Here is a 57671-nt window from a genome sequence, read left to right on the forward strand (position 1 = left end):
TCAACAGCGTCGTCGTGGCCGGTGTCTCCACCGTGCTGATCCTGTCCCTGGCGTTCTTCGCCGGATACGCCCTCGCCCGGCTGCCGTTGCGGGGCCGCGGGGCCGTCATGACCGCGCTGCTGATGCTGTCGGTCTTCCCGCCGGTCGCCCTGCTCGTGCCGCTGTTCCTGATGGAGCGCCAGTTCGGCGTCCTCAACAGCTATCCGGGCCTGATCGTCCCCTATGTGGCGCTGAACCTGCCGTTCGCGATCTGGATCATGCGCAACTACCTCAGCGGTATCCCGGGCGAACTGGAGGAGGCCGCCGTCGTCGACGGCGCGGGACCGCTGCGCACCGCGCTGACGGTGATCCTTCCGCTGGCCCGGCCGGGACTGTTCACGGCCGGAGTGTTCTCCTTCACGGCGACCTGGTCGGAGTTCCTGCTCGCCCTCACGTTCAACGGCTCCGACGACCGCCGCACCGTGTCCGTGGGCATCGCGCTGTTCACCAGCCAGTACCAGGTCCCGTACGGGACGATCTTCGCCGGCGCGATGGTGGCCACCGTGCCGATCGCCCTCCTGGTGCTGATCTTCCGCCGGTCGGTCGTCTCCGGTATGACGACCGGCGCCGTGAAGGGCTGAGCGGCCCCGCACGAAGCCTTGTTCTTCTTTCCGGGAGGGGCGGCGGCCCCGACGGCCGTCGCCCCGCCCCCGGCTGACGGCTCCGACGGCCGCCCCCGCCGCTTCCCCACACCCGCACCCGCACTCCGCCCCGTACCCACGCCCGCACCACTCAGCTCAGCCAGTCCGGACACGCGCCCGAGAGGTTCACCGATGCCGCACCCCGACTCCCCCGCCCCCTCCCCCCACGACGCGGACTGGTGGCGGCAGGCCGTCGTCTACCAGGTCTACCCGCGCAGCTTCGCCGACTCGGACGGCGACGGCATCGGCGACATCCCCGGCGTCACCTCCCGCCTGCCCTACCTCGCGGAACTCGGCGTGGACGCCGTCTGGCTGAGCCCGTTCTACCCCTCGCAGCTCGCCGACGGCGGTTACGACGTCGCCGACTACCGCGACGTCGACCCCCGCCTCGGCACCCTCGACGACTTCGACGAGATGGTCGCCACCGCCGGCCGGCTCGGCCTGAAGATCATGGTCGACATCGTGCCCAACCACTCCTCCGACCAGCACGTCTGGTTCCAGGAGGCGCTCGCGGCCGCGCCCGGTTCGGCGGCCCGCGAGCGGTACGTCTTCCGCGACGGCCGGGGCGAGAGGGGTGAACTGCCGCCCACCGACTGGCCCTCCAGCTTCGGCGGCCCCGCCTGGACCCGGATACCCGACGGCCAGTGGTACCTGCACCTCTACGCTCCCGAGCAGCCCGACTTCAACTGGGACAACCCCGAGGTCCGCGAGGACTTCCACGACACCCTGCGGTTCTGGTCCGACCGGGGCGTCGCGGGGTTCCGCGTCGACGTCGCCCACGGCCTCGCCAAGGACCTGCGCGCCCCGCTGCGCGACCTCGGGGAGCAGCGCAGCTACCAGCCCGACGCCCTGCCGGTCGACGGGAGCCACCCGCTCTGGGACCGCGACGCGGTGCACGAGATCTACCGCGGCTGGCGACAGGTCTTCAACGCGTACGACCCGCCGCGCTTCGCCGTCGCCGAGGCGTGGGTGCGCACCTCCCGGCGTACGGCCTACGCCTCTTCGGACGGGCTGGGGCAGGCGTTCAACTTCGATTTCCTCGGCGCGCGGCTCGACGCCGGCGAACTGCACTCCACCATCGACACCGCGCTGGCCGACGCCCGCCGCGCGGGGGCGACCAGCACGTGGGTGCTCTCCAACCACGACGTGGTGCGGCACGTCTCCCGCTACGCCCTGCCCGTCGACTACACCAAGCAGGACATCGAGGCGTGGCTGCTCACCGACGGCCGGGAGCCGGTCCCGGACCGGGCGGCGGGCGTACGCAAGGCACGCGCCGCGGCGCTGCTGATGCTGGCGCTGCCCGGGTCCGCGTACGTCTACCAGGGCGAGGAACTGGGCCTGCCCGAGGTCGCCGGCCTGGAGCGCGCGGATCTCCAGGACCCGATGTGGGTCCGCAGCGGCGGACGCGTCAAGGGGCGCGACGGCTGCCGCGTACCGCTCCCGTGGACCGGCGAGGGCAGCAGCTTCGGTTTCGGCCCCGGCGGCTCGTGGCTGCCGCAGCCGGCCGACTGGGGCCAGTACGCGGCCGACGCGCAGAACGAGGACGAGGACTCCTTCCTGCGCCTGTACCGCGAGGCCCTGCGACTGCGCCGCACACTGGTCGCGGACGAGGACCTGAAGTGGCAGTCCTCCCCGGACCAGACCCGCCGGGGCCTGCTGTGGTTCGCCCGCGCCAACGACTGGCACACCCTCAGCAACCTCGGCGACCAGCCCGTACCGCTGCCGCCGGGCGAGATCCTCCTCGCCTCCGGCCCCCTGCCGGACGACGAACTCCCGCCGTGGACCACGGCCTGGCTGCGCACGGGCTCCGCCTCCGCACGCTGAGGCGCTCTGCCTGGCCCTCCCGTCGCGAGGACGGCGGGTGGGGCCCCGGCAGTCCGCCCCCGAGACACCTAGCACCACCGCCCCGGGACCGGACCACGCGGCACCGGCGGGCGGGGCGGCCCGGCCCGCGTGACGGACACGTAGCTCACGTACCGGGGCCAGGGGTTCGTCGTACGCACGGTGGCCGACTGGCTCGCGTCCCAGCAGCCCACCGCCGCACACCTCGCATAGCGCAAGGCGGGCCGGCTGCGCCCGTCCCGGCCCTCCGGCACCGCAGCCACGCGCTATGCCCTCTGGGCCTGCGCCCGCTCTCGTACCCACGCGGCCAACTCCCGGGCCAGAGCAGCCGATGCGCCGCCCAGGTGGACGAGGGGGCGGTTCTCGAAGCCGGGGAAGTCGCCCCGCAGCGAGGGGAGTGTGATCCCCGCGAGTTTCAGCGCGTCGGCGAGGTCCCTGGCAGCGAGGTCACCCTCCCGGAGCGCCTCCTCGCTGCTCGGGCCGGGGCGCCCGGTCGTGTCCGTGCCCGGCCCCGACCGCGAACCGTACACACTCGGTCGTACGTGGTTGTCGTCCATCGCTCATCTCTCTTCTCGGCGTCGAATCGCTGGCGGCGGGTCCCGTTCAGGGCACGGCGAGGACGAAGTACACCGCCTTGCCGGGTGCCGCGCCCCGTACTCCCCACTCGTCCGCGAGAGTGTCGACAAGGAGCAATCCTCGCCCGCCCGGCTCGGGTTCCCCGGCTTCCTCGCGGCGCATCGACGGGATGCCGTTCCCCTGATCGATGACCGTCACCGTGAAGGCGGCCCCCGACAGTTCGCAGGTCACCCGGCAGTCGTCTGCGCCGTCCGCGTGCAGCACGGCGTTGGTGACCAGCTCACTCGCGAGCAGTTCGGCCGTGTCCGCGAGACCCGCGTCGAGCCCCCATCCCAGGGCGCAGTACCGGACGGCCCGGCGCGCCGGTGGCACGGACTCCTCGACGGCAGGACAGCGAAGTTCCTGTTTGCTCTTCCACACCAGGGACGCACCTCTCGGTGTGTGGTGCCGTTCGCCCCAGGGCGTTCGGGCGCACCACGCAGCGGCATCACACATCGCCATCGATCATGACTTTGCGTGACCATCGAGCATCAAAGTAGTCGTGCAATTACCCGCATTGCAAGTCCCTGATTGACTTACACCCCTTAGGGGTTGCTTGCGGCCCAGGTGAGCAACCGGGCAAACTGACGCGACACACCTTCAGGGAGCGTGATGGGCCAGACGATCAGGAGCCGCCGGCTGGGTTCGGACCTGCGGCAGATGCGGCGTGGGATGAACCTGACGGCCGAGGCGGTGGCCGAGGAACTCGGCTTCTCCCAGTCGAAGATGAGCCGGATAGAGAAGGGCGAGGTCCGCGTCTCCCGCACCGACCTCAAGGCCCTGCTCGCGCTCTACGGCGTCACCGACGAGCGACAGGTGTCCGCCTACGTGGAGACCGCCAAGGACGCGCGGCTGCAGGGCTGGTGGATCGCCTACGAGGACGCGTTGCCGCGCGAGTACCGGGACTTCATCGAGCTGGAGGGCGCGGCGACGGGGATTCGCACCTTCGAGGGCATGATTCTGCCCGGGCTCGCACAAACCCCGGACTACATCCGGCACGTCATCGCAAGCGGTCCGGCAGTTCTGCCCCAGGGGCACGCCGACTCACTGATCAAGACGCGCTTGGAGCGGCAGACGATCCTGGAGGGGCCCAACGCGCCCCGGCTGTGGATCATCGTGACCGAAGGAGCGCTGCGCCAGGTGGTGGGCGGCTACGACGTCATGACTGCCCAGCTTCAGCATCTACAGAAGCTGATGGCCAGGAACAACGTCACTCTCCAGGTGCTCCCCTTCGAGGCGGGAGCGCACGCGGGAGCCCAAAGCGCCTTCGTCATCTTCGACTTCCCGGTCGACACCAGCATTGTTAGTGTGTCCAACCTGACCGGCACACTCTTCATGGATCAGCCTGGCCGTCTCGAAGCGTTCTCCGGAGCTTTCGACCACCTCCGTGCGAGCGCTCTGAGTCCCGCCGATTCATTGAGCCGCATCACGGAGGTCATGGCCGAGATGCGTCGAAGAGCAACAGACAAGAGGACGCAAGCATGAGCAAGCCCGTCGTCATCGGCCCCTTCGTCAAGGCCACTGCGAGCGGTCAGCAGGACAACTGCGTCGAGGTGGCCCCGCTGTCCGACGGCGGACGCGCGATCCGCGACAGCAAGCGCAAGACCGGCCCACTCCTCCTCGTCACCAACACCGGCTGGAACACCTTCACCGACAGCCTCGACGGCGGCGACCTCGGCTGACGGCAACGGCAGTTGCCTGAACTGGAGCCCCGGCGCCCGTGCGGCACCGGGGCTCCGGCTCGTGCTCCGAGGCGACGGCCTACCCCGCCGCCCCCGACAGTCCTACGCTGGCTCCATGAGCGCCCAGCCGAGCAACCCCACCCTCACGGGCCCCTTCGTCAAGGCCACTGCGAGCGGTCCACAGGACAACTGCGTCGAGGTGGCCCCGCTGTCCGACGGCGGACGCGCGATCCGCGACAGCAAGCGCAAGACCGGCCCACTCCTCCTCGTCACCAACACCGGCTGGAACACCTTCACCGACAGCCTCGACGGCGGCGACCTCGGCTGACCCGGCCAGGGGAGGGCCGGGCCTCTCGGGCCCCGGCCCATTCCCTCGTGCTCTGGCGACGTCACGCGAGTACGCCAGGATCCGGGGCGCGTCGCCGCCTGCCACCGCGATGCGAGGGCCATGTCGAGAAGGCTCTGCCGGGGGGCTCTGCCATCGGCTCCGCGCGACCGAATCCGGCCCCTGTCACCCCCGCACACCCTTGACGGTCTCACCCCGCCGAGCGATCGTCGTGCAAGGCAGTGCAATCGGCTCGGGTCCGGAGGCGGTCATGGCGTTACGGTTCATCGGGATCGATCCTGAAACAGGTCAGCAGGGTTCGCCCACGGTGTGGGTCGACGAGGAGAACGCGGAGCTGGTGTTCCAGGGCTGGAAGCCCGGCACCGAGTTGCGGGCCGAGTGCGCGGCGACGCGGGTCCCCGGCCACGCCGAGGGGATTCCGGCGAACGAGGCCGTCGTAAGGGTCCCGGCCCGCATGGTGTCGATGATCAGGGAGGCGTGCGATGTCGCGGAGCGACGAGCCGGGCTTTGAGGAACTGCTGGCAGACGCCCGCCACTCCGCCTGCCACCTGGAGATGCGCGACGTGTACGGGGTGGGCGACGAGACGGCCGACTTCGCGCACTGGAAGCGCACCGGCGAGCGCGACACGGACCCCGCCTCGGCGTACTGGACCCCGTGGGTCGATCTCGTCAGCCGCACGGTCGCACGTGGTGTGGCGATGCGCCGGGCCCGTGTCGTCTCGGAGCCCGTCACCGCCTACATCGGGTACGAGCACGCCGGCGCGACGGTCAACGTCCACGCCGGCGAGGACCTGCGATGGCTGCCCCGGAGGCTCGCCTCGGACATCGCCCTGCCGGGCAACGACTTCTGGCTCTTCGACCGCACCTCGGTGTTGTTCAACCACTTCTCCGGTGACGGGAACTGGGCTGAGCCGAAGTGGGAGGTGCGCACCGAGCCCGCCGTCGTCCAACTCGCCGCGAGCGCCTTCGAGACGGTGTGGGAGCGAGGTATCCCGCACGAGAAGTACACGATCTGACCAGCCCGACCGAAGAGCCGGCCCCCATGACCACCTCACCCTCGTCCGCCGCTCAGGCCGCACGTGAACGCCTCGCGGCAAGGCTGCGGGACATTCGCCGCGATGCCGGCCTGACCGGTGCGGAACTGGCTCTCCGGTGCGGCTGGAGCCCCTCGAAGCGTTCCCGGATCGAGAACGCGAGGACGCCACCCTCGGACGCCGACGTACGAGAGTGGTGCACGGCGTGCGCCGCCGAGGACCAGGCAGCCGACCTCGTCGCCGCCAATCGCCAGGCCGACCAGATGTACGTGCACTGGAAGAAGCTGCACCGCCACGGCATGAGCCGGGCCCAGGCCGAGGTGCTCCCGCTGTACGCCGGCACCAGGCGTTTTCGGATCTACTGCTCCAACGTGGTGCCAGGCATCCTCCAGACCGAGGGTTACGCGACCGCGCTGCTCTCTGCGATCGCCCGCTTCCAGGGCACGCCGGACGACGCGCGGCAGGCCGCCGCCCGCCGCCTGGAGCGCTCCGGAGTCCTGTACGAGGGAGACCACCGGTTCGCGTTCCTGCTGGAGGAGACGGTGCTCCGCTACCGCATCGGGCCGCCGGACACGATGGCCTCCCAGCTCGGCTACCTCTTGGCGGTCATGGCGCTGCCGAACGTCAGCCTCGGCGTCATCCCGTTCGACGCCGAACGCCGCGTGTGGCCACTGGAAGCGTTCTACCTCTTCGACGACCGCCAGGTGAGCTCCGAACTGCTGACGGCCGCCGTCAACGTCACCGCGCCCGGCGAGGTCTCGACCTACTCGAAGGCGTTCGCCGAGATGAGCGAGAGCGCCGTCTACGGGACCCGTGCCCGCAGGCTGATCACGGACGCGATCAACACCCTCGGGTGATCCGCGTGCAAGGCCGTGCAACAAAGTGGTGCGCTCCGCACGGCCGCCTCTAGCGTCATGCGTACGGCGATCAGCGTCCACCCGGTCCACGTCGGCGGCACCCTCAGCAAGCCGCGCACGCGGCGCGGGCCGGGCGGCCCGCCGCTGACATCGAGCGTGCCGCTGGTCCGCCGGTGCCACCGCTGGAAGGCCGTACAGGAGACGGCCTCAGCGTCCCCCACTCACCGAAGGGACCGCATGACGTGAGCACCGCCCTCGAACCCCGCACCACGCCCCCACGGACCCGTGACCCGCGTGAACTCCTCAACGCGGCACAGCGGCACGTGAGGCACCTGCCCGTCAACGTCTCCGACTGCGGCCTGACGCCCTGGGACCGCGAGATCGCTTTGCTGCTCCGAGACAACGAGATGGTGCGCGACATGGCCGAGCGCATCCTGGGCAACGCCGTGATGTACCTGATCACGGCGATCGAGCGCCCCGACTGGCACCTCGGTGTCGGCAAGCTCGTCGACAAGGGCGTCCACCAGATCTACCTGGACACGCCGGTGCTGTTCGCCTTCTTCACCACGCACAACAACGGCGAGTTCAAGCACCACGCGCCGTTCATCCGGCGCCGCAGGGACGGAATCGTGCTGCGCACCGCCGACCTGTTGCGCGAGAACGGCTTCACCCCCGACGAGGAACTGTGGGCCGTGGACGGCGCCGACTGCTCGCCCTGCGACGACAAGGTCCCCGACTCCCACTGATCCCTGGCCCCGCTTCGCGAGGGTGCGGGCCCCGAGCCGGGAACCCCTGACTCGAATCCGGCCCTCGCGAGGCGCTACCCGCCCCCACCACGTCACCGAAGGAGCCCAGTTGCCCGCCCACCACGACATCGCTGCCGAGCGCGAACTCTGGGACACCTACGCCGAGAGCGCCTTCAAGCCCGAGGCCGAGCCGGCCTTCTGCTGGACCCAGTACCCGGGACACGGGCCCGGCCCGGAACTCCTCGGCAACCCGGCGACCGTCCTGGACATCGGATGCGGCACCGGGCGCGCCCTGGCCGCACTCGCCGGGCGGGGCGTGCAAGCCACAGGCGTCGACCTGTCGCCGGTCATGGTCGCCAAGACGCGGGAACGCTGGCGGGCAACCGGCGCCAGGTTCGAGTGCGCCGAAGTCCTCGACTACCTCTCGGAGCCGGCCGCCAGGTACGACGCCGTGTACTCCGTCTTCGGGGCAGCCTGGTTCACCGACCCCGCCCGTTTGTTTCCCCTCGTGGCGCGGAGTCTCAACCCCGGCGGGGTACTCGTGTTCTCACAGCCTCCCGCGATCCCCGGAGCGTACGGGCCGCAAGGCATGTACAAAGGCGGATTCGCCGGGCCGGCCTTGTTCACCTATCGCTACAGCCACACCCCCGAGACATGGGAGCGCCTCCTCCTGAGCGCGGGTTTCGCCACCGCTCGGGCCACCGTGCTCGACGCCCCGCGGCAAGGCCACATCGGGACTCTGATCGTCCGGGCCGAGGTGCGGTGACCGCACGCTGCTCGTAGAAGACGCTCAGGCTGGGCGCCGGGGCGGTCACCGCCGCGTGTTCCGGGCCCACACACGGGAACAGCCCCCGACCTGCCTATGTCTCGGCAGGTCAGGGGCTGTTTTACATGGGGTGGTGGAGATGGCGGGAATCGAACCCGCGTCCAACGGTGCGGAACCAGGGCTTCTCCGAGCGCAGTCCGCTTCGCTTTTCTCGGCCCCGGAGATCTCGCGGACAAGTCTCCGACGGGCTCAGTCACTGTTTGATTTCCCACCAGGCCCCGTGACCAGGTCTAGTGGTTTAGTCCCCTAGCTGATGCCAGGATCCGGGTCGGGAACACTCCCGGGCTGACACTCCGCAGAGTCTTCGCTTAGCTGCTAATTAGGCAGCGAGGGCGAAGGCGGAGGAATCGCGCTTGGTATTGGCGATTATTGTTTGCGACATATGGTTTACGAGATCATTGCCGCTTCCTCGGCTCGCTTCCCCTGCTTCGACATCCGCTGTCGAAACCGATCATCCCCATGTGGTGTTGTCAAGACCGCCGCCCCGGAAGGCGCCGGTCGCCCGCACCTCGGAGGGTGCGTGGCCCATCGTACGTGAACAACGCGGGCCGGGGCCAGCGCATTCCCGCGCGCCCGGCCCGATCCGTCCGCCACCGCGGGTGACGGACCGGTGCCGGTCAGGCCGCGCGCTGCTTGCGGCGGGCCGCCGAGATGGCGCGCTGGGCCTCGCGGGTGTCCTGCTTCTCGCGCAGGGTCTGGCGCTTGTCGAACTCGCGCTTGCCCTTGGCGAGGGCGATCTCGATCTTGGCGCGGCCGTCCTTGAAGTACAGGGCGAGCGGGACGATGGTGTGCCCCGTCTCCTGGGACTTCGACTCCAGCTTGTCGATCTCCTCGCGGTGCATCAGGAGCTTGCGGCGGCGACGGGCCGAGTGGTTGGTCCAGGTGCCCTGCGTGTACTCGGGGATGTGCACGTTGTGCAGCCATGCCTCGTGCCCGTCGATCTGCACGAAGCCGTCCACCAGGGAGGCCCTGCCCTGGCGCAGCGACTTGACCTCCGTACCGCTGAGCACCATTCCGCACTCGTAGGTGTCGATGATGGTGTAGTCGTGTCGCGCCTTCTTGTTCTGCGCGACCAGCTTGCGTCCTTTTTCCTTAGCCATGGTCCGTCCATTTTCGCACTACGAGGGGTGTCCGAGGCCACTCAATACCGTGCGGGCCTGCTCGTCGCCGCCGGGGACGTCCGGGACGAGGCCGGTGCCGTCCACGTCGCGGCCCGCGGGGGTGCGCCAGTGGCCGACGGTGCGTTCGGCTGCGCCCCCGTCCGGCAGGGGTCGCGGTTGCTGCACGGAGCCCTTGCCGAAGGTCCGCTCGCCGACGACGACGGCCCTGCCCCGGTCCTGGAGCGCCCCGGTGAGGAGTTCGGCCGCGCTCATCGTCCCCGCGTCGACGAGCGCGACCACGGGTCTGCGGGCGTCGGGGCCCGGCTCCCCCGGGTCCGGGCGGTCCGCGTAGAGGGCCTGCTGGGCGCCGTGCGCCTCGTACGTGGCGACGAGGCCGCCGTCCAGGAAGGCGCCCGCCGCGTCGGCGGCCTCGGTGACCAGCCCGCCGGGGTTGCCGCGCAGGTCGAGCGCGATGCCGGTGCCGTGCGGGACCTCGGCGACCGCCTCCCGCAGCCGGGCCCCCGAGCCCTTCGTGAAGGCGCTGACCTTGATGCGTACGGCCTCGGGGCCCAGCGGGTGCACACTCACCGGGGGCGTGGTGACGGTGGCGCGGCGCAGCCGTACGGTGTGCTCCCGGCCGGCGCGCTCCAGGCGCACGGTGACCGGGGAGCCGGGGCCCGCGTCGGGGCCGCCGCGCAGCAGGGCGACGACCTCGGTCACGGGAACGCCCTCCGTCGTACGTCCCGCCACGGTGAGCAACCGGTCGCCGACGCGCAGTCCGGCCGCCTCGGCGGGGCCGCCCGGCCGCAGGCGCCGTACCCGCAGGGCGCCCTCGGCGTCGTGGGCGACGGACAGGCCCACCCCCGTGTACGCGCCCTCCAGGGAGCGCCGGTACGCGGTCCAGCCGGCCGCGTCGTAGACGGCGTCCCAGCGTCCGCCGCCCCTGCTGACGGGGGCCGGTGCCGTGTGGCGCTCCAGGGCCCCGGCGGACGGGGCGGGGGACGCGGGCCGGGCGACGGCGGCCGCCGGGGCCGGTGCGCCCGCCACGGCGGCCTGCGGGGGCCAGCCGCCGCACACTCCGGCCACGAGGACCCCCGCGAACAGCAGCGGTACGGCGGCGCCGTGGCCGCCGGTGCGCGGGGACCGGCTTCGGGGAAAGGCGTCGGAATCCGGCATGGCGGGGAGTCTAGGACACCGCGGCCGGGCACGGGGGAAACCCTCGCGGCGCGGGCCGCGCACACCCCGGGGGCACCGTGCGGGCCACAAAGAACCGGCGCCGCACGGTCGTTGACGGACCGTGCGGCGCCGGGAGGCTCCCGGGAAGGGAGAAGAGCCTCAGACCTTCAGGTACTTGCGCAGAGCGAAGAACGCGGCGATGGCCGGCATCACGATGCTCGTGGCGAGGACGAGCGGCAGCTTCTCGATCACGGCGTTCCAGCCGATGAAGTCGATCAGGCTCAGCTTGTCCGCGAGGTTGAGGCCGCCGTCGATGATGAGGAAGCGGCCCACGACCAGGAACCCGCAGGCGGTGATCCCGCCGATGAGCCCGGCGACCGCGGCCTCCATGATGAACGGCGCCTGGATGTAGAAACCGGAGGCGCCGACCAGGCGCATGATGCCGGTCTCCCGCCTGCGGCTGAACGCGGAGACCCGGACCGTGTTGACGATCAGCATGAGCGCGACGACCAGCATGAGCGCCATGAGGGCCCGCGCGGCCCAGTTCATCCCGTCCAGCAGGCCGAAGAGGTTGTCGAGGATGCTCCGCTGGTCCCGCACCGAGTGCACGCCCGCGCGCCCCTTGAAGGCGGAGGCCACGACGGCGTAGTCCTTCGGGTCCTTCAGTTTGACGCGGAAGGACTCCTGCATGAGGTCGGGGGTCAGCTGGGAGGCGATCGGGGAGCGGCTGAACTCCTTCTGGTACAGCTTGTACGCCTCGTCGGCGGACTCGTGCTGGACGGTGTCGACGACCGGCATCTTCTTGAGGTCGGCGAGGATCTGGGCCTTCTGCTCAGGGGTGACGGCGCCCTTCGAGCAGGCCGCGTAATCCTTCTCGTCGGTCTTGCTGCACAGGAAGACGGTGACGTTGACCTTGTCGTACCAGTAGCCCTTCATCGAGTTGACCTGGTCGCTCATGAGCAACGAGGCACCGAAGAGGGCGAGGGACAGGGCGACGGAGACGACCACCGCGAAGGTCATCGTGAGATTGCGTCGGAGACCGACCCCGATCTCCGACAGGACGAACTGGGCGCGCATGGCGTCCTTTCAGGATCTGCGGGCGCCGGCGGGGCGGCCGGCCCTGCCCCGTGGCGCCGCGTGCTCAATGCTGATAGCCGTAGACGCCGCGCGACTGGTCGCGGACCAGACGGCCCGTCTCCAGTTCGAGGACGCGCTTACGCATCTGGTCGACGATCTGCTGGTCATGGGTGGCCATCACGACGGTCGTGCCGGTCCGGTTGATCCGGTCCAGCAGCTTCATGATGCCGACGGAGGTCTGGGGGTCCAGGTTGCCGGTGGGCTCGTCGGCGATGAGCAGTCTGGGCCGGTTGACGAAGGCCCGCGCGATGGCCACGCGCTGCTGCTCACCACCGGACAGCTCGCCCGGCATCCGGTCCTCCTTGCCGCCGAGGCCCACGAGGTCGAGCACCTGCGGCACCGACTTGCGGGTCTCGCCGCGCGATTTGCCGATGACCTCCTGGGCGAAGGCCACGTTCTGCGCGACGGTCTTGTTGGGCAGCAGCCGGAAGTCCTGGAAGACCGTGCCCAACTGGCGCCGCATCTGCGGCACCTTCCAGTTGGAGAGCCGGGCGAGGTCCTTGCCGAGGACGTGCACCTGTCCGTGGCTCGCGCGCTCCTCGCGCAGCAGCAGCCGCAGGAAGGTGGACTTGCCGGAACCGGAGGACCCCACCAGGAAGACGAACTCACCGCGCTCGACCTCCAGGGAGACATCCCTGAGCGCCGGCCGGTTCTGCCTGGGGTAGGTCTTGGAGACGTTGTCGAATCGGATCACGAATGCACCACGGATCGCTGGCTGGGGGTAGGTGTGCGTGACCCTACGCGAACCGGGGTAGGACGCGCAGGCGACGGCCCCGCACCGGCGGGGGGCTTTCCGCAAATCCAGGCATGTTCAGGGGCAAAGCAGGCGCCCGAAACCGTGCGCGGGGCAGGGCCGGGGGGCGTGGTCGGGGCCGGGGCGCGCCGAACGCATCCGGAGCTGGCACAGTGGAGAGGGGAACGTCCGGGATTCCCCGGCGTCTGACGCGGTGTGCCGCGGGAGGATGGTGCGCATGACCTACGACCGACTGGTGTGCGCGAACTGCGCGTCGCCGGTGAGCGAGGGCAGGTGCCCGGTGTGCCGCGCGAGCCGTGAGCGACTTCAGCAGGACGGCCCGCTGGGCGGGCTGAGCCCGGCGGCGCTGCTGGCCGTCCTGGTGGTCCTGGTGGCCGTGGTGGCGCTGCTCGCCCACCGGAGCGGCTGACCCGCCCACCGGCCCCGGCCGGGCGGCCCTCGGGCCCCTCGCGCCCCGAGGGCGGCGGCGCGACCACGAGATCGGGTGCGACGACGAACGAGCGCGGCCACGAACAGCGGGAGGGGCCCGGAACACCGTGCACGGTGTTCCGGGCCCCTCCCGCTGTGTGCGTACGTCCGCTGCGGCGCCGGCGTCCGCCCGCGTCCTGGAGTCAGGCCGCGGTGCGGTTGTTCGCGAGGCGCGGCAGGAAGCGGAAGCCGATGCCGCCCGCGATCATCGTGGCGGCGCCGAGGATCAGGAAGGTGGTGTCGCCCGAACCGGTCTCGGCCAGTTCGTCCTTCACCTCGCCCTGCTCGACGGGCTGCGAACCGGCGTTGTCGGGGCCGGGGCCGGAGATGTCGTCCTGGCCGGCGCCCGGGGTGCTTCCGCTGCCGCCCTGGGCGGGCAGGGAGGGGTTGGCGGAGGGGGCCTCGGTGGAGCCGCCGCCGGGCGCGCTGGGCTCCTCGGTCGGCTGGGTCGGTTCTTCGGTGGGCTGGGTCGGCTCCTCGGTGGGCTGAGTCGGCTCCTCCGTCGGCTGGGTCGGCTCCTCGGTGGGCTCGGTCGGCTCGTCCGTGGGCGGCTCCGTGGGCTCGTCCGTGGGCGGCTCGGTCGGCTCGTCCGTGGGCGGCTCCGTGGGCTCGTCCGTGGGCGGCTCCGTGGGCTCGTCCGTGGGCTCGTCCACGGCGACCGACGGCGTGGGAGAGGAGAACTCCAGAGCCTGCGCGGCCCCGGCGGCGGTGAGCGAGGCGCCGGCGGCGATCACGGCGCCGGCCGCGATTCGCGCCACGCGGACCCGCATCTTCTTCGTCATGAGCGTGCTACCCCCAGTAGCTGAAAGGTCGGGTGCGGCGGTGCACGGGGCCGTGGACACCGGGGGCCATGGACCGCTCCCCCGTTCACACACGCCCCGGAAACACGCATGCCGCGCGCCAGCCTCGCGGTCTCCGCATGGGCGCGTCAAGCGCGTTGCGGGGCGATTGACCGGATTGCGGTGCTTGGCCCTGTCAAGGAATTGTGTACGTCTGCGAGAGCCCGGCGTACGGCACGTCAAAAAGGCAACTGCCCGGCCATGGCGGGCAGTTGCCTTGTCGACAAAGGTACGGGAACGGCCCGCGAGGGGAGCGGGGCGACCGGCGGGGCGCTTAAGCGGCCTGCTGCTCCTGCTGCTTGCGCCAGCGGATACCGGCCTCCAGGAAGCCCTCGATCTCGCCGTTGAACACGGCCTCCGGGTTGCCGACCTCGTGGTCCGTACGCAGGTCCTTGACCATCTGGTACGGGTGCAGGACGTAGGAACGCATCTGGTTGCCCCAGGAGTTGCCGCCGTCGCCCTTGAGGGCGTCCATCCTGGCCTGCTCCTCCTGACGGCGCCGCTCCAGCAGCTTGGCCTGGAGCACGTTCATCGCGCTGGCCTTGTTCTGGATCTGCGAGCGCTCGTTCTGGCAGGACACGACGATGCCGGTGGGCAGGTGGGTCAGGCGCACCGCCGAGTCGGTCGTGTTGACGCCCTGGCCGCCGGGGCCCGAGGAGCGGTACACGTCGACGCGCAACTCGGACTCGTCGATCTCGATGTGGTCGGTCTGCTCGACCACGGGAAGCACCTCGACGCCCGCGAAGGAGGTCTGGCGCCGGCCCTGGTTGTCGAAGGGGGAGATGCGCACCAGGCGGTGCGTGCCCTGCTCGACGGAGAGCGTGCCGTAGGCGTACGGGACGTGCACGGCGAAGGTCGTCGACTTGATGCCGGCCTCCTCCGCGTACGAGGTCTCGTACAGCTCCGTCTTGTAGCCGAGGCGCTCCGCCCAGCGCAGGTACATGCGCTGGAGCTTCTCCGCGAAGTCGGAGGCGTCGACGCCGCCGGCCTCGGCGCGGATCGTGACGACCGCCTCGCGCGAGTCGTACTCGCCGGAGAGCAGCGTCCGGACCTCCATCTCGTCCAGCGCCTTGCGGACCGAGGTCAGCTCGCTCTCCGCCTCGGCGCGGGTGTCCGGGTCGTCCTCGTCCTCGGCGAGCTCGAACAGCACGCTCAGGTCGTCGATCCGGCCGCGCAGCGTCTCCGCCTTGCGGACCTCGGCCTGGAGGTGCGAGAGCTTGCTGGTGATCTTCTGGGCCGCATCGGGGTCGTCCCACAGCGAGGGCGCGGCCGCCTGCTCCTCCAGAGAGGCGATCTCCCCCCTCAACTTGTCGAGGTCGAGGACGGCCTCGATCGACTCCATGGTCGAGGAGAGGGACTTCAGCTCTTCGGATACATCGACGACTGCCACGTCTATCAGGGTAACGGGTCGCGGCGGGGAGCCCGTGCGAGCCTTCCGCGCCCGCCCGGCCGGCGGGCGCGGACACCTGGTCACGGCCTCGTCCGGGCCCTGGTCGGGGCCGTGCCGGTCCCCTGGTCAGGGCCGCGCCGAGATCCCCGGCTGCGGTGCTCCCTCGTCGTCGCTCCCGCCGAAGGCGAACCAGCCCCCGACCCCGAGGACCGCGGCCAGCAGGACGGCGCCCACCCCCACCCGTACGCGGCGGCGACGGACCGCCTCGGCGCGGGCGCGGGCCGCTCCCGGCCGGGGCGCCCCGGCGGCCCGGGGGGCGCGGGCCGTGCCGCGCGGGCCGCCGGAGAGTTCGTCCGGGCCCGGGACCCGCATGCTGGTGTGGGTGTCGCGGCCCGAGTCGGACTCGGCGGCGCGCGGCACCAGCGGTACCGCTCCGCGCCGGGGCGGCTCGGCCTCGGGAGCGGGCTCCGGCCCGGTCTGCTCGTACGGGCCCTGGGCGGGCGCGCCGTCCTCGTCGGAGTCCGGCTCGTCGACGTCCAGCGGCGGGATGCCCGCCAGCAGCGGGAGCTGGTCCCGCAGGCGCTCGGCGAGTTCACCGGCGCGCAGCCGGGAGGCGGGGGCCTTGGCCAGGCACTGCAGGAGGAGCCGCCACAGCTCCTCGGGGATGCCGGGCAGCGGGACGACGGTCTCGGTGACGTGCCGCCGCAGGATCGCGCCGGGGTGCCCGCCGCCGAACGGCGTGAAGCCGGCCAGCAGCTCGTACAGGACGGTCGCGAGGGCGTAGATGTCGACGGCGGCGCGCGGCGGGAGGCCCTCGACGATCTCGGGGGCCAGGTAGTCCGGTGTGCCGATGATCCTGGTGGCGCGGGTGCGGCGGGGCGAGTCGATGAGCTTGGCGACGCCGAAGTCGGTGAGCAGCGCGGGGTGCGCTCCGCCCGGGCCGAGCGGCCCCTCCATGTCGAGCAGGATGTTCTCCGGCTTGACGTCGCGGTGGACGACCCCGGCCTTGTGGGCGAGGGCGAGGCCGTCGGCGATGTCGGCGACGATCGCGACGGCGGCCTCGGGGGCCATGCGGCGTTCGCGGTCGAGGCGGGTGCGCAGGTCGGTGCCGCGCACGAGGTCCATGACGAGGGCGAGGTCGTTGCCGTCCACGACGAGGTCGCGGACCGACACGATGTGCGGGTGGTCGAGGCCGAGCAGCGCGGTGCGTTCCCCGACGAAGCGGCCGACCAGCTCCTCGTCGGCGGCGAGGTCCTCGCGCAGGAGCTTGATCGCGACGGGTCCCCCGGGTCCCTCGCCCAGCCACACGGTCCCGGCGCTGCCCCGCCCGAGGATCTGGTGAGCGGTGTACCGGCTGCCGATCTTGCGTGCCAAAACTGCTCCGACAGGTCGGGCCCCGGCGCGACCCGGGGCGTGAGGTGGCGATGGACCGCAAAGTTACGCGCGTCCCGGGGGGTCCTGTGCCCAGGATCGGCGCATACGGCACCCCGGGCTGTCGGTTCGTGCGGTTTCCTCCCGCTTTGCGCGGCGGGGGAGAGCGGGGCCAAGTCGACTTGTCGGCACAGTCGCCTGTGCGGTCCTCGCGGCGGGCGGCCCCGGCGGCTCGCTGGGGCCGACCGGCCCCCCGGGCGCCGGCCGGACCGCTCAGCTGCCGGTCAGGTCGCTGATCCAGCCGCCCACCTTGGACACCCAGGTCGTCAGCTGGTCCCAGTAGCCCCGGCCGCTGCCGATCCAGTCCTGGAGCGGGCTGACCTCCCACACGATCCAGCCCACGACGAACAGGATCACGACGGTGAACAGGCAGCCCTTGAGGCAGCCGAGCCCGGGGATGTGCATCGGGTTGGCGCTGCGCCTGCGCGGTTCGCGCGGCGGCCTCGGCTCGCGGCGCGCGGGCGGCGGGGCGGCCGGGGCCTGGCGCTGCTGCGGCTGCGGACGCTGCTGCTGCGCGGACGGCGGGGCGTACTCGGGCGGCTGCGGCGTCTGGTAGGGCTGCTGCCTGGGGTACGGCTGCTGCTGCCCGCCGTACTGCTGGGGCTGCTGCTGCGGGTAGCCGTAGCCCTGCGGGCCCGGCCGGTTCTGCGGCTGCTGGGGCGGGGCGGGGCGCCGCTGCGGCCTGCGGCGCAGCGGGTCCTGCTCCGGGTCGACGTACTGGACCGAGGTCTGGTCGTTGCGGTCGCGCGCCGCGCGCATCTGGTTCTGCCAGGGGTGCGGCTGCCCGGGGTCGCCGGAGCCGGGCGGTACGGGCGGCATGACGGCCGTGGGGTCGGCGGCGCCCTGGTGGTGCGGCAGGACGGAGGTCGGCTCGGCGTCCGGCCCGGCGGGCGTGCGGTTGCCGGTCTGCGGGAGGACGTCGGTGGGGGCGGCCGGGTCGTAGGACCCGGCGTTGTTCGGCAGGACCTCGGTCGGGTCGGCCGCGCCCGGCGCTCCTGGGACGGGGGCGGGGTCGGGGTCCGGGGCGAGCAGCGCGGCGACGCCGTCGGCCGCCGCGATCTGCGCCGAGTTGGCGTGCACGCCGACGCCGTCGGCGACGGTGCGCAGCGCGCGGGCCAGGTTCTCCGCGCTTGGCCTGCGGTCCGGGTTCTTGCTGAGGCAGCGCTCCATGACCGTCCACAGCGGTTCCGGGACGTTCGGCGGGCGCTGCGGTTCCTCGCTGAGGTGGCGGTGCAGCACCTCCAGCGCGGAGTCGCCGCGGAACGGCGGGCGGCCGGTCAGCAGCTCGTACAGCAGGATTCCGGCGCCGTAGATGTCGACGGCGGAGGTCTGCGGGCGGCCCTCGGCGGACTCCGGCGCGATGTAGGCCGGGGTGCCGACGAACTCGTGGGTGCGGGTGAGGCCCGGGGAGTCGGCGAGGCGGGCGATGCCGAAGTCGGTGAGCAGCGGGTGCATCCCGCCCTCGGGTTCGTCCCGGAGCAGGACGTTCGCGGGCTTCAGGTCGCGGTGCACGACGCCGTCTGCGTGGCTGGCGGCGAGCGCGTCGGCGATCTGCGCGGTCAGCAGGCTCGCCGCGACCGGGCTGAACGGGCCGTTCTCGCGCAGGTAGCGGTGCAGGTCGGGGCCCTCGACGAGGTCCATGACGAGGGCGAGCAGATCGCCTTCGACGACGAGGTCGCGGACCTGGACGATGTTGGGGTGGGTGAGCCGCAGCAGCACGGAGCGCTCGCGCAGGAAGCGCATCACGATGTCCGCGTCGTTCGCGAGCTCCTCCTTGAGGACCTTGATCGCGACGAGTTCGCCGGGCTCGCCCGGCACGGACGCCTCCGCGCCCGCGGTCTCCCGCTGCCGCGCACGCCAGACGGTGCCCGTGGCGCCGCGTCCCAGCGGCTCCTCCAGGAGGTACTTGCTGCCTACCGGCCGCACGTCATGCGCTCCCTGATCATCTGGCGCGCCACGTCACCGGCTGCCGCCGGCTCCGCCGCTCTTCGGACGGCCGCCGCCCTCGACGAGGGCGTCCGCCGCTTCGGACAGTCCCGCCCACTGTAGTGCGCACGCGTGGTTCCCCGGCTCCGCGTGCGGCCGCCGGACCGTCACTCCGTCCGGCGGTCCGTGTCACGGAAGACGCGTGCGGGGCCGGGGTGGTTGCCGGGCGGCCGGGTGTCCTTCCGTGCGACCACGTGCTCTCCCGGCGGCCCTTCCTGCGACGTTGCGGCGGGCGGCCCGGTCCGGGGGTCGCCGGCCGCCGCCCGCCGGTTCCCGCGCGAGGTCGCCGGTCGCCGTGAGGAAGCTCGCAGGCCGCGCCCCGGCCTCCGTGAGGAACCTCGCACGGCGACCGGCCTCGTTCGAGCAGGAACTTTTCCGACCGGAGCCGACCATTCAAGATCAATTGACGCCAGGTGCCGGGCGTGTTGTCGGTGGCAAGTGCGAGGATGCCTGTCGTACAGGCCGACGTGCCCGTGCGCGGCGGGGGAGCCAGGCCGGTTTCCGCTGCCGGGCGCCCGCACAGAAGGGACCGCTGACCGCGATGCAGATTCGGCTGACCCTCCTCGGGCCGCGCGGCGGCCATCCCGCGCGCACCTGCGACGTACTGGTCACCGCCCCCGCCGGTACCACGCTGTCCGCTGTCGCGGCCGGGCTCGCGAGCGCGGCGCAGGCCGGCGAGGGCCCCGCGGTGCTCTACGCGGGCGGGCAGCGGCTCGACGCCCAGCGCGCGGTCCTCGGTGAGCCCCCGTTGGTGGACGGCGCGGTGCTGTCCCTGGGCGCCCCGGTGCCTCCCGGGCCGACCCCGGACGGCTCGACCCCGCAGCTGCACATCCTGTCCGGGCCCGACGCGGGCGGCGTCCATCTGCTGCACGGGGGCGAGATCAGCCTCGGCCGCTCGGCGGGCGCCGACATCACGCTCGACGACCCAGACGTCTCCCGTACGCACTGCGCGGTGACGGTGGACGGCGCGGGCCGGGTGCGGGTCGCCGACCTCGGCTCGACCAACGGGACGACGCTCGACGGGCGGCGGGTGGGCCCGGAGCCCGTGCCGCTGTCGCGGGGCTCCCTGCTGCGGGTCGGGGAGTCGGTGCTGCGCGTGGTGCCGGGCGCCGCGCCACCCCTGGCCGCGACGACGCCGGACGGCGAGGGGCACGTCCGGGTGCGGATCGCCGACCGCCCACCGGCCGAGCCGGCCACCCCGGCGCGGGGCACGGACCTGCCGGGCCTCGCGGAGACGCTGGAGACCAGGAGCGCCCCGGACGCCTCCGGTGGGCTCCCGGCCCGTCCCGAGGTCCCGGATCCGGCCGCGGCGGACGGACCGGGGCCGCACGTCGCTCCCCCGGCCCCCGCCGAGGAGACGCGCGGCGGGCGCAGGCGCGGGCTGTCGAAGTGGACGCGGCGGTTCGGCGGCCGGGCCGGGGAGGAGGTGCCCGACACCCTGCCGGGGCTGCGGGGCGGCGCCGCCGAGAGCGGCACCGGCCGGTTCCCCGCCACCTTCGCGGGCGGGCAGCTCCGGGCGGGCGGCGCCGATCCCTGGCCCGATCCGGCCGCGCTGCTGCTCACCGCGCTGGGCCCGGGCACCCGGCTGTGGGAGCGCGGCCCCGGCCATCCGGAGAGCCTCGTGGTCCGGGTCGGCACGGCCGACCGCACGGGCCAGGACGGGGTGACGCTGACCGTCCCGGTGACCGTGAGCCTGCGGGAGGCGGGGGCGCTGGGGCTGGCCGGTCCGCGTGAGCGGCTGCTCGGGCTGGCCCGTTCGGTGCTCGCCCAGCTCGCCGCGCTGCACTCCCCCGACCTGCTGGAGATCGTCCTCGTCAGCGCCGACCAGCGGTGGCCGGTCGCCGGGCGCACCGCCGACTGGTCCTGGCTCGGCTGGCTGCCGCAGGCCCGGCCGACCCGGGGCCAGGACTGCCGGGTCCTGGTCGCCTACGACCGGGAGCAGGCGCGGGCGCGGATCGAGGAGCTGCGGCGCCGTCCGCACGACGCGGCGCGGGCCCCGCACACCGTGGTCGTCCTGGACGGGGACCCGGGCACCCCGGCCCTGCGTGAGGCGGCGGCCTGGTGCGCGAGCGAGGGTCCCGCCGCCGGGGTGCATCTGCTGTGCCTGGCCGAGACGCCCGCGGCGACCGCCGTCTCCCCCGTGGCCGACACCTTCGAGACGGCCTGCGCGGGGATGCCGGCCTTCCGGGACTGCGGGGCCGTCGCGCTGCTGAGCGGGGAGGTCGCCACCGGGCTGCACCTGCTGCGCACGGTGGGCGGCACGCCCGCGGGCTCGGGCACCGTGGGGACGGCGGACGGGGTGTCGGCGGCCTGGGCGGAGCGCTTCGCCCGCGCGCTCGCCCCGCTGCGGACCGACGCGGCCCCCGGCGATCCGCAGGGCGCTCTCGCCGCGCCGCTGCCGCAGGCCGCGCGGCTCCTGGACGAACTGGGGCTCGCGCGGGCCACGCCCGCCTCGCTGCTGGCCCGGTGGGCGGCGGCGGCCGATGAGGCCGCGGCGCGCGGCGGCCGGGCGCTCGCGGTGCTGGGCGCGGGGCCGCACGGTCCGGCGACCGTCGATCTGGACGGTGCGCACGGTCCGCATCTGCTCGTGGAGGGCCCGCCCGGCAGTGGCCGCACCGAACTGCTGCGCTCCGTCTCCGCCTCACTGGCCGCCGGGGAGCGGCCGGACCGGCTCGGGCTCGTACTGATCGACGGCGGCGGCGCCCCCGCGCACTCCGGTGACGGGCTCGGCGTCTGTCTCGACCTGCCGCACGTGTCGACCCATCTCGTCGCTCAGGACCCGGTGCGGATGCGGGAGTTCGCGCAGTCGCTGACCGCCGAGCTGAAGCGGCGGGCGCGGCTGCTCGACGGCACCGACTTCCTCGGCCGGCACGCTCTCTCGCGCCCCGGCTCCCCGGCCGGCGGCGGGCTCGGCGACCGGCTCACCGGCCCGCGTCCGGCCCGCGGCTCCGAGGCCGAGACCCACGGCCGGGGCATCGCCGGGGCCGCCTCCGCGCGCCGGCGCGAGTCACCCGCGCAGGGCGAGCGGCGCCGCGAGACGCGTGCCGACCTCCCGCCCGAGGCGGCGCTCGCCGAGGAGATCAGGACCGGGGCGTACGGAAGCGCCGCCACGCGCACGCAGCGGCGCATCGGATACGGCGACTACCGCGACTACGGCGACCGGGAGGTGCCCCCGCAGCGCGACGGCACGCTCCGTACGGACGTGCGCGAGCGCGGGGAGACGCGCGGTCCGGGCGAGGCGTACGAGGTCCGCGCGGCGCGCCAGGTCCGGGACGCCGGGGACACCGGCCGTGCGGTCCGCTCACCCTGGGACGTACCGGCCGCCCGTGGGGCGCGGGACATATCCGAGGCGCGGTCCGAGCGATCGGCGCGCACGCGGGAGGCGGCGCGCCCGGAGACCGCGCGCCCCGAAGCCGTACGGCAGGAAGCCGCGCGCCCCGAGGCCGTACGGCAGGAAGCGGTACGCCAGGAAGCGGCGCGGCGGGAGGCCCCCGCCGGGCATCCGGCCGACGCCCCGGTGGCGCGGTCCGCCGGGCACGCGGCGGCCGAGCGCGGCGCGGTACCGCCCCTGTACGGGGAGCGGACCCGGCCGCGCGCCCCGCACGGGGAGTCCGTCCCACCGCAGCCCGGCGCCCCGCGCGCGGAGCGGTCCGGGGACGGGGACCTGGACGCGCCACCCAGCCGCACGCTGCGCCTGCGGCCGAACTCCCGTACACAGCAGTCGGGTTCGCCGACCTCCGCCCAAGCGGCTTCGCGGACGGCCGCGCAGGCGGTCGCGGAGGCGGCGGAGGACGAGTCGCTGCCCCGGCTGGTCGTCGTCGTGGACGATCTCGACGCGCTGCTCGATCCCCCGCTCGGCTCCACGGCCCGGCCCGCGGCGGGTTCCGTCGTGCGGGCACTGGAGGCGGTGGCGCGCGAGGGGGCGCGGCTCGGGGTGCACCTGGTGGCCGCCGCCACCCGCACCGAACGGGTCGCGGTGACCGAGCTGGCGCGCGGCGCGGGGCTGCGGATCACGCTGGACGCGCCGTCCACCGCGCCCGAGGACCCGGCGCCGGGTCGCGGGCGGCTGCACACGCCGGACGGGGCGGCGCTGCCCTTCCAGGGCGGCCGGGTCACCGGGCGCATTCCGCGTACGGCGACGCTGCGGCCCACGGTCCTGCCGCTGGAGTGGGAGCGGATGGGCGATCCCCCGGCCCGCCGGCCGGTGCGGGAGCTGGGCAACGGGCCGACCGACCTGGCCCTGCTCGCGAGCGCCCTGGACCGGGCGGCCCGTTCGACGGGAGCGCAGGGTCCGCCCCCGCTGATCTGAGCGCTCCCGGCACGCCACGGGAGGCGGGGCGGGCACCGGCCGGTGCCCGCCCCGCCGCTCGCCCGCCACGCCCGTCCGTCGGCACCCGGGGGCAACGCGCCCCGCACGCCCCCGCGCCCGACCCCACCGCGCCCCGCCCGTCCCTCGCGCGCCACGAGGTGCCCGAGGCCCCTCAACGGCACCGTTTTACACCCCAGTTGCCCGGACGCCGCATCTAACGACCGCATCACGATGGCCTGTTCAGAGGCGGTCCGTCCCTTGCCCGCCCCCGGCGCGCAGGCGTAGACACGTCCCGACGGGGCAGAGGTCCCCTCTCTGATCCGACGATCAGTGTCTGAACGATCTTGTGAATGACGGCAGTTGAAGAGAACGGGGCAATGATGCGCGCAACTCTTCGGATACGCAGGTCCGCGATCGTGGCGGTCGCGGCGGGGGCGCTGCTGCTCTCCGCCTGCGGTGGGGACGACGACGGGGGCGACGGCGGCGAGAGCGGCAGGCCCGAGTCCAAGCCCGCGGCCGCCGGGCCGAAGCTGCCGGACCTGAAAGGGCAGACCGTCAAGGTCGCCGCCGTGTGGAGCGGCGAGGAGCGCAAGGCGTTCCTCAAGGTGCTGGCCGACTTCGAGAAGCGGACCGGGGCGAAGACCGAGTACGTCCCGGCGCAGGACCCGGTGATCGGTTTCCTGGAGTCGAAGATCGCGGGCGGTGAGCCGCCGGACGTCGGGATGCTGCCGCAGGTCGGGGCGATCGAGCAGGCCGTGGACCGCAAGTGGGCGAAGCCGGTGGGCGCGGCGGCCAAGGCGGAGCTGGCGAAGAACTACGGGCAGGGCTGGCAGGACCTCGGCAAGGTCGGCGGGACCCAGTACGGCGTGTACTTCAAGGCCGCCAACAAGTCGCTGGTCTGGTACAACACGGCCGTCTTCGAGAACGCGGGCGCGAGCGAGCCGAAGAGCTGGGCGGACTTCATGAAGACCGCGCAGACCATCTCCGACTCGGGGGTCACCCCGGTGTCGGTGGCGGGCGCGGACGGCTGGACGCTGACCGACTGGTTCGAGAACGTCTACCTCTCGCAGGCGGGCCCCGAGAAGTACGACCAGCTCGCGAAGCACGAGATCAAGTGGACCGATCCTTCCGTCAAGGAGGCGCTGACCACGCTCGGGCAGCTCTTCGGGAAGCCGGAGCTGATCGCGGGCGGCGCGAAGGGCGCGCTCGGCACGGAGTTCCCCGCCTCGGTCACGCAGACCTTCACCGGCGGCGACCAGCCGAAGGCCGGGATGGTCTTCGAGGCGGATTTCGTCGGCATCAACATCGCGCAGACCGACGCGAAGATCGGCACGGACGCGAAGGTGTTCCCGTTCCCCGCGGTCGGCGACGGGAAGGCCCCGGCGGTGGTCGGCGGGGACGCGGCGGTCGCGCTGACGGACTCGAAGGGCGCGCAGGCGCTGCTGACGTACCTCGCCTCGCCGGAGGCGGCCGGGATCTGGGCGAAGACCGGCGGGTTCGTCTCCCCGAACAAGTCGCTGGACTTCGGCGCGTACCCCGACCCGGTGCAGCGGGACATCGCGAAGTCGCTCATCGCGGCGGGCGACGACATCCGCTACGACATGTCCGACCAGATGCCGCAGGCCTTCGGTGGTTCCCCCGGCAAGGGCGAGTGGAAGGCGCTCCAGGACTTCCTGGGGCAGCCGAAGAACGTGACGGCGATCCAGCGGCGGCTGGAGAGCGACGCGGCCAAGGCGTACAAGGACTGAGGGGATGGCCGACCCGTCCGCCGGGGGCGCCGCGCAGACGCCGCCCCCGGCCTCGCCGCCGTCCCCGTCGCCGTCTCCGTCGTCCTCGTCCCGGAAGGGTGCCGGGAGCCCCCGGGGCACCGTCCGGAGCGTGACGCGGACCCGCCGGTCGATGGCCGTGGCCTTCCTGCTGCCCGCGCTGGTGCTGCTGGGCGCGCTCGTGGTCTACCCGATCGGGTACTCGCTGGTGCGCAGCCTCTTCGACAAGCCGGGCGACGGCTTCGTCGGCTTCGACAACTACGTCGAGATGTTCACCGACGCGAACATCCGCACGGCGATCAAGAACAACGCGATCTGGCTCGTGGTGGCGCCGACCGTGGCGACCGCGCTGGGCCTGGTCTTCGCGGTGCTGACCGAACGGGTGCGCTGGGGCACGGCGTTCAAGATGCTCGTGTTCATGCCGATGGCGATCTCGATGCTGGCCTCGGGGATCATCTTCCGGCTGGTGTACGAGCAGGACCCGGACCGGGGCGTCGCTAACGCCCTCGCGGTCACCGTGCACGACACCTTCGCCTCCTCCTCCGCCTTCCCGAAGGCCCATCCGGGCCCGAGGTCGCCGCTGGAGAAGGGGCCGGGCGGGAGCTTCGTGACGCGGGAGCCGGTGCGGGCCGGTACGCCGGTGACGCTGCCGCTGGTCGGCGTCGCACCCGACGTCATGCCGGACGGGGCGGCGCCCGCGAAGCAGGCCGCGCCCGAGCCGGGGAAGGTCACCGGCACCGCCTGGCAGGACTTCACGAAGGGTGGCGGCGGGACACCGGACACCGTCGACCCGAAGGAGCTGGGCTACGCCGGGATCACGGTCGAGGCGGTCAAGGACGGCAAGGTCGTGGCCTCGGCCACGGCCCGCGCCGACGGCACCTTCACGCTTCCGGCCGCCGCGGACGGGGCGCTGTTGCGCTACCCGGCGGACAACTTCCGCGAGCCGTACAACGGGATCGACTGGCTCGGTCCCTCGCTCGTGACCTGGGCGGTGATCGGCGCGTACATCTGGATGTGGGCCGGTTTCGCGATGGTGCTGATCGGGGCGGGCCTGGCGGGGATGGAGAGGGAGCTGCTGGAGGCGGCCCGGGTCGACGGGGCCAACGAGTGGCAGGTGTTCCGGCGGGTCACGGTGCCGCTGCTCGCTCCGGTGCTCGGCGTCGTCCTGGTCACTCTCATGATCAACGTCCTGAAGATCTTCGACCTGGTCTTCGTGGTCCCGCCGGGAGCGGTCAGGGACGACGCGAACGTGCTGGCCCTGGAGCTGTACAACACGGCGTTCGTGGACGGCGACTCGGGCGTGGCCAGCGCGATCTCCATCTTCCTGTTCGTGCTGGTGGTGCCGGTGATGCTGCTCAATGTCCGCAGGCTGCGCAGGGAGGCCCGGCGATGACCACCGTTCCGAGTGAGGCCGTGCCGGAGCCCCTGGGGAAGGAGTCCGGGGCCGGGGCGCCCCGGCCCGTCCAGGCCAGGAGACCGCTCGCGGCGCGTCTGGCGGGCTATGCGGCGGGCGGGGTGATGCGCCTGTTCCTGCTGGTCGTCGCCGTGTTCTGGCTCGTGCCGACGCTGGGCCTGCTGCTGTCCTCGCTGCGCTCCCCCTCGGACATCGGGGAGAGCGGCTGGTGGCAGGTGTTCACGAAACCGGCCCAGCTGACCGTGGACAACTACGCGCGGCTGCTGGACGACAGCACCATCACGCACTCGCTGTGGTCGACGGTGCTGATCACGGTGCCCGCGACGCTGCTCGTCGTGGTGATCGGCTCGCTGGCCGGGTACGCGTTCGCCTGGATGGACTTCCCGGGCCGCGACTGGTGGTTCCTGCTGGTCGTGGGGCTGCTCGTGGTGCCGGTGCAGGTCGCGCTGCTGCCGGTGTCGAAACTGTTCGGGGCCATCGGCGTCTTCGAGACGACGATCGGCGTGATCCTCTTCCACGTCGCCTTCGGGCTGCCGTTCGCGGTGTTCCTGCTGCGCAACTTCTTCGCCGAGATCCCGCGCGAGCTGCTGGAGGCGGCGCGGCTGGACGGGGCCGGGGAGCTGCGGCTCTTCACGCGGGTCGTGATGCCGCTGGCCGGTCCCGCGATCGCCTCGCTCGGCATCTTCCAGTTCCTGTGGGTGTGGAACGACATGCTGATCGCGCTGATCTTCGCGGACTCGGGCAGCCCGCCGATCACCGTGGCGCTCCAGCAGCAGGTCCGCCAGTTCGGCAACAACGTGGACATCCTCGCGCCGGGCGCCTTCCTGTCGATGGTGATCCCGCTGATCGTGTTCTTCGCCTTCCAGCGCCAGTTCGTGTCGGGGGTGATGGCGGGAGCGGTGAAGTAGAGCGAACGCCGGCCGGGAGAATCCGGGAGGAGCCGGGAGAACCGGTGAAGGGCGGCGGGGCCGGATCGCGTGACGCGGTCCGGCCCCGCCGTCGTGCGTCCGGCCGCCCTCGGCCCCGCTCGTCCCCGGCCCGCCCGTCCCCGGCCCCGCGCGCCCGGCGGCCACGCTTTTGGGCGCCGAACATTCTCCGTTGACGGACAAAGGGCGTAAAAGTGGGATGTGCCGCTTTATGGCGGCCGCCGCAGGGAGTCGGTCTCCGTGCGGAACCACCCGTGGGAGCGGCCCGCGGGGACCGCCGGCCGCGGGACCCGTCCACGGCCGGTGACCTCGATCCGAGAGGACTCCTGGATTCCGTGGACTCCGTGAGCGGTACGCCCGGTGGGTCCGAGGGCGCGGGAGCGGCCGGCGGCGGAAGCGAGGCGACCGGCGCGTTCGGCCCTCCCCCCGCCGTGCCCCGTACCGCCCCCGTACTGCCGCCGCTGCGCCGGTCCAGGGTCGCGGGGGCGAGTGGCACGCGGCCCTTCGGGCGCTGGCGGCCCACCCCGTACTTCGTGTTCGGCGGGCTGGTGTGGATCGGGATCACGCTCGCCGCGTGGGCGCACCCGGTGTGCTGCGACGCGGGTCAGCACGCGGCCGTCGTCGAACGGCTCAAGGCCGACCTGTTCCACCCCGCGCACCCCATGGCGGACCTGCCGGGCGCGGGCAGCCCGTACTACTCGCCGTACGCCCTCGCGCAGGCCCTGTTCGCGAAGGCCACCGGCTCCGACGGCTGGACGGTGTTCCGGCTCGCGGCGCCGGTCAACCTGCTGGTGCTGCTGCTGGGCCTGAACGCCTTCGTCAAGCAGTTCAGCCGCCGGCCGTGGGCCCCCGTGCTCGCCCTGGTGTTCCTGGTGGCGCTGTGGGGTACCGAGCCGCTGCGGTGGAGCGGCTTCCTCGGGCTGTTGTCGCTGGTCAGCGTCGTCGGCTATCCGAGCACCTTCGCGATGGGCCTGGCGCTGACCGCGTGGGCGGTGGCCGCGCGGCTCACCTCGCCGGAGCGCGAGTTCCCGGCCACGGCGTGGGCGAAGGCGGGGCTCGGTGTGCTGTGCGGGCTGATCCTGCTGATCCACGCGATCAGCGCGGTCGCGGCGGTCGCCGGGGTCGCCGTCCTGGTGCTGACCCGGTGGCGCGGCTGGACGTGGCGGGCGGCGGCGGGCTGGGCCCTGGTGCCGCTGGCCGCCGTGGTGGCGGGCGCGGTGTGGCCGTACTTCGGGGTGTTCTCGCTGGGTTCCGCCTCGGACGTCCTCGACCCGACGCACCGTCCGCTGTACCGGGAGCTCGTGGGCCGGTACTGGCTCGTGGCCCTCGTCGGGCTGCCCGCGCTCGCGCTGCGGCTGCGCCGGGACCGGCGCGATCCGCTCGGCTGGATGTTCCTCGTCTTCCTGGTGGTCGCCTGCTATGGGTGGGCGAGCGGGCACTACACGTACGGCCGCATCCTCGGGATGACGGCGGTGGTGCCGCAGGTCGCGGCCGCGCTGGAGCTGGCCTCGCCCCGGCCGTGGCGGTGGTGGCGCACGGCGTACGGCGCGGCGGCGGCCCTCGCGGTGTGCCTCGGCTTCCTGTTCGCGCAGGCCGGGGCGGTGCTCCCGGCGTCGGCCCTGCCGAAGGGCAGCGCCCGGCCGCCGGACTGGCCCTCGTACGCGTGGGCGGCGGAGCACGTGCGGCCGGGCGAGCCGCTGCTGACCGTCCAGCGCATGGCGACCCGCAGCCTGCCGGGCTTCGGCGTGGACATGGCCGCCCCGGTGTGGTCCGATCCGGCGCTCGCCGAGCGGGACCGCGCGGCGCGCTGGCGGGCGGCGCACGCGTACGTGTCGGGCAGGGCGGACGCCGCGCGGCGCGCGGGCATCGTGCGCCGCTACCACGTGCGCTGGCTGCTGCTGTCGCGCTATCAGCGGCTGCCCGCGGAGGCCGTGGTGGTGGACTGGAGCCGGGAGACGGGCGAGGTCCTCGCGCGGGTCCCCGGCGGGGGCGGTGAGCGCGGATGAGCGCGCTGTCCGCGCAGGCCGACATCGTCGTGATCGGCTATAACGACGCCCCGCACGTCGCCGACGCGGTGCGCTCGGCGCTCGCGCAGGGCCCCGGGGTGCGCGAGGTCATCGCCGTGGACGACTGCTCCTCGGACGGCAGCACGGAGGTCCTGGCCGCACTGACCGCCGACGAGCCCCGGCTGCGCGTCGTACGGCGCGCCACGAACAGCGGCGGCTGCGGCACCCCGCGCAACGAGGGCCTTGCCCGCTCGACCGCCCCGTACGTCATGTTCCTGGACAGCGACGACCTGCTGCCGCCCGGAGCGCTCGACGCCCTCCTGAACGCGGCCCGGGAGCACGACGCCGAGGTCGCGGCCGGTCTGTGCGTGCGCCGCGAACTGCCCGACGGCCGGGAGACGCCGTGGCAGCCGCGCCTGTACGAGCGGCCCGCGCTCGTCGAGGACCCGGAGGACCTGCCGCGCCTGGCGCAGGACACCCTGTGCGTCAACAAGCTGTACCGCACGGCGTTCCTGCGCGCGCAGGGCATCCGCTTCCCCGAGGGGCGCTTCGTGTACGAGGACTTCGTGTTCGGCGCGCGGGTCCTCGCCGCCCGGCCGCGCGTCGCGCTCATCAGCGACCTGGTCTACGTGTGGCAGGTGCGGCGCACGGCGGAACGTCCCTCGCTGTCCCTGGACCGCTCCGACGTCGCCAACTGGCAGGCCAGGATCGAGGCCCACCGCCAGGCCGTCTCGACCTTCGAGGAGGCCGGGCAGCCCGGGCTCGTCCGGGCCGCGCGCGCCACCTTCCTGGAGCGCGGACTGCGGATGTACCTGCGGGAACTGCCGCAGCGCGGCGAGGAGTACCGGCGGCAGTGGTGGCGGCTCAGCCGTGCCTACCTCGCGGGCTTCGCCGCCGGGGACTTCGCGGCGGCCCCGGGACCCGGCCGGATCGCGGGCCGGGTCGTGCTCGCCTCGGCCGCCCCGCGCGACCTGGAACGGCTGCGCGACCTGGTGTCGCGCCCCTCACGCCTGCTGCCGCCGTACGCCGAGGACGAGGAGGGCCGCCCGGTGTGGGCGCGCGACCTGCCCGGGGTCGGCCTCGGCCCGCTGCTGCGCCGTCCCGTACGGGTCCTGCCGGTGACGGTGGACGCCGCGCTGCGCCCGCACGCGCCGGGCGGCGTGCTGCGGCTGCGGGTGCACGACCTGTACGGGCGGCTCGCGCGGGCCCGGCCGACGGGCGTGCAGGCCGAGTTCACGCACCGCTCCAGCCGCCGGTCCGTCCAGCGCAGGACCGCCGCCCTCACGCCGGGACCCCGCCCGGGGACCTGGACGGCGGACCTCCGGGTGAACCTCGCCGACCTGGAGACCGGCTCGTGGGACCTGTGGCTCCTGCTGGGCTTCGCGGACGGCACGACGCGCCGTACGACGGCGCGCGCGGTGGCCTCCCGGGGGCTGCTGCGCCGCACCGCGCTGCCCAGCCGCCGGCACGGCTTCGTCCTCGTCCAGCCGTACGCGACGCACTCGGGCTCGCTCGCGCTGCGCGTCGCGCCGGGACTGCGGGGCGCGGCGGTCGTCGTACGGCGCAGACTGGCGCGGCTGGTCGGGGCCCGCTGAGCCCCGCCCTCTAAAGCTCCCGCAGCGCCCCGGCCACGCCGTTCGCGAGCGCCGCCGCGTAACCGCGCCCGGTCTTCGTGCGGACCACGACGGTGCGCCAGTACAGCGGGCCCGAGACGAGGTCGAGCGCGAGGCCCTGGTCGAGGCCCGCGCTCAGTTCGCCGCGCGCCACGGCCGCGTCGAGCACCCCGCGGAAGGCGCCCTGCTGGCCCTCGCGCAGGGCGCGCTGCAAGGCTTCCTGGAGGTCGGGGGTGCGGGCCGCCTCGGCCAGCAGGTCGGGGACGATCTGCGAGGCGACGGGGTGGCGCAGGGCGCGGGAGGTGACCTCGTACAGCAGCGTGAGGTCGCCGACGAGGGAGCCGGTGTCGGGGGCGGGCAGGCCCGAGGCCGCTATGGCCGACACGAGGTCGAGGACGAGGTGCAGCTTGGAGCGCCAGCGCCGGTACACCGCCGTCTTGCCGACGCCCGCGCGGCGCGCGATGCCCTCGATGGACATCCGCCCGTAGCCCACGGCGGCCAGCTCCGCGAAGACGGCGGCGCGGATCGCCTCCGTCACGTCCTCGCGCAGCACGGCCGCCCCGGCCGGGGCCCGCCCGCTGCGGGGGCCGCCGCCCGTCCCGCTGTTGTCCTCGCCGCTCGCCATGGCCCCCAGCATAGGGCGATACGACGAAACGGTTGCGTTCCGACGTCGTGAGGTTCTAGGCTCAGCGCGACGACGATACGGTTGCGTCCCGACGTGAACCGCGAGCGAAGCGGACGTGAACGACCGGAGCCGACGACTCGCGTGTGCCGAGGTCACCGCCCCGGCCCGCGCGACCCAGCACCTCTCCCCCCAGGCGAATCCCCCCAAGGCGAAAGCCTCGTAGGCGAAAGCAGCCCGCCCATGAGCCAGGTTCTCGACACCCCGCCGCCCCGGCACGAACGGCAGGACCCCGACGCGGGGCTGAGCCCCGCCGAGCTGGCCGCGCGTTACGGCCTCACGGTCAGCGGGGCCCGGCCGAGCCTCCCGGAGTACGTCCGCCAGTTGTGGGACCGGCGCCACTTCATCATCACCTTCTCGACCGCCAAGCTGAGCGCGCAGTACAGCCAGGCGAAGCTGGGCCAGGTGTGGCAGGTGATGACCCCGCTGCTCAACGCGCTGGTCTACCTGCTGATCTTCGGCCTGCTGCTCAACACGAGCCGGGGCGTCGAGGACTTCGTGCCCTTCCTGGTGACGGGCGTCTTCGTCTTCACCTTCACGCAGTCCAGCGTCCTGGCCGGGACCAGGGCGATCTCCGGCAACCTGGGCCTGGTGCGGGCGCTGCACTTCCCGCGCGCCTCGCTGCCGATCTCCTTCTCGCTCCAGCAGCTCCAGCAGCTTCTGTACTCGATGGTCGCGCTCGCCGTGATCCTCGTGGCCTTCGGCGTGTACCCGAGCCCGTCGTGGGCACTGATCGTGCCGGCGCTGGCGCTCCAGTTCGTCTTCAACACCGGGCTCGCGCTGATCATGGCGCGGCTGGGTGCGCGGACCCCGGACGTCGCACAGCTCATGCCCTTCGTGATGCGCACCTGGATGTACACCTCCGGGGTCATGTTCAGCCTCCAGAACATGCTGTCCAAGCACGATCTGCCGCACTGGCTGACCGTGGCCATGCAGTGCAATCCGACGGCCGTCTACATCGACCTCATGCGTTTCGCGCTGATCGACAGCTTCCACGCCGACCAGCTCCCCGACCACGTGTGGGCGGTGGCCCTGGGCTGGGCGCTGCTGAGCGGCGTGTCCGGGTTCGTCTACTTCTGGAAGTCCGAGGAGAAATACGGCCGTGGCTGAACCGACCACCGCGATCCCCGCCGCGTCCACCGGCCCGGGTACCGCGTCCACCGGCACCGGGCGGCGCCCCACCGTGATCGCCTCGCACGTCGACGTCGTCTACCGCGTCAACGGGGCCAAGGGCGGCCGGGGCAGCGCCGTCGCCGCCCTCAGCCGGATCGCGCGCCGGGGCGGCTCTCCGGGCGGGCGCCGGGTGCACGCCGTGCGCGACGTGTCGTTCACCGCCTACCGGGGTGAGGCGATCGGCCTCGTCGGCACCAACGGCTCGGGCAAGTCGACGCTGCTCAAGGCGGTCGCGGGCCTGCTGCCGGTGGAGAGCGGGCACATCTACACCGACGGTCAGCCCTCGCTGCTCGGCGTCAACGCGGCCCTCATGAACGACCTGACCGGGGAGCGCAACGTCCAGCTCGGCGGGCTCGCGATGGGCATGAGCCGCGAGCAGGTGCGCGAACGCTACGAGGAGATCGTCGAGTTCTCCGGCATCAACGAGAAGGGCGACTTCATCTCGCTGCCGATGCGCACGTACTCCTCGGGGATGGCCGCCCGGCTGCGGTTCTCGATCGCCGCCGCCAAGAACCACGACGTGCTCCTCGTGGACGAGGCGCTGGCCACCGGCGACCGCAAGTTCCAGAAACGCTCCGAGGCCCGCATCCGCGAACTGCGCGCGCAGGCCGGCACGGTCTTCCTGGTGAGCCACAACAACAAGTCGATCCGCACGACCTGCGAACGCGTCCTGTGGCTGGAGCACGGCGAGCTGCGCCTGGACGGGCCCTGCGAGGAGGTCATGCGGGAGTACGAGAAGTTCACGGCCCGCTGAACCGGAGGGGCCGTGCGACGGCCCCTCTCCCCGTGTCACGGCCGCCCGGCGCGTCACCGCCGCCCGCCCCGACAGGCCGCCCCGACAGGCCGTCTCGTCACGCCCCCGCCACGGGCCCCGTTCACACCGGACGGGGCCCGTTCCCGTGGCGGCGACCGGTCGGCCCCCCTCCCCCGCCCGCGTGACCCCTCACCCGGACGGTCCCGGTCACCCGGCCGCGCGCACCGCCGCGCCGCACACTGGGGTGGCGTCGAGCGGAAGGGGCTGTCGTGCCACCTCGTCTCACTGTCGTCGTCCACGGGCCCGAGGTCCGGGGCCGGTTCGCGGAATGCCTGGAGAGCGTCGCGCGGCAGGCCACGCCGGAGCGGCCGGGGGTCGAGATCGTCGTGGCGGGGACCGACGCGCCGGCCCGCGGGCTCGCCGAGGAGGCCGCCGCGCGCGATCCCCGGTTCGTGCCCCTGCCGCTGCCCGACGGCACCACGGACGCCGAGGCCCGCCGGGCCGGCGCACGGCGGGCGAGCGGCGAGTGGCTGCTGTTCGTACGCGGCAAGGACCGGCTGCCGGTGGGCGGTCTGCGCGCGGCGACCGGCGCGATCGAGCTGTGCGCCGCGGCCGTCGAGACGCGTCCGGCCGACGTGGTCCTGATGGACCACGTGCGGACGACCTGGCGCACCGGGGCCGCCCCCTCGCCGGACGGCCCGCTGCTGGCCCGCGCGGGCCACGCCCCCGTCCCGCCCGACGCGCGCCCCGAACTGCTCGACGTCGCCCCGCTGCTCGGCAACCGCCTGGTCCGCTCCGCGTTCTGGGCCGCGCACCACGACGTACTGGCCGCGGGCAACGAGCGCTACACGGCGTACGCGCTGCTGCTGGCCGCGGGCCGTGTCGCGTGCGCCGACCAGATCGTGCTGGAGGACCGGGTGGAGCGCGCCGCGACCCTCCCGCCGCCCACCGCCGACGGGCCCCTCGGCCTGATCGAGCCGTACGTCGCCGCCGACCGGCTGCTGACCTCGCTGCACCGCCCCGCCGCGCTGCGCCACCGGCTCTACGACCTCATGACGCACGAGTGGCTGCGGGTCATCTCGGCCCGCACGCTGCCCGGGGACGCCGCCGAGGACTTCTTCCGCGCCGCCTCCCGGGCCGCCCGCGCGTGCCGGCCGCCCGGCCACGAACGGCCCGAGGGCCTGGAGGGCGTACGGCAGTCGCTCCTGGAGGCCGGGGCCCACCGGGCGTATCTGCGGCTGGCCGCGCTCAACGACCGGCGCCGCGCGCTGCGCGCCGGGGTCCGCAGGCAGCGCCACAGACTGGGCGGGAAGATCCGCGCCCGCCGCTACCGGGGCGCCCTGGAGCGGCCCCTCGATCCGCACCTGGCGGTGTTCAGCGCGTACTGGGACCGGGGCGTGGCCTGCAATCCGGGGGCGATCGCCGAGGAGCTGCGCAGGCTCGCCCCGCACATCCACCCCGTGTGGGTCGTGTCCGGCGCGCGGGTGCCGCTGCTGCCGCCCGGCACCGACCACATCGTGCCCGGGACCCCGCGCTACAGCGAGGTCATGGCCCGCGCGACGTATCTCGTCAACAACGTCAACTTCCCCAACGCGGTCGTCAAACGGCCGGGCCAGGTGCACGTGCAGACCCACCACGGCACCCCTCTCAAGTGCATGGGCCTGGACCAGATCCCCTACCCGGCCGCCGCGAAGGGCCTCAACTTCCGCCAGTTGCTGCGCCGCGTCGACAAGTGGGACTACAGCGTCACGGCGAACGCGCACTCGACGCGCATGTGGCAGCGGGCCTACCCCTCGGGCTACACGGAGCTGGAGCACGGCTACCCGCGCAACGACGTGTTCTACGCGGCGGACGCCGAACGCGTCCGCACCGTGCGGGCCCGGCTGGGCATCCCGCCGGGGGCGAGAGCACTGCTCTACGCGCCCACCCACCGCGACTACGAGGCCACCTGGTCACCCCGGCTGGACCTGGCCCGCTTCGCCGAACGCCTGGGCCCGGACACCGTGTTGCTGGTGCGCGGGCACTACTTCTACAGCGGTACCCCGACCCCACTGGCCGGGCTGCGGGCGGCGGGCCGGGTCCTGGACGTGTCGGCGTACGACCCGGTCGAGGAGCTGGCGCTCGCCTCGGACGCGCTGGTCACGGACTACTCCTCGATCATGTTCGACTACGCCAACCTGGACCGGCCGATCGTCGTGTACGCCGACGACTGGGAGGTGTACCGGCGCACCCGGGGCGTCTACTTCGACCTGCTCGCCGAGGCGCCGGGGACCCTCGCGCGCACCGAGGACGAGCTGGCGGAGATCTTCACCTCCGGGGCCTGGAACGACGCGGCCTCGGCCGCCGCGCGGACCGCCTTCCGGCGCCGCTTCTGCGAGTTCGACGACGGGCGGGCCGCCGAACGCGTCGTACGCCGCGTCTTCCTCGGCACCCCCGAGGCGCGCCTGCCCCCCGTACTGCCCCTGCACGAGCGGACCCCCGCCCCCAGCCCCGAGGAGGCGGTGCGGCGATGACCGCGACCCCCGTGACCCCGGCCGGCCCCTCCCCTCAGCCCCGTACGGACGGCGCGGCCCCGGCCGCCCCCGACGTCGCGGTCGTCGTCATCGTCTACAACGACGCCCGCAGGCTGCCGCGCGCCGTGGAGAGCGTGCGCCGCCAGACCCACCGCGCCGTCGAGATCCTGATCAGCGACGACCACTCGACGGACGAGACACCCGAGGTGGCGCGCGCCCTGGCCGAGAGCGACGAGCGGATCAGGTACCTGCGGCTGCCGCACAACAGCGGCGGGTGCAGCGCCCCGCGCAACGCCGCGCTCGACGCGAGCACCGCACCGTACGTCATGTTCCTCGACAGCGACGACGAACTCCCGCCGCAGTCCGTCGAGTTGCTGCTCGCCGCGCACCGGGAGCGGCCCGTGGACTTCGCGATGGGCGCGGTGCGCCGGGTGCGGGTGGACACCGGCCGCTCCTCGCTGTGGATGCCGGGGCTGGTCGCGCGCCGGCGCACCGTCGAGGGCATCGACGCGGAACCGGAACTCTTCTTCGAGCACCTGTCGACCAGCAAGATGTACGCGCGCGCCTTCCTCGACCGGCACGGGCTGCGCTTCCCCGAGGGCATCCACTACGAGGACCAGTTGTTCTCCGCGCAGGCGTACTGCCTCGCGACGGCGTTCACGGTGATCCCGCAGACCGTGTACCGCTGGTACGTCGAGCCGTACGCGGCCTCGTCCGCCGCCTCGATCTCCAACCAGCGCGACCGCCTCGACAACGTCCGCGACCGCGTCCACGTGCAGCGGCTCATCGACGCGTTCCTCGCCGAGTCGGGGCACGAGGCGGTCCGTCCACAGAAGGACTACAAGTTCCTCAAGCACGACTTCCGGATGTACGCGGGCGACCTGCCGCTGCGCGACGACGCGTGGCTCACCGGCTTCGCCGGCCTCCTCGTGCCCTATCTCGACACGCTCGCTCCCGAGGCGTACGCGCGGCTGCCGCGCACCGAACGCGTCGTGGCGCGGCTCGTGCGCGAGCACCGGCTCGACGAGGCGCGCACCGCCGCGCGCGGCCTCGGCCTGCCGGTCGGCCCGCGCACCGTCGTACGGGACGGCGCGGACCGGGTCTACTGGGGCGACACCGTGCCGGAGACCGAGGAGGCGCGGCGCGAACTCGACCTCACCGAGGAGGGCGTGGAGGCCGGCCCGTTCGCGATCGCCGCCTTCCGGCACGAGATCACCGGACTGAGCCAACTGGTCGGCACCTGCCTCGACTTGACGATCCGCACCTATGACCCGCTGCTGCGGCTGCCGATCGGCCCGCAGATCGCGCACCTGGCCCTCGCCCCGGGCCCGTACCGCTACACGGTCGCCTTCCGGCTCGACCCGGTGCGGCCCGGGGTGTACGAGGGGCGGGTGCGGGTCGACCCGGCGCGGGCGCGGCTGCCGCTCCAGGGCTTCGACGGCATCCGCCACCCCGTCCTGGAGCTGCGGCAGGGCCGGCTGCGCAACAGCGGCCCGCTGCTCGCCCCGCGCGACTTCCCCTCGCGCACGACCTGGGTACGGGCGTACGGCGGGCTGTCCGAGCACCGGGTCACGGTCGGCCCGGAACCGGCCGGGGCGGGCCGGCTCCAGGTGCGCTGGCAGCCGGCCGGGCCCACGGCGGGCATCCGCCCGCTGGCCCGCGCCCTGTCCCACGGCCCCCTGCACCGCCTCGCGGCGCTCGCCAGGGGCGCGGTGGGCTGAACACGGCCGGAGCACGGTGCGCTGAACCGGCCGGGGGCCGGGGAGCGGTGATCCGCTCCCCGGCCCCCGGCCGTGCCCTGCGCCCTCGGTGGCGCCCCGGTCAGCCGTGCGCCCGCAGCAGCGTGCGCATCGTCCGCATCGCGACCGAGAGGTTCGCGAGGTCGAAGCTGTCCGAGTTCTGGATCTCCTCCAGCGTCGAGCGGGCGCGCGTCAGGATCGGCGCGTTCTTCTCCTCCCAGGCCGTGAACCGCTGTTCGGGGCCGTCCTCGCCGCCCCCGGCGCCCAGGACGTCCTGGGTGAGCCCGGCGTGCGCCGCGTACAGGTCCTCGCGGATGGAGGCGCGGGCCATCGACTGCCAGCGGTCGGCGCGGGGCAGTTCGATGATGCGGTCCATGAGCTGGGTGATGCCGAGCCGGTCGGCGAGGTCGTAGTACACCTCGGCGACGGCCAGCGGGTCGTGCCCGGAGCGTTCGGCGACGGCCACGACGTCGAGCGCGGGGAAGACCGAGGAGAAGCCGGCGACCCGGGTGGCGAGTTCCTCGGGCACCCCTTCGCCGGTCAGCTCGTCGTGGATCGAGCGGTACCACTCGGCGTCCGCGCCGCGCAGCAGCCCGGGCAGCCGGTCCCACACCTTCGTGACGTCGGCGCGGAAGAACTCGATGGTCTCGGCGAGCTGGAGCGGCTGCGGCCGGTTGTTGAGCAGCCAGCGGGTGCCGCGCTCGACGAGCCGCCGGCAGTGCAGCCTGATCCGGGTCAGGACCTCGGCGGGCACCTGGTTGTCGAGGCGTTCCACGGCGTCCCACACGGCGCTGAGCCCGAAGATCTCCCGGGCCGCGAGCTGGGCGCGGACGATCTCCTCCAGGGAGGCCCCGGTCTCCTCCCGCAGCCGGTGCAGGAAGGTGCTGCCACCGCTGTTGACGGTGTCGTTGACCAGGACCGTCGTGATGATCTCGCGGTGCAGCGCGTGGTTCTCGATCTGCTGCGCGTAGCTCTCGCGCAGCTGCTCGGGGAAGTACGCGAACAGCAGCCCGCGCAGGTAGGGGTCGTCCGGCAGCGGGGTGGAGATCAGCTCCTGCGCCGCGGTGATCTTGGTGTAGGCGAGCAGGACGGCCAGTTCCGGCTGGGCCAGTCCCCGTCCGGAGCTGAGCAGTTCCGCGATCTGCCGGTCGCGCGGCAGGAACTCCAGGGCCCGGTCGAGGTGGCCGTCGGCGACGAGCCGCTGCATGAGCCGCTGCTGCGCGTGCAGCAGCGAGGGGGCCTGCGCCCTGGCGTTGGCGAGGGCCACGTTCTGCGCGTAGTTGTTGCGCAGCACGAGCCGGCCGACCTCGTCGGTCATGCTCGCGAGCAGCTTGTTGCGCTGCTTGACGGTCATGTCCCCGTCCCGCACGACCGCGTTGAGCAGGATCTTGATGTTCACCTCGTGGTCGGAGGTGTCCACGCCCGCGCTGTTGTCGATGGCGTCGGTGTTGACCTTGCCGCCGCCCCCGCCGTTGCCGAGGCGGGCGAACTCGATCCGGCCGAGCTGGGTGAGGCCGAGGTTGCCACCCTCGCCGATGACCTTGGCGCGGACCTCGGCGCCGTTGACCCGGATCGCGTCGTTGGCCTTGTCGCCGACGTCGGCGTCGCTCTCGGCGCCCGCCTTGACGTAGGTGCCGATGCCGCCGTTCCACAGCAGGTCGACGGGGGCCTTGAGGATGGCCCGCATGAGGTCGGCCGGGGTCATCTTGGTGACGGTCCCCTCGATGCCGAGGGCCTTCCTGATGTGCGCGTTGAGCTGCACCGACTTGGCGCCGCGCGGGAAGATCCCGCCGCCCGTGGACAGCAGCGCCCGGTCGTAGTCGGCCCACGAGGAGCGGGGCAGTTCGAACAGGCGGCGCCGCTCGGCGTACGAGGTGGCGGCGTCGGGCTGGGGGTCGATGAAGATGTGCCGATGGTCGAAGGCGGCGACCAGGCGGATGTGCTCGCTCAGCAGCATCCCGTTGCCGAACACGTCCCCGGACATGTCGCCGACGCCGACGACCCGGAAGTCCTCGCTCTGGGTGTCGTGCCCCAGTTCGCGGAAGTGCCGCTTGACGGACTCCCAGGCGCCGCGCGCCGTGATGCCCATGCCCTTGTGGTCGTAGCCGGCCGAACCGCCGGAGGCGAAGGCGTCGCCGAGCCAGAAGCCGTAGTCCTCGGCGACGCCGTTGGCGATGTCGGAGAAGGTCGCGGTGCCCTTGTCGGCGGCGACCACGAGGTAGGTGTCGTCCTCGTCGTGGCGCACGACCCCGGTGGGCGGCACGACCTCGCCGCTCACGAGGTTGTCGGTGATGTCGAGCAGCGCCGAGATGAACGTCTTGTACGCGGCGACGCCCTCGGCCAGCCACGCGTCCCGGTCCACGGACGGGTCGGGCAGCTGCTTCGCGACGAAACCGCCCTTCGCGCCGACCGGCACGATGACGGTGTTCTTGACCATCTGCGCCTTGACCAGGCCGAGGATCTCGGTACGGAAGTCCTCGCGCCGGTCGGACCAGCGCAGACCGCCGCGCGCGACCTTGCCGAAGCGCAGGTGGACGCCCTCGACGCGCGGGGAGTACACCCAGATCTCGAACGCGGGCCGGGGCGCGGGCAGGTCCGGGATGGCCTGCGGGTCGAACTTCATCGACACGTAGGAGTGCGGCTCGCCGTCGTCCGCGCGCTGGAAGTAGTTGGTGCGCAGCGTGGCCTTGACGACGGTGAGGAAGGACCGCAGGATGCGGTCCTCGTCGAGGGAGGCGACGGAGTCCAGCGCCCCGTCCAGCTCCTCCAGCAGCCCGTCGAGGAGCTCGGTCCCGGCGTTCTGCCGCTCCGGCGACATCCGCGCCTCGAACAGGGAGACGAGCAGCCGGGTGGTGTGGATGTTGTTGCGGAGGGTGTCCTCCATGTAGTCCTGGCTGAAGGTGGCCCCGGCCTGCCGCAGGTACTTGGCGTACGCGCGCAGCACCATGGCCTGGCGCCAGGTGAGCCCGGCGGCCAGGACGAGCGCGTTGAAGCCGTCGTTCTCGGCCTTTCCGCTCCACGCGGCGCCGAAGGCCTGCTGGAAGCGCTCGCGGGCGTCGTCACCGAGGTGGTCGCCGCTGCCCTCGGGCATCCGCAGCCCGAAGTCGTAGATCCAGGCGGTGTCGCCGTCGGCGCAGCGCAGCCGGTAGGGGCGTTCGTCGACGACCTCGACGCCGAGCCGGGTGAGCACCGGCAGCACCGAGGACAGCGAGATCTCGCCGCCCGCCCGGTAGATCTTGAAGCGCTTCGTGCCGGGGGCCGCGCCCACCGGCTCGTACAGGCTCAGCGCGGAGTCCCGCACCGTGGAGCGCTCGGCGTGCAGCTGCTCCAGGTGGGCGAGGTCGGCGACGGCGGAGCGCGGCGCGTGGTCGGCCTTGTAGCCCTCGGGGAAGGACTTGCCGTAGCGGCGCAGCAGCGCGGCGGCGCGTTCCTCGCCGAACTCCTCGTGCAGCGCCTCGGCGAAGCCGTCGGACCAGGAGCGGGTGGCCTCGGTGAGGCGGCGTTCGATGCGGTCGGCGTCGGCGTCGGTGAGCACGGGCAGTTCGGTGCCGGTCGCGACGCGCACGACGAAGTGCAGCCGGGAGAGGACCGACTCGGTGTTCCAGGCGGTGAAGTCGACGTTCTCGCCGTTCAGCTCCTCCTTGAGGATGTCGATGATCCTCAGCCGCACATCGGTCGTGTACCGGTCGCGCGGCAGGTAGACGAGGGCCGAGTAGTAGCGCCCGTACACGTCCTTGCGCAGGTACAGCCGCAGCCGGCGGCGCTCCTGGAGGTAGAGCACCGAGGTGACGATGGACCGCAGTTCGTCGGGCGGGGTCTGGAACAGCTCGTCGCGCGGGTACGTCTCCAGGATCTGGAGCAGGTCGCGGCCGTCGTGGCTGTTGGGCGTGAACCCGGCGCCGCGCAGCACCTCGTCGACCTTGCGGCGCACGACGGGCACCCGGCGCACCGACTCGGTGTACGCGGCGGAGGAGAACAGCCCGAGGAAGCGGCGTTCGCCGACGACCTCGCCCTTCTCGTCGAACTTCTTCACGCCGACGTAGTCGAGGTAGCTGGGGCGGTGCACGGTGGCGCGGCTGTTGGCCTTGGTGAGTACGAGCAGCCGGTGTTCGCGGGCCTTGGCGCGGGCGTCGGCGGGCAGCCGGCTGAAGGACGGGCTGACCGGGTGGTCCTCGTCCTTCTCGTGGTGCGGGTCGGAGCGCAGGATGCCGAGGCCGGTGCCGGGGACGGCGGCGAGCGAGTCGCCGTCGATCAGGTCGTACTCGCGGTACCCGAGGAAGGTGAAGTGGTCGGCGGCCAGCCAGCGCAGCAGCTCCCTGGCCTCCTCGACGTCGCTGTCGGGCAGGTCGGCGGCGTCGGGGCCCTCGGGGAACTCGGCGGGCAGTTCGTCGGCGATGCGCAGCGCGGCGTCACGCATCTTCTCCCAGTCCTCGACGGCCTCACGGGCGTCGGACAGGACGCGCAGCAGGTCGGCGGTGATCTGCCGCAGGTCCTCGCGGTCGGTCTCGCGGTCGATCTCGACGTGGATCCACGACTCGGTCAGGACGTCGTGCGCCCGCCCGTCGGGTGCGGGCCGGTGCGGCAGCACTTCGAGCAGCTTGCCGGTGAGGTCGCGGCGGACGGTGAGCTGGGGGTGGATCACGACGTGGATGCCGCGGTCCTGGCGGGACAGCTCGTTGGTGACGGAGTCCACCAGGAAGGGCATGTCGTCGGTGACGACCTCGACCACGGAGTGCGGGGAGGCCCAGCCGTTCTCGTCGACGGTCGGGGTGTGCGCCTGGACGTTGGCGGTGCCCTGCGGACGGTTCGCGGCCAGCCGGAGGTGGGAGAAGGCGGCGCCGAAGAGGTCGGCCGGATCGCGGCCGGTGATGTCCTCGGGGGCGGTGTGCAGGTAGTAGCGCTGGAGGTAGGAGAGGACACGGTCGGCGTCCGGCGCGTCCGGGGTCTCCGGAGCGTCCGGCGCCCTGCCCTCGGCCGGCCCGTTGTCGTCACCGATCGGTAGGTGCCCACCGACCGGACTGTTCTCAGCGACCCGGGCAGCCCTTTCGAGCAGCTCGGCCTTGGCTTCGTCCAGCTTGGTCTGCATGATCCTCTGGCTCCTGTCGCGCGCCGTTGCGTGACGTTGAAGGAAAGTGAAGACGGCACGAGGGGTGCGTGCCGCTCGGGGCGTAACGCCGCGGCGCGGGGTGTCCGGTCTCCGACGACGTTATGCCGGTATCCGCGCCGGGGGCGGCCATATCCGCCAATCCCGGCATCGCGCCGTTCCCGCGCGGTCGGTCAGCGGAGCCCGGGGCACAGGACACGTGCGCCGGGCGCGGGGCAGGGGCGTCGGCGCCCCCGCGGCATATCGCGCTGATCACGGCACCAGGCTAACCCTCCGGGGGCGAGGCGCGTCATGAGCCGTATTCGTACACATCAAGGGGCCCAAGTTTGACGCCCCGCACAGCACCGAAGGTGGTCGACGTCACGTAAGGGGGCAGGTGGCGGCGGTCGCCCGGGGGCGGGCGGGACGGGGCGCGCAAGGGCTCGGCGGGCCCCTCCGGGGAGCGGCGCTACAGCTCGGCTGCTCGCTCCACGGCCTCCTGGAGCGAGTCCACCACGGGGACGCCGACCGTCTCCAGGCTCGCCCGGCTGTGCGAACCGCCGGTGTAGAGCACGGCGCGGGCCCCGGCGGCGAGCGCCGCGACCGCGTCGTCCACGGCGTCCCCGACGACCACCGTGCGCGCGGGATCGACCTCGGGCAGCCGGGCGAGATGGCGCACAAGGTGCGCCGCCTTGCCGCCGCCGGAGGGCCCGGTGCGTCCCTGCACCCGCAGAAAGTACGACTCGATACCGAACTCCCGTACCAGCGGCACGAGTTCCTCGTGCCCGTACATGCTCAGCAGTGACTGCCCGTGCCCGGCCTCGTGCCAGGCGCCGAGCACCGTACGCGCCTGTTCGGCAAGACCGCAGCCGAGCCGGGCCTCGGCGTAGTGCCGCTGGAAGGCGCCGTCCATCCGCTCCCACTCGGCGGCGGTGGGGGCACGGCCGAGCAGCGTCTCGTAGAACGCCGGGACCGGCACCCGGTACAGCTCGCGGTACCGCTCGATCGTCAGCGCCCGCAGCCCCGGCATCCGGAGTTCGGCGAAGGCCGCGTTGGTCGCCGCGAGGACCGCGTCCATGTCCTGGAACAGCGTCCCGTTCCAGTCCCACACCAGATGCGCGCCACTCCCAGCCATACGAAAAAAATACCGCGCCGGATCGCGGGCAGGCGGCCCGACCGGGGCCGCAGCGCGCCCGCTTCGGGGGCTGAGGACTGTCCCGCAATTCCTGGCGGGACAGCCCTCAGGCCAGCAGGTCCGGGATCTCCTGACGGGCGAACCACAGCAGTTCGTGGTCCTCCACGCCGTCCACGACGGACACCGCGTCGCGGTCCCCCCGGTCGGCCGCGCCCAGCGCCCCGGTGGCGGCGGCGACGTCCTCGACGGCGTCGCCCGCGTCCGCGTGGACCGCCGCCGCCTTCGCCATCCGCACGGCCCCCTCGACCCGCACCTCGCCCGCGGAGGCGGGGTCCGGGTCGGGGTGCGCCGCGGCGTCCGGTACGTCGACGGCGAGCACGACCCGGCGACGTACGGCCCCCGGGTCCGCGGCCAGCAGCCGCAGCGAGGCCCCGGCGGCCCGCCCGAGGGCCGCGTACTCCAGCTCCTCCAGGTCCTCGGACCCGTACCAGTCACGCAGCGCGGGGGTCACGGCGTAGGCGGTCACCGGCCCGCCCGCCAGTTCGCCCGCCTCGTGGGCCCGCGCGAGAGCACTGAGGGTGAGGGGGACATAGACACGCATGAGAGGCCGCTTTCTGGTCGGAGACCGCCAGGATACGTGCGTACGTCCCCCTTCGAACGCCTGTCACCTCCGCCCCCGTTCGTCAACACCTCACGGGGGCGCGCGAGCCGCCCGCGCCGCACGCCCGGCCCCTTCGTGTCCCCTTCACCCTGATAAGTGAATCCGGCGAACCCCATAACCGTCACACAGAGTTACTTGCCCACCCTGGCCAGGCTCCCGTAGAAGTCCGGAACACAGCGGTTACCGACGGGTAGAGACACGCGCTGTCACCGAGGCCCGATACGCGCGGTGACGGAACCGGGCGCAGACCGCACCGACAGTGACCACCGCAGGCAGAGACCGGGGACCCCATGAACAGGCACAGGCCGGCCGCGACCCGCAGGCCCCCCACCCGTACGGACGCGAGGGCTCCCGGCGCTCGCCCGCGCCCACGCGCCCCGCACCGCCGCACGACTCCGCACGAGGTCTTCGCCGAACGCCTGCTGTCGGTGCTGTGCGGACTGCGCCCCGTGCACCACCTGATCGGGCACGCCGTCGGCGAGGCGTACGAGCAGGCGGTGACCCTCGCCCCGGTCGCCGCCTACCGGACCGCCCACCCGGTACTGCGCGGCTGCCGCGGCGTCCCCCTGCGCCGGGGCGTGGTCGAGGCGTGCGCGAGCGTGGAGATCGGCCCCCGGGTCCACGCCCTGGCCTTCCGCCTCGAACAGGGCGAGGACCACCGCTGGCGCTGCACCGCCCTGGAACTGGCCGGTTCACACGGCGGAGCGGGCGGCGTGTGAGCGAGCCGGGAGCGGAGGGTGGGACGCGGCGCGGTGGGCCGGAGGGACGCGACGAGGTGGGCGGGACGCGGCGCGGTGGGCCGGAGGGACGCGGCGCGGTGGGCGGGACGCGGCGAGGCGGGCTGGAGGGCAGGACCCGGCGAGACGGGCCCCGAGAGACCGCACGCGGGCCGGAAACCGCCTCCAGCGCCCCCGAAGCCCGTGGAGGGCCCCGGGGCGGCCCTCCAGCCCTCCCCGGGGCCTCCGGGCGGGCGCGCAGCCCGGCTCAGGGATGACGGGCCCTCACTCGTATCGAGACCCGCCACCCCGGAGCACGGCGACGGGCGACGGGCCTCAATACGAGTGAACCGGGCACCTACTTCTTGCGCCGCCGGCCCTTCTGCGCCTTGCGCCGCTCCGCACGCGTCAGACCGCCGCCGGAGGCCGGCCACCGCATCGAAAGGCGCGTCCCGCGAGAACCCGCCCTCCACCACACCACGCCCCCACCGGGCCCTCCGGGCGTGCGCACGGCACGGCTCAGGAGCGGCAAGCCCTCACACGCGACGAGGCCCGCCATCCCCGGGCAGGGACGACGGGCCTCGACACGAGTGAACCGGACGCCTACTTCTTGCGCCGCCGGCCCTTCTGCGCCTTGCGCCGCTCCGCACGCGTCAGGCCGTCACCGGAGGCCACCGCGTCGGAAGGCGCGTCCTGCGAGAACTCGCCCTCGACCACGCCGCCCTCGCCGTCGACGGTGGGCGCCGAGAAGTGCAGCCGGTCGGGCCGCTGCGGGCTGTCGAGGCCCTTCGCGCGGATCTCGGGACGCACCGCGCCGGCCGGGACGGCGTCCTGCACCTTGTCCATGGAGAGCGCGGAGTCCTGCACCTCGACCTCCTCGACCTGCTGCTCGACCTGGACCTCCAGGTTGAACAGGTAGCCGACGGACTCCTCCTTGATGCCGTCCATCATGGCGTTGAACATGTCGAAGCCCTCGCGCTGGTACTCGACCAGCGGGTCCTTCTGCGCCATGGCTCGCAGGCCGATGCCCTCCTGGAGGTAGTCCATCTCGTAGAGGTGCTCGCGCCACTTGCGGTCCAGCACGGACAGGACGACCCGGCGCTCCAGCTCACGCATGATCTCCGAGCCGAGCTGCTCCTCGCGGGCCGCGAACTGCTCGTGGATGTCCTCCTTGACGGCCTCGCTGATGAACTCGGCGGTCAGACCTGCCCGGTCGCCCGCCTCCTCCTCCAGCTCCTCGACCGTGACCTTCACCGGGTAGAGCTGCCGGAAGGCGCCCCACAGCCGGTCCAGGTCCCACTCCTCGGCGAAGCCCTCCGCCGTCTCCGCGGCGACGTACGCGTCGATCGTGTCGTCCATGAAGTGCACGACCTGGTCCTGGAGGTCCTCGCCCTCCAGGACGCGGCGGCGCTCGCCGTAGATGACCTCGCGCTGGCGATTGAGGACCTCGTCGTACTTCAGGACGTTCTTGCGGGTCTCGAAGTTCTGCGTCTCCACCTGCGACTGCGCGGAGGCGATGGCGCGGGTGACCATCTTGTTCTCGATCGGCACGTCGTCGGGGACGTTGGCCATGGCCATGACGCGCTCGACCATCTGCGCCTTGAACAGCCGCATCAGGTCGTCGCCGAGCGAGAGGTAGAACCGGGACTCGCCCGGGTCGCCCTGACGGCCGGAACGGCCGCGCAGCTGGTTGTCGATACGCCGTGACTCGTGCCGCTCGGTGCCCAGGACGTAGAGCCCGCCGAGCGCCTTGACCTCCTCGAACTCCGCCTTGACGGCGCGCTCGGCCTTCTCCATCGCGGCCGGCAGGGCGGCGGCCCACTCCTCGACGTGCTCGACCGGGTCGAGACCGCGCTGGCGCAGCTCGGCCTCGGCGAGGTCGTCGGGGTTGCCGCCGAGCTTGATGTCGGTACCGCGGCCGGCCATGTTGGTGGCCACGGTGACGGCGCCCTTGCGGCCGGCCTGCGCGATGATGGGCGCTTCCCGGTCGTGCTGCTTGGCGTTGAGCACCTCGTGCTGGATGCCGCGCTTGGAGAGCTGCTGCGAGAGGTACTCGGACTTCTCGACCGAGGTCGTGCCGACCAGGATCGGCTGGCCCTTCTCGTGCTTCTCCGCGATGTCGTCGACGACCGCGTCGAACTTGGCGACCTCGGTGCGGTAGATCAGGTCGGACTGGTCGGCGCGGACCATCGGCCGGTTGGTCGGGATCGGGACGACGCCGAGCTTGTAGATCTGGTGGAACTCGGCGGCCTCGGTCATCGCCGTACCGGTCATGCCGGAGAGCTTGTCGTAGAGGCGGAAGAAGTTCTGCAGGGTGATCGTGGCGAGGGTCTGGTTCTCGTCCTTGATGTCCACCCCTTCCTTCGCCTCGATGGCCTGGTGCATGCCCTCGTTGTAGCGGCGGCCGGCGAGGATACGGCCGGTGTGCTCGTCGACGATCATGACCTCGCCGTCGATGACGACGTAGTCCTTGTCGTTCTTGAACAGCTCCTTGGCCTTGATGGCGTTGTTCAGGTAGCCGACCAGCGGGGTGTTCACCGACTCGTAGAGGTTGTCGATGCCGAGCCAGTCCTCGACCTTGGCGACGCCGGACTCGTGGATCGCCACCGTCCGCTTCTTCTCGTCGACCTCGTAGTCGCCGGTCTCCTCGATGCCCTTGAGCTGGTTGCCGGCCTCGCCGCGCTCCAGCCGCTTCACGAGCCGAGCGAAGTCGCTGTACCACTTGGTGGCCTGGTCGGCCGGTCCGGAGATGATGAGCGGCGTACGGGCCTCGTCCACCAGGATCGAGTCGACCTCGTCGACGATCGCGAAGTTGTGGCCGCGCTGCACCAGCTCGTCCTTCGACCACGCCATGTTGTCGCGCAGGTAGTCGAAGCCGAACTCGTTGTTCGTGCCGTACGTGATGTCGCAGGCGTACTGCTCGCGGCGCTGGGCCGGAGTCATGTTCGCGATGATGCAGCCGACGCTGAGGCCGAGGAACTTGTGCACCCGGCCCATCAGCTCGGAGTCACGTTCGGCGAGGTAGTCGTTGACCGTGATCAGGTGCACTCCCTTGCCGGAGAGCGCGTTGAGGTACGCGGGCAGCGTGCCGACGAGGGTCTTGCCCTCACCGGTCTTCATCTCGGCCACGTAGCCGAGGTGGAGGGCCGCGCCCCCCATGAGCTGCACGTCGTAGTGGCGCTGGCCGAGCACCCGCTTGGCAGCCTCGCGCACGGTCGCGAAGGCCTCGGGCAGCAGGTCGTCGAGGCTCTCGCCGTCGGCGATCCGCTGCCGGTACTCCTCGGTGAGGGCGCGCAGCTCGGCGTCGGAGAGGTTCAGGAAATCCTCTTCGATGGAGTTGACCTGGTCCGCGATGCGGTGCAGCTTGCGCAGGATCTTGCCTTCGCCTGCACGCATGATCTTTGAGAGGACGGACACGGGGGTTGGTCTCCTTGCCGGTCGGGCCTGGCACGGTTTGAGTCTTCGGGCAACGGCCATCGTATGCGAGGACCCGGCCGCGCCGGGAGGTCTGCCACCACGTCAACGGACGGGGAGGGCAGAAGGTGCCGTAACCCCGCCGGCGAATCGCGGGCGCGGTCGCCGGAAACAGGACATTCCCCGAGCGGAAGGCGCGAACACCGATGGAACCGGTAGCCCTCACCACCGAACGCCTCCTGCTGCGGTGCCCGGTCCCGGGGGACGCCGAGGAGGTGCGGGCCGCCTGCCAGGACCGCGAGATCCACCGCTGGACGGCCGTACCCGCTCCGTACACGTGGGAGCACGCCGTGGAGTTCACGTCGAGAACGGCCCCGGCGGGCTGGCGCGAGGCCTCGATGTACACCTTCGCGGCCGTCCTGCGCACGGCGCCGGGCTCCCCGCTGGTCGCGATGCTCGCGCTCACCCCGCGCGGCCAGGGCTGCGCCGAGATCGGCTACTGGGCCGTCGCCGAGCACCGGGGCCGGGGATACGTCACCGAGTCGGTGCGCGCGGTCTCCCGCTGGTCCTTCGCGCACGCCGGCGTGGCCCGCCTGGAATGGCGCGCCGAGGTCGGCAACACGGCCTCCCGAACGGTGGCCGACCACACGGGCTTCACCCACGAGGGCACGCTGCGCTCGGCCGTGCTCCACCACTCCACGAGAAGAGACACCTGGCTCGCCTCCCTCCTCCCGACCGACCCGATCCCCCGCCCCCAACGCCACTGACCACGACATCGACCGAGCCAACTCCAGCCCGCCCGACCCGGCCCCACCCAGGCCGTCCAACGCGCCCCATCCACCCCGTCCGTCCCACCCCACCCAGCCCGTCCGACCCGGCCCCACCCAGCCCGTCCGGCGCTTGAGGACACCTCGCCCGCCGCAAGGCCGACCCACATCCACCCGGAGCCAACTCGCCAACCCGAGCCAATTCCAGCCCGTCCGGCGCTTGAGGACACCCCCCGGCCGCAAGGCCGACCCACATCCACCCGGAGCCAACTCCCCGACCCGAGCCAATTCCAGCCCGTCCGGCGCTTGAGGACACCCCCCGGCCGCAAGGCCGACCCACTTCCGTACAGCCCCCGCCCCCACCCAGCCCGTCCGGCGCTTGAGGACACACCGCAGCCCGTCCGGCGCCTGAGGACCCCCCACGCTGTCCGAGCGGAGCCATAGGCTGCACCGCATGACCACCGCCACCCCGATCTCGGCCCCCGAGGCCCGCAGAATCGCCCTCCGGGCCCAGGGCCTGCTCGGCGCCCCCGACCGCCGCGCGGCGACCCGCGGCGTGTTGCGGCACCTCGGCGCGGTGCAGCTCGACACCATCTCCGTCCTCGCACGCTCGCACGAACTCATCCCGTACGCGCGCCTGGGCGCGGTCAGCCGCCCCGCGATCGAAGAGGCGTACTGGGCCGCTCCCCCGGCCCCGGCCCACTCCTTCGAGTACTGGTCGCACGCCGCCTGCATCCTCCCGATCGAGGAGTGGCCGCACTTCGCGTTCCGCCGCCGCGGCTACCGCTCCCGTCCGCAGTGGAACCACGACCTGAGCCCCGCCGCCTACGACGCGGTGATCGCCCAACTCCGCACCGAGGGCCCGCAGACGGCCACGGAGCTCGGCGGCGCGAAGAACGGTGGCCCGTGGTGGGACTGGTCGGACGCGAAGATCGCGGTCGAGCGCGCCCTGATGTACGGCGAGGTGGTCTGCACCCGCCGCACCGGCTGGCGCCGCGTCTACGACCTCGCCGAACGGGCCGTCCCCAAGGAGCTGTTCCACGACGACCTCGACGACCTGGAGTGCACCCGCCGCCTGATCCGCCAGGCCGCCGCCGCCCTCGGCGTCGGCACCCGCTCCGACCTCGCCGACTACCACCGGCTGCGCGCCGAGCAGTTCGACGCGGTGATCGACGACTGCGGTCTGGTCCCGGTCACCGTGGAGGGCTGGGCCAAACCGGCCTGGGCCGACCCGAAGGCCCTGGAGACCGTCCCGCGCGGCCGCCACCGCACGACGCTGCTCTCCCCCTTCGACTCACTGATCTGGGAACGCGCCCGCACCGAGCGCCTGTTCGGCTTCACGCACCGCCTGGAGGCGTACGTCCCCAAGCCCAAGCGGGTGTACGGCTATTTCGCCATGCCCGTCCTGGCGGGAGGCCGTCTCGTGGGCCGGGTCGACCCGGCGCGCGAGGGCCGCACCCTGGTCGCCCGGCAGGCGTCCCTCGGCGGGGACCAGCCCGGCGGGGTCGCGGCGGAGAAGGCGGTAGGCCCGACGGCCGAGGCGCTCGCCGAGGCGGCGACCTGGGTCGGCTGCACGGAGATCCGCGTCGAACGCGTCGACCCCCCGGAGCTGCGCGCCGCCCTGACCGTGGAAGCGACGCGGGCCGTCGCGGCCCGGCAGTAGGGGGCAGGGCGGCAGAAAAGAGCGGCAGAAAAGAACCGAGGAGGAGGGGCCGGGGCCAGGAAGGGGCCGAGGCCGGGAAGAGGGCGCGGGGCGACTTGTCCGGCAACCCTCCGGAGCACGCACCCGCACGGACATCCGCCCGTACCCCGGCACGGACGCTCGCAGGGAAAGAACCCGTCGGCCTCGATCCGCCGACGTCGTCCCGTGAATCCGCCAACTCGTCGTTCATCCGCCGGGGCGACCCACGAAAGCACACCGCGCCGACCGGATCGGCGAAGCCTCCTGATCAGAAACCGCCAGGATCAAGGCCGCCGGGATAAGAAACCGCCAGGATCAGAAGCCGCCGGGATCAGCGGTCCCCCGGATCAGCAGCGGTCCTCCCGGATCAGCGGCTCCCGGATCAGCGGATCAGCGGATCAGCGGATCTCCAGGATCTTCTCCCGCATCGCGTACACCACGGCCTCCATCCTGGAGTGCAGCTGGAGCTTCTCCAGGATGTTGCGGACGTGGTTCTTCACGGTGTTCTCGCTGATGAACAGCTCTTTGGCGATGTCCCGGTTGTTCATCCCGGTGGCGACGAGCTTCAGTACCTCAAGCTCCCGGTCGGTCAGCCGGGGCGCGGGCACCAGGCGCCGTTCGTCGGTGCGCTGGATCATCGACTTGAACTCGGTCAGCAGCTTCGAGGCCATCGAGGGGCTGATCTGGGACTGCCCGTCGGCCACCGCGCGGATCGCCGTGGCCACCTCGTCGGTCGAGATCTCCTTGAGCAGATAGCCCGTGGCCCCGGCCTTGATCGCGTCGTAGAGGTCGGCCTCCTCGTCGCTGATCGTCAGCATGATGATCTTCGCGCTGGGGGCCACCTCCTTGATGGCGGTGCACGCCTCGATCCCGCCGCGCTTAGGCATCCTGACGTCCATGAGGACGATGTCGGGCAACAGGTCGGTGGCCTTCTCGACGGCCTCCGAGCCGTCCCCGGCCTCGCCGACGACCTGGATGTCCTCCTCGGCGGCCAGCACGATCTCCAGCCCGCGCCGGAACAGCGCGTGGTCGTCGACGACCAGGACCCTGATGGGCTCCTCACGCGGCCGGGCCGCCGCCTCCGGGAGGAGGTCGACGGAGCCGCCGTCGACGCCCTCGTCCCGAACCGGTCCGAAGCTGTCCGCCATCGTCTCTCCCCCTGCAGGCCACGACCTGATGTCAACTGTGCCAACCCGGGTCGGCAGCGCACCGGTTGGCCGATCCGGCCATGATTCCATGGACCGGCACAGCGACGACGTACCCATCGCGGCAGGCTGATGCCCCTGGGGGCGCATCAGCGCACGCCAGGGGCATGGGAGGGCCGCCCGCGCGGCCGACCGCGCGGGGAGCTCTTTTCAGTCTTCCGGCTGACCCCCGAGCGCTCCGCCGGCCCCTGCGGGCTCGGGCGCCGAGGCGATCATCGGATCGGTGTTGAGGTGAATCACGCCGTAGTCGTAGGCGTGGCGCCGGTAGACGACGCTGGGCTCCTTGGACTCCGCGTCCACGAAGAGGTAGAAGTCGTGCCCCACCAGTTCCATCTCGTACAGCGCCTGGTCCAGCGACATCGGCGCGGCCACGTGGTTCTTCTCGCGGACGACGAGGGGCCCGTCCCCCTGCACCTCCAGCGAGCCGACCTTCGTCGTGGGCACGCCGTCGTCCGGCTCGGTGTCACCGACGAACGTGCCGTCCTCGTTGAGCTCCGCGGCGTCCGGGATGCGTTCGCCCACCTCGGCCGCGGTCAGCCGGTCGCTGCCCCTGCGGGAGCGGCGCTTGTCGTGCTCCTTGCGCATCCGTGCCGCGAGCTTCGCCGTCGCGAGGTCGAGAGCCGCGTAGGGGTCGGCCGCGCAGGCCTCCGCGCGGATCACCGGCCCCTTCGAACGCAGGGTGATCTCCACCCGGTCGCAGCGGTCGGCCTGACGCGGGTTGTGTTCCTTGGACACCTCGACGTCCAGACTCATCACCTTGCCGTCGAGCTTCAGGATCTTGTCCACGTTCAGCTTCTCGGCCACGTGCTTGCGGAACCGCTCGGGCACCTCGGTCTTGCGGCCCTTGACGACGATGTCGATGTCCACGCAGAACTCCGTTCCCGGATTCACTCCGCCTTCGGCGGAGAATCTCCCTCTTGCACCAGGCTTCCGGCTCGTTCCCCGAAAGCCCCGGACTCGGTGGCTTCCACCTCCTCCACCCCACGGGGGGGCACGATGCCCGGACACCCGCCTCGGCGTGACCACCGGGCAGCGTGTTCGGCTTCATCGAGGGGCGACATCTCGCTGAGAAATGGCTTGAACCTTTCCTCACCTCCGAACATAGCTCGATCGGAGGGGTGTCGGCACCCTCTACCGGCCATTACCTCCGTTCAGGGGAACTACTCCGTACTTCACCTGCGATGACGAAAGTTTTTTGTCGGTTCCGGTTTATTTCGAAGGGGCGCGGAGAGGCAGCGACGACGGCCGCGGTGATCATTTCCCGTTCCCGCGTCATGGCCCGCACCTCGTGTCTCCGTGCACGTCTCTCCGTGGTTCCCGCGTCCCCCGTTTCCGGGGCTTGCGCCGTTGTCAGGACTCCTTCCACATCTGCGGCGCGTAATGCACGGGCGGCCTCGGTAATCGTGGCCCCGGTCGTCATCAGGTCGTCGACCAGGACCAGGACGGTGCCCACGGACCGGCCCGTGCGCGTCGCGGGCCGCAGCAGGACCTCGCAGCGGGGCCTGACCTCCAGGGCACCCGACAGGTTCGCGAACCGCTCGGCGGCGTCCAGCCCCGCCTGGTCGCGTACGGCACCGCGCAGGCGCAGCACGGGCGCCGACCGCGCGAGGAGGCCCTGCGCGCGCAGCGTCCCTGCCGCCGCCCGGGCGAGGCGCAGCACCGGGTCGTGGCCCCGGGCCCGCACCGCCGCCCCCGCCGAGGGCACCGGCACCAGGACGACCTCAGGGCCCGGCGACCGGCCCTGCTCGCGGGACCGGTCAGTGGCTGACGCCCCCCGGCCCCCGCCCACCGCGTCCGCCACGGAGTGCCGCACCGCTCCGGCGAGGGCGGGTCCGAGTACCCGCGCCAGCCCGAGGGCGCCGCGTTCCTTGTGCGCGAGCAGCAGGGCCCGCACCGCGTCCCCGTACGCGGCCGCGGCGGTCACCGGGGGCAGGCCCTCCGGCACCCGCTGAGGCCACACCCGCAGGGGCGGCGCACCGCACAGAGCCTCCCGGCACCGCCGGCACACGTGCGTACGAGGGGCCCCGCAGCCCCCGCACTCGGCCGGCAGCACCAGGTCGGCGAAGTCCTCCCACCACCCGCGCATACCGCCACTGTGCCAAGCGTCCAGCCGCCCGGCCACCCCTGTGGAAAACCCCCTGTGGACAACCACTGTGGGCAACGCTCCGAGCCGTTCCGCCGACGACGCCGCCCACGAGAGCGCCGCCCACCAGCGGCCCGTGCGGCCCCCTGCGCGACCGCCTGGGCCGGGCCCGCGGCCGCACCCGCTACCCGGGGTAGAAGGGCGCCGTCCCGTCCTTGAACACCGTCTGCCAGTTACCCCCGGCCGGGAGCCGGACGATGCCGTCGTCCGAGTGCGCGATCAGCGGCTGCCCGGCGTCGCCGGAGGACGCCACGTCGGTCACCCCGGTCAGCCCGGGCAGCGAGGCCTTCGCGGGGACCGAGCCGTCGCTCTGCACGTACCGCAGTTGCTGCACCCCGCGCGACTCGCGCCCGACGACGACGAGCCGGCTGCCCCCGGCCCAGGACATCGCGGTGACCTCCTCCATCTGCGGGGCGGCCGACCGCAGTCCGGCCACCGAGACCTTCGGGTGCTCGGCCGTGCCCGAGCGCTCGATCCGTCCGGTCCGCAGCGAGGTCGTACCGCCGTCCCGGATCAGCAGCGCGATCCGCACCCCGTCGGCCGACACCCGCACCGACTCGATCCGCGCCTTCGCGCCGAGACCGGAGACCGGCACCTCGACGGGTTCGCCCGCGCCCTGGTTCAGCCACAGCAGCCGGGGCGCGCGCGGGTCCCGGTCGGCCACCCACAGGTCGCCGAACCCGTCCCAGCTCGGCGTGGACAGACGGTCCTTCTCGTCCTTGGCCGTACTGCGCACCCCGGTCGTGTCCAGCGACTCCTTGCCGCCGAGTTCCGCCGTGAACAGCCGCTTCCCGTCGAGCGAGACGCCGGCCGCCCGCTCCTCGTCGAGGGAGACCGCGGCCGAGCGCAGCGACTGCTCGCCCTCACCCAGGGGTCCGGGCACCCGGACCTCGGTGGTGCGGCTGTCGGCCCGGCCGGACATCCGGACGAGCCGGTGCTCCTTGTCCAAGAAGTACTGGTAGGCGGCGTGGCCCGCGGTGCGCGAGGTGACCAGGTTGTCGGCCTGCTCGTCGTCGACGACGCACAACTGCGTGTCGTTCTCCCCGCGCAGCTCGACCTGGTCCACGCTCGTCGACGTCAGGTCCTTGAGGGAGTAGATGAGCTGCGCGGCCATCTGCCGGCACTGCCCGAGGTGGACGTCCTTCGACGTCTTGTTGAGCGGGACGACGAGCAGGTTCTGGTCGTCCGGCGCGAGGGACTTCGTGCCCTTGCGCAGCCGCGTGCCCTCCGGGAACGGCGAGTCGGCCACCCCGCTCAGCCAGCTCGTGGGGCCCTTCAGCAGCTCCTGGACGGTGACCGTGACCGGGTCCTCCCACGAGCGCACGTAGATCGGGTCGGCGACCAGCCGCTGCTGGGCCTGCGTCCCGTTCACCGAACGCGCCCCGAAGTAGTACTTGTTGACGGGCCAGTAGAGGCGCTGGAAGTCGAGCCGCCCGAGCACCACCCCGGCCGGCGGCCGGTCGATCCGCCACTCCTGGTCGCCCTTGTCCCCCTTGGCGCCGCGGACGAGATGGATGGTCTCCTCGTACGACTGCTCGTGCGGCCGGTACGCGAGCCGGCTGTCGACCCGGGCGACCTCCTGGCCGGTGAGCGTGAACGTGTACTCCTCACGGTCCTTGTCGGACGCCCCCTCCTCCTCGGAGTGGACGCCCGCCCCGTCCGTGAGCACGGTCGTCGACTGCTCGGGACGCCACTTGCGCGAGGCGTCCTCGGTCAGGTACTTGCGGGCCACCGCGTAGTCGGGGTCCTCGCTGGTCAGCGCCTCCAGGAAGCCCTCGACGACCTCCACCGGCTCCGCGCCCTCCCGCGGGGCGAGCGCGAACACCCGCACCCGCGAATCGGTGCGCGGCGAGGAGTCGACGGGCTGGACGTCGCCGCTGTCCGGCATCGAGGCGCAGCCGCTGACCAGCAGGGCCGCCGAGGCCAGCGCCGCACCCGTCCACCAGCGCCGTTCAGCTCTCATGCCGCCCCGTCCCCCGCTCGGCCCCGAAGGCCCCGTCGTCCACCGCACCCCGCACGTCCTCGTCCCCGCCCTCGTCCACTCCGACCGCCGTGCCCGGGGCGTGCCCGGACCGCCGCGCGGCCGTGCCGTTACGCGGCGCGGCGCCCCGCTCGGTGGTGCCCCGGGTCACGACCCGGGCCCCGCTGCCGGGCAGCGCCGTCGGGTCCGCCGAGGGCGGCGCGGTGCCGCGCAGCGGTACGGGCCCGCGCGCGGGCACCGACACGCCGCACTCCTCGCCCGGTGACCGCGGCTCGGCGCCCGCCCCGCGCGCGGGAGTGGCCGTACGGGACCGCGCCTCGCGCGCCGCCTCCCGCTCCGCCCGCCGGGCCCGGGAGTCCTCGGGCTCCAGCGGTATCGGCGATCCGCGCAGCGGCTCGTCCGCCGTCCTCGGCAGGGTCAGCCGGAACTGCGAACCGCCGCCCGGCTCACCCCACGCCTGAAGCCAGCCGCCGTGCAGCCGCGCGTCCTCCAGCGCGATGGACAGGCCCAGGCCCGTACCGCCGGTCGTCCTGGCCCGCGCCGGGTCGGCGCGCCAGAACCGGCTGAACACCCGCGTCGCCTCGCCGGGCTTCAGCCCGACGCCGTAGTCGCGTACGGCGACGGCGACCGCACCACCGGCGGAGGCCAGCCGCACCACCACCTCGCGGCCCTCCCCGTGCTCGACCGCGTTGACCACGAGATTGCGCAGCACCCGCTCGATGCGGCGGGCGTCCGCCTCCGCTATCACCGGCTGCTGGTCGCCCGTGATCAGGATGCGGCTGCCCTTGTGCGCGGCGAGCGGCTCCGCGCCGCTGACGGCCCGGCGCACCACCTCGCGCAGGTCGATCGCGTCGGCCTCCAGCGCGGCGGCCCCCGCGTCGAAACGGCTGATCTCCAGCAGGTCGGCGAGCAGCGACTCGAAGCGGTCCAGCTGATCGGCGAGCAGCTCCGCCGACCGGGCCGTGACCGCGTCGAAGTCGGACCGCGCCTCGTGGATGACGTCGGCCGCCATCCGCACGGTCGTCAGCGGCGTCCGCAGCTCGTGCGACACGTCCGACACGAAACGCCGCTGCAGCCGCGA

General features: G+C 72.9%; 44 protein-coding genes and 1 other RNA gene (2 of these 45 only partly in view). 24 read left to right on the forward strand and 21 right to left on the reverse strand.

Going from position 1 to position 57671, the window contains the following annotated elements; all coding sequences use genetic code 11:
- Nucleotides 1–620, forward strand: the 3' portion of a protein-coding gene (locus AB0J21_RS27480) for a carbohydrate ABC transporter permease (protein WP_363148800.1). The gene continues 229 nt to the left of window position 1, outside the view; the window shows 620 of its 849 coding nt (coding positions 230–849); its start codon lies off the left edge, out of view; its stop codon occupies nucleotides 618–620.
- A gap of 192 nt (nucleotides 621–812) precedes the next feature.
- The gene (locus AB0J21_RS27485) at nucleotides 813–2504 is read left to right on the forward strand and encodes a glycoside hydrolase family 13 protein (protein WP_363148801.1); all 1692 of its coding nucleotides are present in this window, start codon (nucleotides 813–815) and stop codon (nucleotides 2502–2504) included.
- Nucleotides 2505–2788: 284 nt separating this feature from the next.
- Here the strand turns inward: AB0J21_RS27485 and AB0J21_RS27490 are convergent, their stop codons facing one another.
- Both AB0J21_RS27490 and AB0J21_RS27495 read right to left on the reverse strand, forming a co-directional pair.
- Complete coding sequence (locus AB0J21_RS27490) at nucleotides 2789–3079, reverse strand: hypothetical protein (RefSeq protein ID WP_363148802.1); 291 nt, start codon at nucleotides 3077–3079, stop codon at nucleotides 2789–2791.
- Nucleotides 3080–3125: 46 nt separating this feature from the next.
- Nucleotides 3126–3518 (reverse strand): ATP-binding protein, encoded by a 393-nt coding sequence (locus tag AB0J21_RS27495; protein ID WP_363148803.1) that lies wholly within the window; start codon nucleotides 3516–3518, stop codon nucleotides 3126–3128.
- A gap of 231 nt (nucleotides 3519–3749) precedes the next feature.
- Here AB0J21_RS27495 and AB0J21_RS27500 point away from each other — a divergent pair, with 231 nt between their 5' ends.
- From AB0J21_RS27500 to AB0J21_RS27535, 8 genes are all read left to right on the forward strand, one after another.
- Nucleotides 3750–4622, forward strand: a complete 873-nt coding sequence (locus tag AB0J21_RS27500) for a helix-turn-helix transcriptional regulator (protein WP_363148804.1) — start codon at nucleotides 3750–3752, stop codon at nucleotides 4620–4622.
- The gene (locus tag AB0J21_RS27505) at nucleotides 4619–4819 is read left to right on the forward strand and encodes a DUF397 domain-containing protein (RefSeq protein ID WP_363148805.1); all 201 of its coding nucleotides are present in this window, start codon (nucleotides 4619–4621) and stop codon (nucleotides 4817–4819) included. The genes AB0J21_RS27500 and AB0J21_RS27505 overlap by 4 nt, the downstream gene beginning before the upstream one ends.
- 115 nt (nucleotides 4820–4934) lie before the next feature.
- Nucleotides 4935–5147 (forward strand): DUF397 domain-containing protein, encoded by a 213-nt coding sequence (locus tag AB0J21_RS27510; protein ID WP_363148806.1) that lies wholly within the window; start codon nucleotides 4935–4937, stop codon nucleotides 5145–5147.
- 268 nt (nucleotides 5148–5415) lie between these two features.
- On the forward strand, nucleotides 5416–5676 hold the full coding sequence (locus AB0J21_RS27515; RefSeq protein ID WP_363148807.1) for a hypothetical protein: 261 nt from the start codon (nucleotides 5416–5418) through the stop codon (nucleotides 5674–5676).
- Nucleotides 5648–6181, forward strand: coding sequence for a DUF6879 family protein (locus AB0J21_RS27520; RefSeq protein ID WP_363148808.1), 534 nt, complete (start codon nucleotides 5648–5650; stop codon nucleotides 6179–6181). The genes AB0J21_RS27515 and AB0J21_RS27520 overlap by 29 nt, the downstream gene beginning before the upstream one ends.
- A gap of 26 nt (nucleotides 6182–6207) precedes the next feature.
- Entirely contained in the window at nucleotides 6208–7056 is an 849-nt protein-coding gene (locus tag AB0J21_RS27525; protein WP_363148809.1) for a helix-turn-helix transcriptional regulator, read from the forward strand.
- Nucleotides 7057–7298: 242 nt separating this feature from the next.
- Nucleotides 7299–7802 carry a hypothetical protein gene (locus AB0J21_RS27530; protein WP_363148810.1) on the forward strand — a complete coding sequence of 168 codons (504 nt, stop codon included), beginning with the start codon at nucleotides 7299–7301 and terminating at the stop codon, nucleotides 7800–7802.
- Between the two features lie 109 nt (nucleotides 7803–7911).
- Nucleotides 7912–8568, forward strand: coding sequence for a class I SAM-dependent methyltransferase (locus tag AB0J21_RS27535; RefSeq protein WP_363148811.1), 657 nt, complete (start codon nucleotides 7912–7914; stop codon nucleotides 8566–8568).
- A 131-nt stretch (nucleotides 8569–8699) separates the two neighbouring features.
- On the opposite strand, the gene ssrA is transcribed toward AB0J21_RS27535, so the two are convergent.
- The 5 genes from ssrA to ftsE all read right to left on the reverse strand — a co-directional run bounded on the left by ssrA (nucleotide 8700) and on the right by ftsE (nucleotide 12735).
- Nucleotides 8700–9087: a transfer-messenger RNA gene (ssrA, locus tag AB0J21_RS27540) on the reverse strand.
- Nucleotides 9088–9245: 158 nt separating this feature from the next.
- Complete coding sequence (gene smpB, locus AB0J21_RS27545; protein WP_363148812.1) at nucleotides 9246–9728, reverse strand: SsrA-binding protein SmpB; 483 nt, start codon at nucleotides 9726–9728, stop codon at nucleotides 9246–9248.
- 18 nt (nucleotides 9729–9746) lie between these two features.
- Entirely contained in the window at nucleotides 9747–10904 is a 1158-nt protein-coding gene (locus AB0J21_RS27550) for a S41 family peptidase (RefSeq protein ID WP_363148813.1), read from the reverse strand.
- Between the two features lie 159 nt (nucleotides 10905–11063).
- Nucleotides 11064–11981, reverse strand: a complete 918-nt coding sequence (ftsX, locus tag AB0J21_RS27555) for a permease-like cell division protein FtsX (protein WP_363148814.1) — start codon at nucleotides 11979–11981, stop codon at nucleotides 11064–11066.
- Between the two features lie 64 nt (nucleotides 11982–12045).
- The gene (gene ftsE, locus AB0J21_RS27560; protein WP_363148815.1) at nucleotides 12046–12735 is read right to left on the reverse strand and encodes a cell division ATP-binding protein FtsE; all 690 of its coding nucleotides are present in this window, start codon (nucleotides 12733–12735) and stop codon (nucleotides 12046–12048) included.
- Nucleotides 12736–13012: 277 nt separating this feature from the next.
- Here ftsE and AB0J21_RS27565 point away from each other — a divergent pair, with 277 nt between their 5' ends.
- The gene (locus AB0J21_RS27565) at nucleotides 13013–13204 is read left to right on the forward strand and encodes a hypothetical protein (RefSeq protein ID WP_363148816.1); all 192 of its coding nucleotides are present in this window, start codon (nucleotides 13013–13015) and stop codon (nucleotides 13202–13204) included.
- 202 nt (nucleotides 13205–13406) lie between these two features.
- Here the strand turns inward: AB0J21_RS27565 and AB0J21_RS27570 are convergent, their stop codons facing one another.
- The 4 genes from AB0J21_RS27570 to AB0J21_RS27585 form a co-directional block, all read right to left on the reverse strand.
- Nucleotides 13407–14045 carry a hypothetical protein gene (locus tag AB0J21_RS27570; protein ID WP_363148817.1) on the reverse strand — a complete coding sequence of 213 codons (639 nt, stop codon included), beginning with the start codon at nucleotides 14043–14045 and terminating at the stop codon, nucleotides 13407–13409.
- A 331-nt stretch (nucleotides 14046–14376) separates the two neighbouring features.
- Nucleotides 14377–15492 carry a peptide chain release factor 2 gene (prfB, locus tag AB0J21_RS27575; protein WP_363148818.1) on the reverse strand — a complete coding sequence of 372 codons (1116 nt, stop codon included), beginning with the start codon at nucleotides 15490–15492 and terminating at the stop codon, nucleotides 14377–14379.
- A 126-nt stretch (nucleotides 15493–15618) separates the two neighbouring features.
- Nucleotides 15619–16866: a serine/threonine-protein kinase gene (locus AB0J21_RS27580; RefSeq protein WP_363148819.1), complete on the reverse strand. Its 1248-nt coding sequence runs from the start codon at nucleotides 16864–16866 to the stop codon at nucleotides 15619–15621.
- A 270-nt stretch (nucleotides 16867–17136) separates the two neighbouring features.
- Nucleotides 17137–18849: a serine/threonine-protein kinase gene (locus AB0J21_RS27585; protein WP_363148820.1), complete on the reverse strand. Its 1713-nt coding sequence runs from the start codon at nucleotides 18847–18849 to the stop codon at nucleotides 17137–17139.
- A 601-nt stretch (nucleotides 18850–19450) separates the two neighbouring features.
- Between AB0J21_RS27585 and AB0J21_RS27590 the strand changes: the two genes are divergently transcribed.
- The 6 genes from AB0J21_RS27590 to AB0J21_RS27615 all read left to right on the forward strand — a co-directional run bounded on the left by AB0J21_RS27590 (nucleotide 19451) and on the right by AB0J21_RS27615 (nucleotide 30925).
- Nucleotides 19451–23218, forward strand: a complete 3768-nt coding sequence (locus AB0J21_RS27590) for an FHA domain-containing protein (RefSeq protein ID WP_363148821.1) — start codon at nucleotides 19451–19453, stop codon at nucleotides 23216–23218.
- Nucleotides 23219–23598: 380 nt separating this feature from the next.
- Nucleotides 23599–24966 (forward strand): ABC transporter substrate-binding protein, encoded by a 1368-nt coding sequence (locus tag AB0J21_RS27595; RefSeq protein WP_363148862.1) that lies wholly within the window; start codon nucleotides 23599–23601, stop codon nucleotides 24964–24966.
- A gap of 151 nt (nucleotides 24967–25117) precedes the next feature.
- Nucleotides 25118–26377, forward strand: a complete 1260-nt coding sequence (locus tag AB0J21_RS27600) for a sugar ABC transporter permease (RefSeq protein ID WP_363148863.1) — start codon at nucleotides 25118–25120, stop codon at nucleotides 26375–26377.
- Entirely contained in the window at nucleotides 26374–27306 is a 933-nt protein-coding gene (locus AB0J21_RS27605; protein ID WP_363148822.1) for a carbohydrate ABC transporter permease, read from the forward strand. The genes AB0J21_RS27600 and AB0J21_RS27605 overlap by 4 nt, the downstream gene beginning before the upstream one ends.
- A 362-nt stretch (nucleotides 27307–27668) precedes the next feature.
- Nucleotides 27669–29330, forward strand: coding sequence for a hypothetical protein (locus AB0J21_RS27610; protein ID WP_363148823.1), 1662 nt, complete (start codon nucleotides 27669–27671; stop codon nucleotides 29328–29330).
- A complete protein-coding gene (locus AB0J21_RS27615) occupies nucleotides 29327–30925 on the forward strand; it encodes a glycosyltransferase family 2 protein (protein ID WP_363148824.1) in 1599 nt (532 codons plus the stop codon). Before AB0J21_RS27610 ends, AB0J21_RS27615 begins: the two co-directional genes overlap by 4 nt.
- A gap of 10 nt (nucleotides 30926–30935) precedes the next feature.
- On the opposite strand, the gene AB0J21_RS27620 is transcribed toward AB0J21_RS27615, so the two are convergent.
- Nucleotides 30936–31568, reverse strand: a complete 633-nt coding sequence (locus tag AB0J21_RS27620; protein WP_363148825.1) for a TetR/AcrR family transcriptional regulator — start codon at nucleotides 31566–31568, stop codon at nucleotides 30936–30938.
- 240 nt (nucleotides 31569–31808) lie between these two features.
- Between AB0J21_RS27620 and AB0J21_RS27625 the strand changes: the two genes are divergently transcribed.
- The 4 genes from AB0J21_RS27625 (at nucleotide 31809) to AB0J21_RS27640 (ending at nucleotide 37786) form a co-directional block, all read left to right on the forward strand.
- Nucleotides 31809–32735, forward strand: coding sequence for an ABC transporter permease (locus tag AB0J21_RS27625; protein ID WP_363148826.1), 927 nt, complete (start codon nucleotides 31809–31811; stop codon nucleotides 32733–32735).
- Between the two features lie 13 nt (nucleotides 32736–32748).
- Nucleotides 32749–33552, forward strand: a complete 804-nt coding sequence (locus AB0J21_RS27630) for an ABC transporter ATP-binding protein (RefSeq protein WP_363148864.1) — start codon at nucleotides 32749–32751, stop codon at nucleotides 33550–33552.
- 269 nt (nucleotides 33553–33821) lie between these two features.
- Nucleotides 33822–36065 carry a CDP-glycerol glycerophosphotransferase family protein gene (locus AB0J21_RS27635; RefSeq protein ID WP_363148827.1) on the forward strand — a complete coding sequence of 748 codons (2244 nt, stop codon included), beginning with the start codon at nucleotides 33822–33824 and terminating at the stop codon, nucleotides 36063–36065.
- Complete coding sequence (locus AB0J21_RS27640) at nucleotides 36062–37786, forward strand: glycosyltransferase family 2 protein (RefSeq protein WP_363148828.1); 1725 nt, start codon at nucleotides 36062–36064, stop codon at nucleotides 37784–37786. Before AB0J21_RS27635 ends, AB0J21_RS27640 begins: the two co-directional genes overlap by 4 nt.
- 100 nt (nucleotides 37787–37886) lie before the next feature.
- Here AB0J21_RS27640 and AB0J21_RS27645 read toward each other — a convergent pair whose 3' ends face one another.
- The 3 genes from AB0J21_RS27645 to AB0J21_RS27655 form a co-directional block, all read right to left on the reverse strand.
- A complete protein-coding gene (locus AB0J21_RS27645; RefSeq protein ID WP_363148829.1) occupies nucleotides 37887–42890 on the reverse strand; it encodes an NAD-glutamate dehydrogenase in 5004 nt (1667 codons plus the stop codon).
- Nucleotides 42891–43356: 466 nt separating this feature from the next.
- A complete protein-coding gene (locus AB0J21_RS27650; protein WP_363148830.1) occupies nucleotides 43357–44022 on the reverse strand; it encodes an HAD hydrolase-like protein in 666 nt (221 codons plus the stop codon).
- A gap of 106 nt (nucleotides 44023–44128) precedes the next feature.
- The gene (locus tag AB0J21_RS27655) at nucleotides 44129–44623 is read right to left on the reverse strand and encodes a hypothetical protein (protein WP_363148831.1); all 495 of its coding nucleotides are present in this window, start codon (nucleotides 44621–44623) and stop codon (nucleotides 44129–44131) included.
- Nucleotides 44624–44973: 350 nt separating this feature from the next.
- On the opposite strand from AB0J21_RS27655, the gene AB0J21_RS27660 reads away from it, so the two are divergent.
- Nucleotides 44974–45402, forward strand: a complete 429-nt coding sequence (locus AB0J21_RS27660; RefSeq protein ID WP_363148832.1) for an Rv3235 family protein — start codon at nucleotides 44974–44976, stop codon at nucleotides 45400–45402.
- A 600-nt stretch (nucleotides 45403–46002) separates the two neighbouring features.
- Here the strand turns inward: AB0J21_RS27660 and secA are convergent.
- A complete protein-coding gene (secA, locus tag AB0J21_RS27665) occupies nucleotides 46003–48816 on the reverse strand; it encodes a preprotein translocase subunit SecA (RefSeq protein WP_363148833.1) in 2814 nt (937 codons plus the stop codon).
- A gap of 203 nt (nucleotides 48817–49019) precedes the next feature.
- Here secA and AB0J21_RS27670 point away from each other — a divergent pair, with 203 nt between their 5' ends.
- Together AB0J21_RS27670 and AB0J21_RS27675 are read left to right on the forward strand one after the other, a co-directional pair.
- Nucleotides 49020–49580, forward strand: coding sequence for a GNAT family protein (locus AB0J21_RS27670; protein ID WP_363148834.1), 561 nt, complete (start codon nucleotides 49020–49022; stop codon nucleotides 49578–49580).
- A gap of 454 nt (nucleotides 49581–50034) precedes the next feature.
- On the forward strand, nucleotides 50035–51243 hold the full coding sequence (locus AB0J21_RS27675) for a crosslink repair DNA glycosylase YcaQ family protein (RefSeq protein ID WP_363148835.1): 1209 nt from the start codon (nucleotides 50035–50037) through the stop codon (nucleotides 51241–51243).
- Between the two features lie 416 nt (nucleotides 51244–51659).
- Here the strand turns inward: AB0J21_RS27675 and AB0J21_RS27680 are convergent, their stop codons facing one another.
- The 5 genes from AB0J21_RS27680 to mtrB form a co-directional block, all read right to left on the reverse strand.
- Nucleotides 51660–52409: a response regulator transcription factor gene (locus AB0J21_RS27680; RefSeq protein ID WP_363148836.1), complete on the reverse strand. Its 750-nt coding sequence runs from the start codon at nucleotides 52407–52409 to the stop codon at nucleotides 51660–51662.
- A 207-nt stretch (nucleotides 52410–52616) separates the two neighbouring features.
- Nucleotides 52617–53333 (reverse strand): ribosome-associated translation inhibitor RaiA, encoded by a 717-nt coding sequence (raiA, locus tag AB0J21_RS27685; protein ID WP_363148837.1) that lies wholly within the window; start codon nucleotides 53331–53333, stop codon nucleotides 52617–52619.
- A 274-nt stretch (nucleotides 53334–53607) separates the two neighbouring features.
- Nucleotides 53608–54552, reverse strand: a complete 945-nt coding sequence (locus AB0J21_RS27690) for a ComF family protein (protein ID WP_363148838.1) — start codon at nucleotides 54550–54552, stop codon at nucleotides 53608–53610.
- 181 nt (nucleotides 54553–54733) lie between these two features.
- Entirely contained in the window at nucleotides 54734–56572 is a 1839-nt protein-coding gene (locus tag AB0J21_RS27695; RefSeq protein ID WP_363148839.1) for an LpqB family beta-propeller domain-containing protein, read from the reverse strand.
- Nucleotides 56562–57671: the 3' portion of an MtrAB system histidine kinase MtrB gene (gene mtrB, locus AB0J21_RS27700; RefSeq protein WP_363148840.1), read on the reverse strand. It continues 1044 nt past the right edge of the window; 1110 of the gene's 2154 nt are visible here — the last part of the coding sequence; its start codon lies beyond the right edge, outside the window; its stop codon occupies nucleotides 56562–56564. Before mtrB ends, AB0J21_RS27695 begins: the two co-directional genes overlap by 11 nt.

Origin of the sequence: Streptomyces sp. NPDC049954, assembly GCF_040656295.1 — a bacterium.
GTDB lineage: Bacteria > Actinomycetota > Actinomycetes > Streptomycetales > Streptomycetaceae > Streptomyces.

Bases quoted from the DNA above. Each gene is read 5' to 3' on its own strand.
- AB0J21_RS27485 (WP_363148801.1), top strand. From the start codon at position 813: ATGCCGCACCCCGACTCCCCCGCCCCCTCCCCCCACGACGCGGACTGG.
- AB0J21_RS27490 (WP_363148802.1), bottom strand. From the start codon at position 3,079: ATGGACGACAACCACGTACGACCGAGTGTGTACGGTTCGCGGTCGGGG.
- AB0J21_RS27500 (WP_363148804.1), top strand. From the start codon at position 3,750: ATGGGCCAGACGATCAGGAGCCGCCGGCTGGGTTCGGACCTGCGGCAG.
- AB0J21_RS27505 (WP_363148805.1), top strand. From the start codon at position 4,619: ATGAGCAAGCCCGTCGTCATCGGCCCCTTCGTCAAGGCCACTGCGAGC.
- AB0J21_RS27510 (WP_363148806.1), top strand. From the start codon at position 4,935: ATGAGCGCCCAGCCGAGCAACCCCACCCTCACGGGCCCCTTCGTCAAG.
- AB0J21_RS27515 (WP_363148807.1), top strand. From the start codon at position 5,416: ATGGCGTTACGGTTCATCGGGATCGATCCTGAAACAGGTCAGCAGGGT.
- AB0J21_RS27520 (WP_363148808.1), top strand. From the start codon at position 5,648: ATGTCGCGGAGCGACGAGCCGGGCTTTGAGGAACTGCTGGCAGACGCC.
- AB0J21_RS27525 (WP_363148809.1), top strand. From the start codon at position 6,208: ATGACCACCTCACCCTCGTCCGCCGCTCAGGCCGCACGTGAACGCCTC.
- smpB (WP_363148812.1), bottom strand. From the start codon at position 9,728: ATGGCTAAGGAAAAAGGACGCAAGCTGGTCGCGCAGAACAAGAAGGCG.
- AB0J21_RS27550 (WP_363148813.1), bottom strand. From the start codon at position 10,904: ATGCCGGATTCCGACGCCTTTCCCCGAAGCCGGTCCCCGCGCACCGGC.
- ftsX (WP_363148814.1), bottom strand. From the start codon at position 11,981: ATGCGCGCCCAGTTCGTCCTGTCGGAGATCGGGGTCGGTCTCCGACGC.
- AB0J21_RS27565 (WP_363148816.1), top strand. From the start codon at position 13,013: ATGACCTACGACCGACTGGTGTGCGCGAACTGCGCGTCGCCGGTGAGC.
- AB0J21_RS27570 (WP_363148817.1), bottom strand. From the start codon at position 14,045: ATGACGAAGAAGATGCGGGTCCGCGTGGCGCGAATCGCGGCCGGCGCC.
- AB0J21_RS27590 (WP_363148821.1), top strand. From the start codon at position 19,451: ATGCAGATTCGGCTGACCCTCCTCGGGCCGCGCGGCGGCCATCCCGCG.
- AB0J21_RS27595 (WP_363148862.1), top strand. From the start codon at position 23,599: ATGCGCGCAACTCTTCGGATACGCAGGTCCGCGATCGTGGCGGTCGCG.
- AB0J21_RS27600 (WP_363148863.1), top strand. From the start codon at position 25,118: ATGGCCGTGGCCTTCCTGCTGCCCGCGCTGGTGCTGCTGGGCGCGCTC.
- AB0J21_RS27605 (WP_363148822.1), top strand. From the start codon at position 26,374: ATGACCACCGTTCCGAGTGAGGCCGTGCCGGAGCCCCTGGGGAAGGAG.
- AB0J21_RS27615 (WP_363148824.1), top strand. From the start codon at position 29,327: ATGAGCGCGCTGTCCGCGCAGGCCGACATCGTCGTGATCGGCTATAAC.
- AB0J21_RS27620 (WP_363148825.1), bottom strand. From the start codon at position 31,568: ATGGCGAGCGGCGAGGACAACAGCGGGACGGGCGGCGGCCCCCGCAGC.
- AB0J21_RS27625 (WP_363148826.1), top strand. From the start codon at position 31,809: ATGAGCCAGGTTCTCGACACCCCGCCGCCCCGGCACGAACGGCAGGAC.
- AB0J21_RS27640 (WP_363148828.1), top strand. From the start codon at position 36,062: ATGACCGCGACCCCCGTGACCCCGGCCGGCCCCTCCCCTCAGCCCCGT.
- AB0J21_RS27645 (WP_363148829.1), bottom strand. From the start codon at position 42,890: ATGCAGACCAAGCTGGACGAAGCCAAGGCCGAGCTGCTCGAAAGGGCT.
- AB0J21_RS27650 (WP_363148830.1), bottom strand. From the start codon at position 44,022: ATGGCTGGGAGTGGCGCGCATCTGGTGTGGGACTGGAACGGGACGCTG.
- AB0J21_RS27655 (WP_363148831.1), bottom strand. From the start codon at position 44,623: ATGCGTGTCTATGTCCCCCTCACCCTCAGTGCTCTCGCGCGGGCCCAC.
- AB0J21_RS27660 (WP_363148832.1), top strand. From the start codon at position 44,974: ATGAACAGGCACAGGCCGGCCGCGACCCGCAGGCCCCCCACCCGTACG.
- AB0J21_RS27670 (WP_363148834.1), top strand. From the start codon at position 49,020: ATGGAACCGGTAGCCCTCACCACCGAACGCCTCCTGCTGCGGTGCCCG.
- AB0J21_RS27675 (WP_363148835.1), top strand. From the start codon at position 50,035: ATGACCACCGCCACCCCGATCTCGGCCCCCGAGGCCCGCAGAATCGCC.
- AB0J21_RS27680 (WP_363148836.1), bottom strand. From the start codon at position 52,409: ATGGCGGACAGCTTCGGACCGGTTCGGGACGAGGGCGTCGACGGCGGC.
- AB0J21_RS27690 (WP_363148838.1), bottom strand. From the start codon at position 54,552: ATGCGCGGGTGGTGGGAGGACTTCGCCGACCTGGTGCTGCCGGCCGAG.
- AB0J21_RS27695 (WP_363148839.1), bottom strand. From the start codon at position 56,572: ATGAGAGCTGAACGGCGCTGGTGGACGGGTGCGGCGCTGGCCTCGGCG.